Raw genomic sequence first — 56585 nt, 5'->3', positions numbered from 1 at the left:
CAGGCGCTCACCGTGCGGACCGCGGCGCTCGATCGGCGCGGCGGCCGCGTCGTCGGAGCCGTCCCCGGTCCCGGCCGAACCGCCGTCCCCGCTGCCGCCCGGGGCGCCGGCGCCCGGATCAGCCGATCCGCCGCCGGTCCCCGCGCCGGGGTCGCCGGACGGCGCCGGGCCGTCCGAGCCCGCGCCCCCGGAGCCGCCCGCACCGAGGCCGTCGACGTACTCCAGCGCACCGGAGAGGACCGTGCTGCGCCCGTCCTGGGCGAACACCGCGACGTCGTAGCTGCCGGCGACGCGCGCCGGGGCCAGGAACGCCACCTCCGTCGTCGACCAGCGGACCACCGTGGCCGCGGCCGTCGACCCGATGCGGACCCGCGGCCGGTCGGGCAGCGCCTCGCCGGTGACGGTCACCAGGGTGCCGCCGGTCGTGCCGACCCGGGCCGGGCTCAGCGACGTGATCCGGAAGTCGCCCACCGCGGGGAAGTCGATCGTGCCGCCCTCCGCGGGGACGTCGCCGGGGGCCGAGGAGCCGCCGTCCCCGGATCCCGGATCGCTCGAGCCGGCGCCGGACCCGGAGGACCCGGAGCCGCCGCTGCCGGCGCCGTCTGCGGACGACCCGCCCGACCCGCCCGACCCGCCGGACGACCCGTCGGGGGTCGTGGTCACCTCGGGCATGTCCGCGTCGTCGCCGCTGGGCACGTCCGGGACCGAGCCGGTCCCGTCGCCGGAGGGGTTGTCGCCGGCGTCCGGCGTGCTGCCGCTGCCGTCGCTGCCGGGCGAGCTGCTGCCCGAGTCCGACCTGGGCGAGCCGGGGGCCGACGAACCGGGGCCCGCCGGACCCGAGCCGGGGGAGCCGGGGTCCGAGGAACCGGAGCCGGTGTCCGCGCCGCCCGGGCTGCCCGAACCGCCCGGCGTCCCGGCGTCGCCGGCCGCGGTCGCGCCGACCAGCAGCGGGGCGGCGTACGCGCGGCCCAGCGGCTCGCCGTCGCGGAAGATCTGCGCGGTGAGGACGTACCGGCCGTCGCCGAGATCCATCGAGGGCGCGAGCTCGAGCGTGCCCAGCGACGGGCGGGCGCCCAGGTCGAAGCGCGCCGTCCCCTCCTCGTCGGTCAGGACGGTGGTCCCGCCGAGGGTGATCCCGGCGTCGGCGAGGGCGAAGACCTCGCCGGCGTACTCCATGCCGACCCCGAGCTCGACCGAGTAGGTGCCGGCGGGCGCGTCCGGACCGGTCGCCGTCACGTGCGGCGCCACCACACCGGCGGCGGCCGCGGTCATCGAGGTGAACGTGTAGCGGACCTGCTTCGCGACGCCGTCCCCGAGGTGGGAGAGCGACAGCCGGCCGCCGGTCACCGACTTCCCGACGAACGCCGGCACCGGGTCGACGTCGGCCAGCAGCCGCGCGCGCAGGTCGGTCGCCGTCGCCGACGGGTCGGCCGCGCGGTAGAGCGCCAGCGCGGCCGCCACCTGCGGAGCGGCGATCGAGGTGCCGTCGATCAGGCGGTAGCCACCGTCGTTCCAGGTGGAGAAGACCAGGGTGCCCGGCGCGAAGAGGTCGACCGAGCTCGCGCCGTAGGCGGAGAAGCTGCTCACCGTGTCGGCGGCCGTGGCGGCGCCGACGGTGACCAGGTTGGGGTCGGTCAGGCTGGCCGGGTACAGGATCGAGGTGTCGCGGCTGAGCGAGTCGTTGCCCGCCGCGGCCACGACCAGCACGCCCTTGGACGCCGCGTAGGCGACGGCGGACTTCAGCGCGTCCAGCGCGCTGCCGCTGAACGAACCGCCCCAGGAGGCGTTGACGACCGAGGCGCCGTGGTCGGCGGCGTACCGGATCGCCTCGGCGCCCAGCAGGACGTCGACGCTCTCCCCGCCGCCGATGACCAGCGGCATGATCTGCACGTCGGGCGCGACGCCGGCCGAGCCCTCGCCGTTGCCCGCCCGGGCGGCCACGACGCCCGCGACGCTCGTGCCGTGCGTCCCGTAGCTGCCGTTGTCGACGTCGGGAGAGTTGGTGGTGAAGTTCCAGCCGTGGCAGTCGCCGGCCTTGCCGTTCCCGTCGGTGTCCGCGCTGCCGCAGGGCTCGGCCGGGTTGGTCCACAGCGCGCCCCGCATGTCGGGGTGGTCGGAGTCGTAGCCGGTGTCGACCACGGCGACGATCACCGGGTCGCCCGTCGTGGTCGCCCAGCCGTCGGGCGCGTCGGTGTCCGCGTCGGCCTTCGCGGTCTGCTGGTAGGCGTTCGACCCGGTGTTGTCCAGGTTCCAGCCGTAGTTCGGCCAGTACGGGTCGCTCACCGTGCCCATGACCGGCACGGACGGCGACACCTCGACCGCGACGACTCCCGGCACGGCCTGCAGGTCCGCCGGGGTGAGGCCCTCCGTGGCCACGAGCGAGCGGCCGTCCGTGAGCCGCTGCGTGGTGACGACGCCGGGCAGCCCGCCCAGCGCCTCGGCGGCCTCGGCCGACGCGGTGACGGCATAGCGCGTCAGGCCGTCGCCGGGGCCGTAGCCGTCGGCCACGGTGACCGACGGCAGCGCCAGGGCGGAGAACGCCGCAGCACCGGCGTACCCCGCCACCGCGGCCACCACGAGGACGGCGGCCTTTGCGCGCGTGCCGAACATCGAACTCCCCTCCGGACGCGCGCCGTCCCCGGCCGGTCCGGGTGCTGGCGCTCCTGCGTCCGGGCGCAGGCAGGCGTCGTCCCGGTCGCAACGGCAGGGGCGGAACGAGAGTTGAGGAGGTTCCCCCGTTCCGGTGACCCCGCGGCGGACGGGCGTCCGGGCCCGCCATGACAGACTCCGCGCCATGCTGCTGTCCGACCGCGACCTCACCGCCGCGATCGCCGAGGGCCGGCTCGGCATCGATCCCTACGACAAGGCGATGGTGCAGCCGTCGAGCATCGACGTCCGGCTCGACCGCTTCTTCCGGGTGTTCAACAACGCCCGGTACACCCACATCGACCCGGCCCAGCAGCAGGACGACCTGACCACGCTGGTCGAGCCCGACGGCGACGAGCCCTTCGTCCTGCACCCCGGGGAGTTCGTGCTCGGCTCGACCCTCGAGGTCATCTCGGTGCCCGACGACCTCGCGGCGCGGCTCGAGGGCAAGGCCCTCGCGCTCGAGACCCAGGTGCCCACGCCCTCGGGCTGGAAGACCATGGGTGAGCTGCAGGTCGGGGACTCGGTCTTCGACGAGCGTGGGGAGCCATGCCGTGTGGTTGCCGCGACCGGGGTCATGTTGGGGCGTCCGTGCCGCGAGGTGGAGCTCAGCGACGGCTCGCTGTTCATCGCCGATGCCGCTCATCAGTGGGTCACCACCAGTAAGCAGGAACGTCGGCCCGGCCGGCCGCGCGCCGCATCCATCCGAACCACCGACGAGATCGCTCGTTCCCTGAAGTACGGAGCCGAGTTCAGCCACCAGATCTCCCTGGCGGGGCCGGCGCAGTATCCGACCGCCGAGCTTCCCGTCGATCCCTACGTGCTGGGTTATTGGCTCGGCGATGGCACCAGCACCAAGGGGGAGATCACCGTCGGGGCCGGCGACGAGGAAGTCCTGGCCCACTTCGAGGCGGCCGGCTACACGGTGTGGCGAGCGACATCCCCGTGTGCGTATCGGCTCGGGGGCGCAGCCCGCCATCCCGACCATGAGCACCGACGTGGCGAAGGAGGCCGGTTCGGCGGGAACGGGTCCCTCAGTGGCCACTTGCGCGCGCTTGGCCTGCTCGGAGACAAGCGGGTGCCCGCCGAGTACCTGATGGCCGACCCGGCCCAGCGGCTCGCGCTCCTCCAAGGGCTCATGGACTCCGACGGCTACGTCGACGACCAGGGCCGCTGCGAATTCGTCGACATGCGGGAGGACCTTTCCTGGGCGGTGCACGAGCTGGCTGCCAGCCTCGGGCTGCGGCCAACCCGCCGGAAGAAGCGGGCGATGCTGAACGGCGTCGACTGTGGCCCCGCATTCCAGGTGAAGTTCACCCCGCGAATCCCCGTGTTCCGGCTGGCCCGGAAGCTGGTCCGGCTCAAGACGGACGACCGAGGTCACGAGTTCCGCACCGTGCGCGCCGTCCGTCCGGTGCCGACCGTCCCGGTGCGCTGCATCCAGGTGTCCGCACCGAGCGGCATGTTCCTCATCGGCGACTCTTACGTCCCGACGCACAATTCGTCGCTGGGGCGTCTCGGACTGCTCACCCACTCCACCGCGGGGTTCGTCGACCCGGGCTTCTCCGGCCACATCACGCTGGAGCTGTCCAACGTGGCGAACCTGCCGATCACGCTGTGGCCGGGCATGAAGATCGGCCAGCTCTGCCTGTTCCGGCTGACCACCCCGGCGGAGCACCCCTACGGCTCGGCGGTCTACGGCTCCCGCTACCAGGACCAGCGCGGGCCGACGCCGTCGCGCTCGTTCCGCAACTTCACCCGCGCCGAGACGCGTCGTCCCTGACGTGCACCGCCACCGGCGGCTCGGCGCCGGCGACCTCGACGACATCCTCGGCGTGCCCGGGGCGTGACCAGCCCGGGACGGAGCGTTCGACCTCGTCGTCGACGTAGCGCTGCCGCGTGACCATCCAGCCGGTCGCCGACAGGGCGACGACGCCCGCCAGCACCAGCACGAACATGCCGGTGTAGCCGCCGGTGGCCCCGCGCAGGATGCCGACCAGCAGCGGGCCGCCGGCCGCGAGCAGGTAGCCCCAGCCCTGGACGGCGGTGGACAGCGCCGCCGTCGTCTCGGGCGTGCGGGCCCGCAGCCCGAGCAGCGCCAGCACCATGGCGAAGGTGCCCATGCCGACCGAGAGCAGCACCATCCACAGCCACGGCACCGTCCGCGGCGCCGCCCAGAGCCCGGCCCAGCCGGCCACGTAGCAGGCCATGCACACGGCCAGCAGCGGCCGCTGCAGCCGCGGGCGGACGGTCAGCACGGGGACGACGGCGTTGATCGGGATGACCACCACGGAGTTGATGCCGAGCAGCAGCCCCGCGGTGGCGCCGGAGAGCCCCGAGTCGCGCAGGTACTGCGCCGTCCACCCGATGATCACGTAGGCCTCGAGGGCCTGGACGCCGAAGAAGACGGCGAGCGCGAGGGCCAGCGGGCTGCGCAGCAGCGGGCGCATCCGCACGGCGGGGGTGGCGCGGGAGGCCCCCGGCCGCGCGGGCACGAACAGCCACGGCAGGGCCGAGAGGGCCGCGACGATCGCCCAGATCCCGAGCGCCCACCGCCAGCCGTCGGGGCCGGTCGCCGCCACGATCTGCTGCGGGACGACGGCGGCCACGGCGGCGCCCAGGCTCATCGCGGTGCTGTACGCGCCCACGAGCAGGCCGGTCCGGTGCGGGAAGTACCGCTTGACCAGGCTGGGCAGCAGCACGTTGCCGAGGGCGCCGCCGATCATCGCGATCACGGTGCCGACGAGGAACAGCCAGAACGCGCTCGCCACCGAGCGGAGCACGAGCCCCGCGGCCATCGCGAGCAGCCCGCCGGCCAGGACGTGCGCGTCGCGGAAGCGCGCGGACAACGGGGGGCCGGCGAAGCCCAGCGCGGCGAAGCAGAGCACCGGCATGGTGGTGATCAGCCCGGCGAGGCCGCTGGAGATGCCCAGCCCGGCCTCGATCTCCTCGAGCACCGGGCCGACGCTGTTGACCGCGGTCCGCAGGTTGAGCGCGGTCAGCACGATGGCGACGGCGATGAGCACGAGGCCCTTGCGGTGCTCGCCCTGATCGGAGACGGACGGGGACGGCGCCGTGGTGCTCACTGCGTCCATTCTGCACCGGCGGTCGCGGGCCGGCGGAGGCGGGGCGTCAGGCCCGCAGCCGGACGACCCGGGCGATGTTCGGCACCGCCCGCGGCACCTGCCGCCAGACGGCTTTCTGCACCAGCAGCGTGGCGAGCGCGGCGACGAGGATGCCGGCGAGGTTGATGCCCAGCTGGGCCGCGGCCTCGGCTAACTCGTGGACCTCCCCGAGGGCCAGGCCGAGGGCGATCGCGCCGGCGGCCGGCACCGTCGTCACCGAGATGAAGACGCCGACCAGCGCGCCGCTCTTGGCCGAGGTCAGCGACAGCACGCCGGCGATCCCGGCGAGCACCGCGACCACCAGCGACCAGCGGTCGGGTGAGGTGATGAAGCCGGTTGCCGGCCGGTCCCCGGTGAGGTCGGCGGCGGTGAACCAGCCCAGCGCCCTTCCCGCCACCGCGGCGAGCGCGGCGAGCGCGATGGCGACGACGAAGCCGACGACCAGCGTGACCGCCGCCGACCGCCCGACCGCGCGCCGCCGGTGCACGATCGCCACGGCGAGGGCGGCGAGCGGGCCGAACTCGGGCCCCAGCACCATCGCGCCGACGGTGAGGATCGCCGAGTCGTTCACGATCGCGATGGCCGCGAGCATCGTCGCGATGGTGAGGAAGGCCAGGTAGGAGATCGACAGGCTGGAGTCGGCGGCCGTCGTCCGGACGACCTGCTCCCAGACGACGGCGTCCGAGCCGTCGCCGGGCGCCGCCTTCTCGGCCTCCTCCGCGGCGCGCGACACGGCCGCGTCGACGGCCTCGAGGGTGATCCCGCCGTCCCGGTCGACGCCGAGCTCGCGCAGTGCCGCGATCAGCTCGTCGGCGGACTCGCGGGCGACGTCGGCGAGGATCAGGTCCCCGGCCGGTTGCAGGGAGGCCCCGGGCAGGACCGCGAGGTGCGCGATGCCGACGGACTCCGCGAACAGCTCGCGGACCTCATCGACGCGGTCGGGCGGCACGGTGACGCGCAGGTGCAGCAGCACGGGGCGTCCTCAGCGGGTGCCCGTGACCGTGACGGTGACCGCCGTGACCTCGCGCGCCGTCCCGTCGCCGGCGACCTCGAGCAGGGCCAGCTCGTGCGGTCCGTCGCCGGCCGGTGCGGCGACGACCAGGGTGGGGGAGAGGCACTGCCGCAGCTCGAGCGCCGGCCCGGCGGGGGTCTGCGTGTAGTCGACCGTGCTGCCGGCGTCGCCGCGCACCGGATCGCCGTCCACGGTGACGACGTAGCTCGTGTCGTCGGGCCCGGTGAGCCGGAACCGCAGGGCCGTGCCGGCGGTCACCTGGCTGGAGGCCACGGCGATGCCCGGGGTGGCGCAGTCGGCGGTGATCGGGACGTCGTCCTCGCCGCCGGCCGAGACCGCGAGCCCGCCCAGGACCGCGGCGACCACCGCGAGCAGGATCCAGTGCCGGCTGCGCCGCGGCCCCGCGCCGTCCGGGTCGTTGAGCGTGCGGACGTCGTTGATGTCGCGGGCCATCCGCAGCCGGTGCCGGCGGTTGGCCGCCTCCAGCTCGGGGTCCGAACGACCGCGGACGCCGCCGAAGATGAAGCTCATCTCGCGGCGGCGTCCGTCGTGGTCATGCGCTCATTGTGCCCGCGGCTCAGGCCTGCGGGCCGCCGTGCGCCGTGCCCGCCGATTCCGTCCCGGCGACGTCGTCCGTCTTGTCGCCGACCTCGGCACCCTCCTCGGTGCCGGGCGCACCGACGGGCGCCATCGAGCGCAGCAGGATCTGGCTGACGTCGAGCACCTCGACGTGCTCGCCCGCCTCGCCGTCCTGCCGCTTGAGGTTCACGGCGTCGCTCAGCATCGTGATGCAGAACGGGCAGGCGGTGGAGATGACGTCGGGGTCCAGCGCGAGCGCCTCCTCGGTGCGCTCGACGTTGATCCGCTTGCCGATCTTCTCCTCCATCCACATGCGCGCGCCGCCGGCGCCACAGCAGAAGCCGCGGTCCTTGCAGCGGTGCATCTCCTGGGTGGTGAGTCCGTCGACCGCGCCGAGGATCTCCCGCGGCGGCGTGTAGACCTTGTTGTGCCGGCCCAGGAAGCACGGGTCGTGGTAGGTGATCTTGCGGTCGACCGGCGTGACCGGCGTGAGCCGCCCCTCCTCGACCAGCCTGCTCAGCAGCTGCGTGTGGTGCACGACCTCGTACTCGCCGCCGAGCTGCGGGTACTCGCGGCCGAGGGAGTTGAAGCAGTGCGGGCAGGTGGTGACGATCTTGCGCATGCCCGGCACGCGGCCCTCGAAGACGCCGTCGAGGGTTGCGACGTTCTCGGCGGCGAGCATCTGGAAGACGAACTCGTTGCCCATGCGGCGGGCCGGGTCGCCCGAGCAGGTCTCGCCGTCACCGAGGACGGCGAACTCCACGCCGGCCATGTTCAGCAGCGTGGCGACCGCCTTCGTCGTCCGCTTGGCGCGGTCGTCGATGGCGCCGGCGCAGCCGACCCAGAACAGGTACTCGATGTCGTAGTCGAGCGGGCCGTCGGCGACGGTGACCTCGAAGTCGAGGTCCTTCATCCAGTCGTTGCGGACGCTGGCCTGCACACCCCACGGGTTGCCGCGGTTCTCGAGGTTGCGCAGCATCACGCCGGCCTCGGAGGGGAAGTTCGACTCGATGAGCACCTGGTAGCGGCGCATGTCGTCGATGTGGTCGATGTGCTCGATGTCGACCGGGCACTGCTCGACGCAGGCGCCGCAGTTGGTGCAGCTCCACAGGACGTCGGGGTCGATGACCCCGCCCTCCTCCAGGGTGCCCACCAGCGGCCGGTGGTACTGCGCGTCGTTGGTGCCGGGGATGCGGGCGTAGCCCGACGCCCACACCTGCTCGTCGCTGGGCTCGAGGACCGAGTACTCGGAGAAGTCGGGGGCGTTGTCCGACGCCTTCTGCGCGCCGGTGAGGTACGGGGCCTTCGCGTAGAGGTGGTCGCGGAGGTCCATGATCACCATCTTCGGGCTGAGCGGCTTGCCCGTGTTCCACGCCGGGCACTGGCTCTGGCACCGCCCGCACTCGGTGCAGGTGGTGAAGTCGAGCATCCCCTTCCAGGTGAAGTCCTCGATCTTGCCGCGACCGAAGACGTCGTCCTCGCCGGGATCCTCGAAGTCGATCGGCTTGCCGCCGCTGGTCATCACCGGCAGCGGGCCGAGCGCGGGGGCGTCGGCGGTGGGGTTGCGCTTGAAGTAGATGTTGAAGAACGCGCTGAACCGGTGCCACGCGACGCCCATGTTGAGGATCCGCGAGATCACCACGAGCCAGATCAGCGAGACGACGACCTTGATGAAGGCGATGACGCTGACCAGGTCGGGGTTGTCCGGGAAGAGGTTCGACAGCGCGCTCGAGATCGGGTGCTGCCAGGCCGCGGTCTCGGTCAGGCCGCTGGCGATGCTCGCCGCCCGGATGCTCAGGATGCAGATGCCGATGATGAGGACGACGGCCTCGACGAAGTAGCCGCGGCCCTCGTTGGACCCGGCGAACCGGCTGGTGCGGCCCTGCCGGCGCGGGTGGTCCCGCTGGCGCCGGTAGATCAGGTAGAGGATGCCGACCACGGTGAGCGCGCCGATGAGGTCGACGAACCAGTTCCAGAGGAAGAACTCGCCGATCAGCGGCAGGTGGAACGCCGGGTTCCAGACCTCGCCGAAGGCCTGCACGAGGGTGAGGAACAGGCCGTAGAAGCCGACGAACACGAACCAGTGCGCGACGCCGATGGTCGACCACTTGAGCATCCGCGTGTGGCCGAGGCTCTCGATGAGCATCGCCTTGAACCGCTCGCCGAACGGGCCCGTGCGGCTGTCGTCCGGCTGGCCGGTCTTGATGATCCGGATCATCGCCCGCACGGCCCGGGTGGCGTAGACCACGGCCACGATGAGGAAGAGGACGGCGATCGTCCCCAGGACGATCTGCAGCGGGCCGGTCATGGTTCTCCCTACTCCCCCGCGGACGCGGCACGGACGACCCTGTCCGCACGCAGCGCACGATAGCTGGCCGCACCGAGACGCTACTCACCAGTAACTTCACGCGCTCCGTGTACGCCGATTCTCGGCCCCCGGGCTCACCCGCGCGATGTGGTCGCCACTCGCACGGTGCGCGGCGCGGGTCGCGACCACACCGCGCGGGTCATGGGTGTCAGGCCGTCCGGCGAACCCCGAGTCGGCGCGGAACGGCGCTGAATCGACGCTGCGGCGGCGCCGGCTCGGCGAGGAGGCGGCGGAGCCGGTCCTCCAGCACCGGCCAGCGCGCCAGATCGGCGTCGGCGACACGGAGGAAGCGGACGCCGAGAGCGCGCATCTCGTCCTCGCGGCGCTTCTCGTCCCACAGCACCCGAGGAGTCCGCTGGCTGCATGGATCTCCACCTGCAGCTGTGGAATCGGAAATTCCGAGCCGAGCAGCCGCAGTCGTCCCTTCGTCTCCAGCACGGACTCCGCCCGTCCGTCTGCGAGAGCGGTCGCACGAACAGCGCGGGCGGCTCCGGGCCGTCCGCGCGCCGTGCCGGCGGCTCGGGCCAGCGCATCCGGTGAGGTCTCCTGGGCGAGCAGCGCCGCGTCCATCGCGACGACGGCGTCCTCCAGTGGCCACTCCCGAGCGCAGTCCACGAGGGTGCGAGCAGCGGAGGTCCGGGGTGGCAGGTCCCCCGCGACGACCTCGTCGGGCCCCAGCGGAGCGGGGACGACCCGAAATCCCTTCCCGCGGCGCCAGAGGAACGGATCGGTCAGGCGGACCGTGTCGTCGAGGCTGCGCGGCACGGGGACATCCAGGAGTCGTGCCGCCGACGAGTGGCTCACCACCGTCGTCGTGCGCACCAGACCGAGCAGCACTGCCAGGCAGGCGAGCGCGTGACCCTGTCCGTCCCGCTCCTGTCGCGCCAGGTCGTCGGCGGTGATGTAGACGCCGCGACGGAGGGTCGCCCACTGGCCGGACGTGCGGAGTCGGCGGATCTCGGGATGCTCGTAGCCAGCGCGCCGGGCGTCCGTGGCGGTGAAGACACCGAGCCGGCTGTCGGCGAGGCTGGGCAGGATCGGCTGCACGCAGGCGAGCGTCGCGCCGGGGCCGGCGCCACGGTCCTGCCGAGGGAAATCTGTGGACAGTGCCGTCGTCCGGGGGATCGCCCGCGCGCCGTGGTCGTCGACCACGCCGTATGCCGAGGGGTGGCGGCCACGCGGCGAGGGTGCGGACGGCCACGGCGAGATTTGTGGACGGGTGGGGAACACGAGCCAGAGGGCTGCCGTTAGGCTGGGCAGGAAAGTTGAGTGCACCAGGCGCAAGCTTGGCGACACCGGCTACCGGAACAGACCCAGCACCACCCCAGCACACGGAAAGTGAGGCCAGCTCCCATGGCTCGAGCGGTCGGTATCGACCTCGGCACCACCAACTCCGTCGTCACCGTCCTGGAGGGCGGGGAGCCGACGGTCATCGCGAACTCCGAGGGGTCGCGCACCACCCCGTCGGTCGTGGCCTTCGCCAAGAACGGCGAGGTCCTCGTCGGCCAGTCGGCCAAGAACCAGGCGGTCACCAACGTCGACCGCACCATCCGCAGCGTCAAGCGGCACATGGGCACCGACTGGAAGTCGCCGGAGATCGACGGCAAGCGGTACACGCCGCAGGAGATCAGCGCCCGCATCCTGCAGAAGCTCAAGCGGGACGCCGAGACCTACCTGGGCGAGACGGTGACCGACGCCGTCATCACCGTCCCCGCCTACTTCGAGGACGCGCAGCGCCAGGCCACCAAGGAGGCCGGTGAGATCGCCGGCCTCAACGTCCTGCGCATCGTCAACGAGCCGACCGCGGCCGCGTTGGCCTACGGCCTGGACAAGGGCGAGACCGAGCAGACGATCCTCGTCTTCGACCTCGGCGGCGGCACCTTCGACGTCTCCCTGCTGGAGATCGGCGAGGGCGTCATCGAGGTGAAGGCCACCGCCGGGGACAACCACCTCGGCGGCGACGACTGGGACGAGCGGATCGTCACCCACCTGGTGAAGACGTTCAACGCCTCCAACGGCATCGACCTGTCCAAGGACAAGCTGGCCATGCAGCGCCTGCGCGAGTCCGCGGAGAAGGCCAAGATCGAGCTGTCGGGCGCGCAGTCGACCAACATCAACCTGCCCTACATCACCGCCGGCGCCGAGGGCCCCCTGCACCTGGACGTCACGATCTCCCGGGCCGAGTTCCAGCGCATGACCCAGGACCTGCTCGAGCGCACCCGCGCGCCGTTCAACCAGGTCATCCGGGACGCCGGCATCTCCGTCGGCCAGATCGACCACGTCGTCCTCGTCGGCGGCTCGACCCGCATGCCGGCCGTCACCGACCTGGTGCGCGAGCTGACCGGCGGCAAGGAGCCCAACAAGGGCGTCAACCCGGACGAGGTCGTCGCCGTCGGCGCCGCCCTGCAGGCCGGCGTCCTCAAGGGCGAGGTCAAGGACGTCCTGCTGCTCGACGTGACCCCGCTGTCCCTCGGCATCGAGACCAAGGGCGGGATCATGACCAAGCTCATCGAGCGCAACACCACGATCCCGACCAAGCGGTCGGAGATCTTCACGACGGCCGACGACAACCAGCCGTCCGTGCAGATCCAGGTGTTCCAGGGTGAGCGCGAGATGGCCGCCTACAACAAGAAGCTCGGCATGTTCGAGCTGACCGGGCTGCCGCCGGCGCCGCGCGGCGTGCCGCAGATCGAGGTCGCCTTCGACATCGACGCCAACGGCATCGTGCACGTCACCGCCAAGGACCTCGGGACGGGCAAGGAGCAGTCGATGACCATCACCGGCGGCTCGGCCCTCCCCAAGGACGACATCGAGCGGATGATGAAGGACGCCGAGGCGCACGCCGAGGAGGACAAGCGCCGCCGCGAGGAGGCCGAGACCCGCAACCTGGCCGAGTCGCTGCAGTACCAGACCGAGAAGTTCCTCGCGGAGAACGGCGAGAAGATCCCCGCCGACAAGAAGGAGGAGCTCGGCGAGGCCCTGACCGAGCTGCGCTCCGCCCTCGGTGGTTCGGACATCAACGCCATCAAGACCGCGCAGGAGAAGGTCGCGCGGGTCTCGCAGGAGGTCGGCGGGGCGCTCTACGCCCAGCAGGCCGAGGCGGGTGCCGCGGGCGCCGGTGCCGGCGCGGGAACCCCCGGTGAGGGTGCGACGTCCGGTACGACGAGTGGTAGCGACGACGACGTCGTCGACGCCGAGATCGTGGACGACGAGGACACCGACCGCCGATGAGTGCACCGCAGGGAGGCGAGGAGCCGCGGGTCGTCATCCGCGACAAGCGGCGCATCGATCCGACCAGCGGCGAGGTGCGGGCGCCGGCCGGCGAGCAGCCGGCCGGCGCCCCGCCGGGCCCAGCGCGAGGGGAGCAGATGAGCGAGCAGGAGACGCCCGTGGCCGGGCAGGCCGCGACGCGAACCGGGGACGGTGACCTCGCCACGCAGCTGGCGGAGCGCACCGAGGACCTGCAGCGGGTCACCGCGGAGTACGCCAACTACCGGCGGCGGGTCGACCGCGACCGCTCGCTGGTCACCGACCAGGCCGCGGAGCGGTTCGCCACGCAGCTGTTCCCGGTCGTCGACGACATCGAGCGGGCCCGGGACCACGGTGATCTCACCGGCGCCTTCAAGGTGGTCGCCGACCGCGTCCTCGGGGTCCTCGACGGGCTCGGCGTGACCGCGTTCGGCCAGGCCGGCGACCCGTTCGACCCGTCGCTGCACGAGGCGGTCATGCACGACACCTCGGGCGAGGTCGCCGTCCCGACGGCGACGACGGTGCTGCGGCAGGGGTTCCGCCGCGGCGACCGCGTGCTGCGCACGGCCATGGTCGCCGTCACCGACCCGGAGACGCCGGCACCCGCGGCGGAGCCGGGCCCGGCCGACGGCGACGCCGGCCCAGCCGCGTCCGACTGAGCACGAGAGGGGGCGTCCGATGAGCACCCGGGACTTCATCGAGAAGGACTACTACGCCGCGCTGGGCGTCCCGAAGGACGCCGACGCCGCGGCGATCAAGAAGGCCTACCGCAAGCTGGCCCGCGACCTGCACCCGGACAAGAACCCGAACAACGCCGAGGCGGAGGAGAAGTTCAAAGAGGTCTCCGAGGCCTACGACGTGCTCTCCGACGAGAAGCGGCGCGCCGAGTACGACGAGGCGCGCCGCCTCTTCGGGGCCGGCGCCGGCGGGGCCGGGGGCTTCCCCGGCGGGTTCGGGGGCGGCGGCGGTGGGTTCCCCGGCGGCGGGCAGCCCTTCGACCTCGGCGACCTGCTGGGGCAGACCGGCGGCAGCCGGGCCGGCGGCCTCGGCGACCTGTTCGGTGGGCTGTTCGGCGGTGGCGGGGGCACGGGCGGCGCCCGCGCCCGCAGCCAGGCGGCCTCCGGGCCGGCCCGCGGTCAGGACGTCGAGACCGAGGCGACCCTCTCCTTCGACGAGGCCGTCCTCGGGGTCACCGTGCCGTTGCGGATGCAGAGCCCGGGCTCCTGCCCGACCTGCGCCGGCACCGGCGCGAAGCCCGGCACCAGCCCGCACACCTGCCCGGTGTGCCAGGGCGCCGGCGTGACCAGCCGCAGCCAGGGCGCGTTCGCGTTCTCCGAGCCGTGCCGCAACTGCCGCGGCACCGGCACGGTGATCGACGACCCGTGCCCGACCTGCGCCGGCAGCGGGATCACCACCCAGAGCCGCACGATCACCGTGCGGATCCCGGCCGGGGTCAAGGACGGGCAGCGCATCCGGCTGCCCGGCAAGGGTGCACCCGGTCGCCGCGGCGGGCCGGCCGGTGACCTGTTCGTCGTCGTCCACGTGACCGGCCACGAGCTCTTCGGCCGCAAGGGCGACGACCTCACGCTGACCGTGCCGGTCAGCTTCGCCGAGGCCACCCTGGGCACGACGCTCACGGTCCCGACCCTCGACGGCAGCGTCTCGCTCAAGGTGCCGCCGGGCACCTCCAGCGGCCGCACGCTGCGGGTCCGCGGCCGGGGCGTGCCCGGCAAGGGCCGAGCCGGCGACCTGCTGGTCACCGTCGACGTCGCCGTCCCGGCCAAGCTGAGCGCTGCCCAGCGCAAGGCGGTCGAGGCGCTGGCCGAGGAGCTGCACGAGGACCCGCGGCCGCAGATCACCGCCGCCGTCCGGAGCGGGGGCCCGCGATGAGCGCGCCGACCGACCGGTCGCCGCAGGAGGCGGCGCGGGCGGTGTCCGAGGACGCGCCGGTCTTCGTCATCTCGGTCGCCGCCGAGCTCGCCGGCATGCACGCCCAGACGCTGCGTCAGTACGACCGGCTGGGGCTGGTCCGCCCCGGGCGCACGCCCGGGGGCGGCCGCCGCTACAGCCCGCGCGACGTCGCCCTCCTGCGCGAGGTCCAGCGGCTCTCCCAGGAGGACGGCGTCAACCTCGCCGGGATCAAGCGGATCATCGAGCTGGAGTCGCGGGTGGACGCGCTGCAGGCCCGCGTGCACGAGCTCCTCGACGAGCTCGAGCTCTCCGAGCAGCGCCGGATGGCCGCCGAGGCCGCGCTCGCCGCGGGCTACGGGTACGGCGGAGACCTCGTTCCCATGCGACCCTCGACCTCAGCCCTTGTCGTCTGGCGACCACGGGAGGATCGGTGACCGACACCGACGGGGACACCCATCAGGCCTTCGTACGGCTCGAGCGGGAGATCGGGCTGCTGCTGCGGCGGTCGCGGGCGATCTCCGCGCGGCTGGCCGCCGAGGTGCACCCGGACCTGGACGGCGCGGCCTACGGGCTGCTCGCCCTGCTCCAGGACGCCGGCCCGCTGCGGGCCAGCGACCTGGTCGCCCGCCTCGGGCTGGACAAGAGCACGGTGAGCCGGCAGGTCTCCGCCCTGGTCACCCTGGGCCTGGTGGACCGGACGGCCGATCCGGAGGACGGCCGGGCGCAGATGCTGACGCCGTCCCCGGAGGGGGCCGCGCGCATGGCGAAGATCCGTGACGCGCGCCGCGCCCGGTGGGAGGCCGACCTCGGCCACTGGCCGCAGAACGACGTCGCCACGCTCGGCGAGCTGCTGGGCCGGCTCAACCGGCTCGGCGAGGCGCGCGACGCGCAGGACCGCTCCTAGGGCACCATCCAGCCGAGCACCGGGGTGGCCTGCAGCACCACGAGCAGGCACATGAGGGCCAGCAGCGCCAGGCTCCAGCCGAACACCTTGCGGAACAGGTCGCCCTCGCGGCCGGCCATCCCCACCGCGGCGGCCGCGATGGCGAGGTTCTGCGGGCTCACCATCTTCCCGAGCACACCGCCGGAGGAGTTGGCCGCGGCGAGCAGCAGCTGGTCCAGCCCCGCGCCGGCCGCGGTCTGCACCTGCAGCGCGCCGAACAGCGCGTTCGACGAGGTGTCCGAGCCGGTGACCGCCACCCCGATCCAGCCGAGGATGGGGGAGAGGACCGTGAAGAAGGCCCCGGTCTGGGCCAGCGCCGCGCCGAGCGTGGAGGTCTGGCCGGACTGGTTCATGACGTAGGCCAGCGCCAGCACCGCCATGACCGTGACGATGGCCCACCGCAGCTCGTAGTAGGTGCGCCCGTAGACCCGCAGCGCCCGCCCGGGGGAGATCCGCAGCACGATCGCGGTGAGGATGCCGGAGATGATCATCAACGTGCCGGCCGCCGCCAGCCAGTTGAACGTGAACGTCGTCGACGCCAGCGGCTCGTCCGAGCCGGGCGCGGCCACGTGCAGCCCCGGCCACGCGAAGGCGTAGCTCCACGGCTTCTCGGCCAGTGCCGCCTTCACCGGCCCCAGGTTGGCCACGGCGAAGACCAGGATGATGATCCCGTAGGGCGCGTACGCCTTGATCACCTCGGCGCGGGTGTCCGGCACCACCGGCTCGTCGGCCGGCGCGCCGACGCCGGCACCGGCGCCTCCGCCGGCCGCCCGCCCGCCCCGCCCGGGCGGCCCGGCCATCGCCGCCGCCGGCGCGGCGACCGGTCGCCGCGCGCGCACGACCAGGACCACGGCCGCAGCGGAGACCAGCGCAGCGATGATGTCGGTGAGCGGCACGGAGACGTAGTTCGAGGCGACGAACTGGGCCAGGCCGAAGGTGACGCCTGCGGTCAGCGCGGGCACCCACGTCTCGCGCAGCCCCCGCCGTCCGTCGACGACCAGCACCAGCACCAGCGGCACGACCGCCGCCAGGATCGGCGTCTGCCGGCCGACCATCGAGCCGAGCGTGTCGACGTCGAGCCGCGGGTCGTCGCTGACGCCGGAGGTCACGGTCGCCAGCGTCACGATCGGGGTCGCCAGCGCGCCGAAGGCCACCGGCGCGGTGTTGGCGATGAGCGAGACCGCGGCCGCCTTCATCGGCTGGAAGCCCAGGGCCATGAGCATGACGACGGTGATCGCGACGGGCGTCCCGAACCCGGCGAGCGCCTCCAGCAGCGCGCCGAAGCAGAAGGCCACGATGACCGCCTGGATCCGGGTGTCGGGACTGACCTTCTCGAACGACCGGCGCAGGACGTCGAAGTGCCCGGTCTCGACCGTGAGGTTGTAGACCCAGATCGCGTTGATGACGATCCACAGGATCGGGAAGAACCCGAAGGCCGCGCCCTCGGTGGCCGACAGCACCGCCTGCCCCACCGGCATGGTGAAGGCGAGGACCGCGACGAGGATCGCGGCCAGCAGCGAGATCACGCCCGCCAGCCAGGCCTTGAGCTTGAGCACGCCCAGCAGCACGAAGAGCGTGACCAGCGGGACGGCGGCGACCAGGGCGGAGAGCCAAAGCGACCCGGCTACCGGGTCCTGCACCTGCTCGAACATGCGGCTTCCCCTTCTCGGAGTGAGGGCCGGCTCAGGCGGCGGTCACCGGCAGCCCCGGCCGTCGGGTTGCCGGTGCGGTGGAGTGAGACGCAGGCGTGCGGCGTCGTCCCCCCGCAGGCCGGTCGTCTCCGGCCCGCGCACCCCCTCGACCGTGCCCATCTGCGGCTCCTCGGCGAGTTCCGTCGCGCTGTACGCGTGCGAATAGTTGCTGTTTTCCAAGCGCGGCGGAAGTGGTTCCTTGCGGAAACCAGTGACGCGGGTCACGTGCGGTCACGGAGGAACACGCCGGGCAGGGTCTTGGTTGTTTACAGCAACCAACCTGATATATGGTTGCACTCTGCATCCACCGCTCGTCCGAGGACGTTCCCATGCCCGTCACGCCCGCCACCTGTGAGCGGATCACCTCGAGCCTGTCGCAGCTCGTCCGCGCCGGCCGCCACCTGAGCAGCCGGGTCGCGAGCCAGCTCTACGGCGACCTGCCGTCGTTCGGCTGGGCGCTGCTCGTGCCGCTCGAATCCGACGGGGAGCAGCGGCTGAGCGCGCTCGCCGCCCGCGTGGGCGTGGACGTCTCGGTGGTCAGCCGCCAGGTGGCCGCGCTCGAGCGCGCCGGCCACGTGGAGCGCCGTCCCGACCCGCACGACGGGCGGGCGAGCCTCATCGCCCTGACGCCCGCCGGCCGGGCCGCGCTGGCCGCGACCCGCGCCGAGCGCACCGACTGGGCCGCCGGCGCACTCGCCGCCTGGGACGAGCGGGACGCCGCTCGGCTCGGCGAGCTGCTCGAGCGGCTCCTCACCGACATCGAGGCGGCGACGCCGCCCGCTCCGGCCGCGATCGCCGGCTGATTTTTCGTAACGCCCACTGATCAGGAGAACTTGTTGACCACCGTCGAAGCGCCGGCCCGCGCCGGCATCGCCCCCGCCGAGCAGCAGGGGCAGATGACGCACCGCCAGATCCTGGAGGCGCTCTCCGGGATGATGCTGGCGATGTTCGTGGCGTTCCTGTCCTCGACCGTCGTCTCGAACGCCCTGCCGACGATCATCACCGACCTGCGCGGCACCCAGGGGCAGTACACCTGGGTCGTCACCGCGACCCTGCTCGCGTCGACCGCGTCGACGCCGATCTGGGGCAAGCTCTCCGATCTGTTCAGCAAGAAGCTGCTCATCCAGATCTCGATCGTCGTGTTCATCACCGGCTCGATGCTGGCCGGCCTGGCGCACTCCGCCGAGACGCTCATCGCCTGGCGCGTGCTCCAGGGCCTGGGGCTCGGCGGCCTGCAGGCGCTGGTGCAGATCGCGATGGCGGCGATGATCAGCCCGCGCGAGCGGGGTCGGTACTCCGGCCTGCTCGGCAGCACGATGGCCGTGGCCACCGTGGGCGGCCCGCTGCTCGGCGGCGTGCTGGTCGACACCAGCTGGCTGGGCTGGCGCTGGTGCTTCTACGTGGGCGTGCCCTTCGCCGCCGTCGCCCTCGTCCTGCTGCAGCGGACCCTGCACCTGCCGGTCACCAAGCGGAAGGTGTCGATCGACTACCTGGGCGCCACGTTCCTGACCGCCGGCGTCGCCGGGCTGCTCATCTGGGTCACCCTGGCCGGCGACAGCTTCGCCTGGCTCTCCGCCGAGTCCGCCTGGTTCGTCGGGGGCAGTGTCGCCGCGATCGTCGCCTTCCTCGTCACCGAGCTGCGCGCGGCCGAGCCGATCGTGCCGCTGCGGCTCTTCCGCGACCGGACGACGGCCCTGGCGATCATCGCCAGCGTCGCGGTCGGCGTCGCGATGTTCGGCTCGTCGGTGTTCCTCGGCCAGTACCTGCAGATCTCCCGCGGCTACTCGCCGACGGCGGCCGGCCTGCTCACCGTCCCCATGGTCGGCGGGATGCTGGCGTCCTCCACGATCTCCGGCATCCTGATCACCCGGTCCGGCCGGTGGAAGCGGTTCCTGGTCGCGGGCTCGATCCTCGTCGTCACGGGCTTCGCGCTGCTGTCGGTGCTCGACCACCGGACGCCCATGGTGCTGCTCGGTGTCTTCCTGTTCGTCCTCGGCGTCGGCATCGGCATGACCATGCAGAACCTGGTCCTGGCCGTGCAGAACACCGTCGCGGCGACCGACCTCGGTGCGGCCAGCTCCGCGGTGGCCTTCTTCCGCAGCCTGGGCGGCACGATCGGCGTCTCGGTGCTGGGCGCGGTGCTGAGCACCCACGTCGGCGAGCTCATCCGCGCCGGTCTGGCCGGCACCCCGTACGCGGCGGCCGCCGCCTCGGGCTCGGGCAGCGTCGGCCTGGCCGACCTCGCCGACGCCCCGCCGGCCCTGCAGCAGCTGATCCGCGTCTCCTACGGCGACGCGACCGGCCGGATCTTCCTGATCTCCGCCGTCGTCTCGGCGGTCGCGGTGCTCGCGATCGTCTGCATCCGCGAGGTGGCCCTGCGCACGCAGAGCGGTGAGCAGCGGCTGCGCGCGGAGCGGAGCCCCGCCGACGACGTCGACGAGGAGCTGGCGGCTCTCGGCGAGGTGGCCCCCGCCCGCGCCTGACGCCGTTCCCGACCTTTCGGCGCGGAAAGTCCCAGGATCCCAGGGACTTTCCGCGCCGAAAGTCCCTCACTCCAGAGCGGCGTCCAGGGTGATCTCGTCGACGGCCGCGAGCGCCTTGCTCACCGGGCAGCCGACCTTGGCGGCCTGCGCGGCCTGCTGGAACCCGTCGGCGTCCAGCCCCTCGACCTCGCCGCGGACGGTGAGCTTGATCGTGGTGATGTGCGGCGCGCCGTCCTTCTGGCCGAGGGTCACGTCGGCGGTCACCTCGAGCGACTGGGGCGTGCCGCCCGCCTTGCCGATCTCGTTGGACAGCGCCATGGCGTAGCAGGAGGAGTGCGCCGCGGCGATGAGCTCCTCGGGGCTGGTCGTGCCCCCGGCGTCCTCGGCGGCGCGCTTGGGGAAGTTCACCTCGAAGGTGCCGACCTTCGAGCTGGACAGCTCGACCTGGCCGCCCCCTTCCTGCAGCGTGCCGTTCCACGCGGTCCGTGCGGTACGGGTGGGCATGGATCCCCTCCAGGGGCCGGGGCCGACCCGGGCTGGATCGGCGCGTACGGGGGCCGCCTACCCGACCAGGTGGTGCGAAACCGTCCTCAGCAGACTGCTTCGCCGCTGTTCACCCGGTCGACCAGCAGGCGCAGGCGTTGCTTGAGGTCGTCGAACTCGCCGGTGTCGAAGCCGATCGCGCCGATCATCGCCTCGGAGATCGGCAGCGCCTTCTCGCGCAGCGCGCGTCCGGCGTCGGTCAGCGCGATGCTCACCGACCGCTCGTCCTCGACCCGGCGGTGGCGCGTCACCAGCCCGGCCGCGGTGAGCCGCTTGAGCAGGGGCGAGAGCGTGCCGCTGTCGAGCGCGAGCTTGGCGCCGAGCTGGCCGACGGTCTGGTTGTCGTCCTCCCAGAGCAGCATCATGACCAGGTACTGCGGATAGGTCAGCCCGAGCTCGTCGAGCATGGGGCGGTACCGCGCGGTGACGGCGCGGGAGGCGGCATAGAGCGCGAAGCACAGCTGGTCGTCGAGGACCACGCTCGGAGCCGGCAGGCGGGTCATGTCGTGATCGTACGGGCAGCCGGGTAGCGCGTTATCACCTCGTGTGCCAGGGACCTTCGTCAGGGATCGCGGGCCGGGTCCCGCGCGCGCCGCCGGAGCTGCGACACTTCCGTCAGGTTGAGCGGAACAGACTCAACCTTGTCGTCGTTGGACCGCACGACAGACCACCGGCCGAGCATCCGGCCGCCCCTTCGATCGGCCCGAGAGGACACAGCGCGAGGCCATGGCACAGAGCAAGCTCACCACCCGTTCCCAGGAGGCCATCGCCGCCGCCCAGCGGCTCGCCGTCGAGCGCGGTCAGGCCGACCTGCAGCCCCTGCACCTGCTCGCCGCCCTGCTGGAGCAGTCCGACGGCATCGCCGCGCCGCTGTTGAAGGCGGTCGGTGCCGAGCCGGCGGACGTGCGGGCCAAGACCGAGGCGGCGCTCAAGCGCCTGCCCAGCGTCACCGGCGCCACCGTCCCGGCGCCCTCGCCGTCCCGTGAGCTGCTCCGCGTGCTGAACCTGGCCTCGGAGCAGGCGAGCGCGCTCGGCGACGAGTACGTGTCCACCGAGCACCTGCTGGTCGGGCTGGCCGACTCCGACGGCGAGGCCGGCACGGTGCTGACCAGCTCCGGCGCGACCCGCGACGCGCTGCTGGCCGCCTTCCGCACCGTCCGCGGCAGCCGCAAGGTCACCAGCCCCGACCCGGAGAACACCTTCCAGGCGCTGGAGAAGTACGCCGTCGACCTGACCGAGCGCGCCCGCGAGGGCAAGATCGACCCGGTCATCGGCCGCGACACCGAGATCCGCCGCGTCGTGCAGGTGCTGTCCCGGCGCACCAAGAACAACCCGGTCCTCATCGGCGAGCCCGGCGTCGGCAAGACGGCGATCGTCGAGGGCCTGGCCCAGCGGATCGTGGCCGGCGACGTCCCCGAAAGTCTCAAGGGCAAGCGGCTCATGGCGCTCGACCTGGGCGCGATGGTGGCCGGCGCGAAGTACCGCGGTGAGTTCGAGGAGCGGCTCAAGGCCGTGCTCCAGGAGATCACCGAGGCCGAGGGCCAGATCATCACCTTCATCGACGAGCTGCACACGATCGTCGGGGCCGGCGCGGCCGGCGACTCCGCCATGGACGCCGGCAACATGATCAAGCCGATGCTGGCCCGTGGCGAGCTGCGGATGGTCGGCGCGACAACGCTCGACGAGTACCGCGAGCACATCGAGAAGGACGCGGCGCTCGAGCGCCGGTTCCAGCAGGTGCTGGTCGGCGAGCCGAGCGTCGAGGACACCATCGGCATCCTCCGCGGACTCAAGGAGCGCTACGAGGTGCACCACGGCGTCCGGATCACCGACGCCGCGATCGTGGCCGCCGCGACGCTGTCCGACCGGTACGTCACCGCACGGTTCCTCCCCGACAAGGCGATCGACCTGGTCGACGAGGCGGCCAGCCGGCTGCGCATGGAGATCGACAGCCGGCCGGTCGAGATCGACGAGGTCGAGCGCGCCGTCCGCCGCATGGAGATCGAGGAGATGGCGCTGGCCAAGGAGGACGACGCGTCCTCCCTCGAGCGGCTGGCCGCCCTGCGCGAGGACCTCGCCGACCGCCGGCAGCAGCTCGACGAGCTGACCGCCCGATGGCAGCAGGACAAGAGCGCGATCACCCGGATCCAGCAGATCAAGGAGGAGCTGGAGCGGCTGCGGCAGGAGGCCGAGCGGGCCGAGCGGGACGGCGAGCTCGCCCGCGTGGCCGAGCTGCGCTACGGCCGGCTCCCGCAGCTGGAGAGGGCGCTGACCGAGGCCGAGGCCGCCGCCGAGGACGCCTCCATGCTCAAGGAGGAGGTCTCCGCCGACGACATCGCCGAGGTCGTGCAGGCCTGGACCGGCATCCCCGCCGGCCGGCTGCTCGAGGGCGAGACGCAGAAGCTGCTGCGGATGGAGGACGAGCTCGGCAGGCGCGTCGTCGGCCAGCCCGACGCCGTCCGCGCGGTCTCCGACGCCGTGCGCCGGGCCCGCTCCGGCGTCGCCGACCCCGACCGGCCCACCGGCTCGTTCCTGTTCCTCGGCCCCACCGGTGTCGGCAAGACCGAGCTGGCCAAGGCGCTGGCGGAGTTCCTGTTCGACGACGAGCGGGCGATGGTCCGCATCGACATGAGCGAGTACTCCGAGAAGCACTCGGTCGCCCGGCTGGTCGGTGCCCCTCCGGGCTACGTCGGCTACGAGGCCGGCGGCCAGCTCACCGAGGCGGTGCGGCGCCGTCCGTACACCGTCGTCCTGCTCGACGAGGTGGAGAAGGCGCACCCGGACGTGTTCGACGTCCTGCTGCAGGTGCTCGACGACGGCCGGCTGACCGACGGCCAGGGCCGGACGGTGGACTTCCGCAACACCATCCTGATCCTGACGTCGAACCTCGGCTCGCAGCTCATCGCCGACCAGTCGGTCGCCGAGGAGCGGCGCCGCGAGGCGGTCATGGAGGTCGTGCGCGCGCACTTCAAGCCGGAGTTCCTCAACCGGCTGGACGACGTCGTGGTCTTCCGGGCGCTGGGCAGCGAGGAGCTGGCCGGCATCGTCGACATCCAGGTGGCCGTGCTGGCCCGCCGGCTGGCGGCCCGCCGCCTGGACCTGCAGGTCACCGATGCGGCCCGCGAGTGGCTGGCGCTCAACGGGTTCGACCCGGTCTACGGCGCCCGTCCGCTGCGGCGGCTGGTGCAGTCGGCGATCGGCGACCAGCTCGCCAAGGCGCTGCTGGCCGGTGACATCCGGGACGGCGACGACGTGGTCGTCGACGCCGCGGACGACTTCGCCGGTGAGGCGGGACTGACCGTCCGCCGCGGCTGAACCCATCGCACGAGCCCGCCCGATCCACCCGGATCCGGCGGGCTCGTCGCGTTCCTGTGGAAAGCCGCAGCAGGGAGAGCCTCGGCCTACCTAGCGTGCCGCCCATGTCCTCGGCTCTGTGGTGGCGGCGCGTGGACGCCGCGCGCTGGATGTACCGGCTGCTCGTCCTCCAGACGGTCCTGCTCGCCTGGACGACGGCGGGGATGCTGTACCTGGGCTTCTTCTCCGGCGTCTTCGGCCGCGCCCTGCTGGCCGCGCTCGTCCCCGGCGCGCTCACCGCGCTCTCGGCGTGGGTCGCCGGCGCCTGGGCCCGGGAGCGGCCGTGGTCGTGGTGGGTGGAGTTCGTGCTCGGCCTCGCGGGTGTGGCGCACCTGGCGGTCTCGCTGATGGACGGTCGCCTCTCCGCCGGCGACGGGATGGAGATCGCCCTCGCGGTCGTCTGCTGGGCGCTGCTGCTCCATCCCGACAGCCGGGCCCGGATCCAACGGCCGGCGATCCCGTCACGCCCGCCGAGCTGGCGGGTGCGGCGCTGAATCGCCACCGACACGCACCCACGGGTGTGGCCGACCGATCCGTGGGTCCACCATGATCGGCGACGCCAGCGGACGCATGCGCAGGGGAGTGGACATGACATCAGGGCAGGGCGGGTCGGGCGAGCCGCCGACGGGGCGCCCCGGCGACGGCCCCGGCCAGGACCCGGGGCAGCAAGGCTGGCAGGCGCCGCCACCGCCGCCCCAGGGCTATCCGGCGCCACCGCCGTCGCTCCAGGGCTATCCGGCGGCACCGCCGTCGCAGGGCTACCCCGCCGCGCCGGGCTACGGCCAGTCGGGCGGCTGGTCCGACCCGTCGGCGCCGAAGCCGGTCGACCGCCCGGTCACGGTGCGTGCCGGCATCGGGGCCTTCATGGCCAACCTGATCCTCGGGGTCATCGGCACGATCGTGACCTTCACGATGCTCGACGACCTGATCGACCGGGCGCTGGCCGACGCGGGCGCCAGCTCGGGCGACGTCACGCAGGACACCATCCGCGCGGCGATCATCGTCGGCGCGGTCATCGGCCTGGTGCTGGTCGGCCTCGAGGCGATGTTCCTCTGGTTCGCCTGGAACGGCCGCAACTGGGCCCGCATCGTGCTCTGGGTCATCGGCGGTTTCGGGATCGTGAGCGGGCTGTTCGCCGTGTTCGGGGGCACCTCGACGTCGGGCTTCCTCGACACGCTCGCCGTCATCCAGTTCCTGCTGGTCCTCGCCGGGGTGATCCTGCTGGCGCTGGCGCCGTCCAACGAGTGGTACCGCTACCGGAGCTGGCTGCGGGCCACCGGGCAGGGCCGCTGACCGGCCTCCGCCGGTCTCCGCGATGAACCGACCCGGGATCCGGCCCGAACGACGGTCGTGACCGCCACCGAGCAGACCCCGGCCGCTCCGGCCGCCGTCCCACCGGCACCCGGCGCCGGGCGGCGACTGGAGCGCCGGGTGCTCGCGGCGCTCGCCGGCCTCCTGGCGGCTGCGGTGGCCCTCGGCGTGGCGCAGCTGGTCGCGGGGCTCGTCCGTCCCGCCTCCTCACCGGTGATCGCCGTCGGCGACGCGGTCGTCACGATGACGCCGGAGGCGGTCAAGCGGTTCGCCATCCGCACCTTCGGCGAGAACGACAAGACCGCGCTCGTCGTCGGGACGCTGGTCCTGATCGCCCTCGCCGCGATGGTGCTGGGCGTCCTCGCCCTGCGCTCGCGGCGGACCGGCGTGCTGGGCATCGCGCTGTTCGGCGTCGTCGGGACGGTCGCCGCGCTGACCCGTCCTGCCGGCGGGATCACCGACGCGCTGCCCTCCGTGGCCGCCGCCGTGGCGGGGGTCGTGGCCCTGCAGGCGCTGCTGCGGCCCCTGACCGTGCCGGCCCCGCCGCCCGCTCCCGGCTGGTCGCCCGCCGACGAGCGGGTCGCCGACCGGCTGCGCGCCGCGCTCGGCTCGGGCGACCGCAAGGGCGCCGGGCTGGACCGCCGCCGCTTCTTCGTCACCAGTGGCATCGCCCTGGGCGCCGCCGCGCTCACCGGCGGCGGAGGCCAGCTGCTGCGCCGGCGGTTCGACGTCGCCGGCGACCGCTCGGAGCTGGCCCTGCCGACGCCGGCCTCGCCGGCCCGCCGGCTGCCGCGGGGGGCCGACCTCTCCGGTGAGGTCGAGGGGCTGAGCCCGCTGTTCACCCCGGCCGGCGAGTTCTACCGGGTCGACACCGCCCTCACCGTGCCGCAGATCCGCCCCGCCGCGTACCGGCTGACGCTGTCCGGCATGTTCGACATGGCCCGCAGCTACACGCTCGAGGACCTGTTCGGCCGCGGCGACCTGATCGAGCGGGACGTCACCCTCACCTGCGTGTCCAACGAGGTCGGCGGCCCCCTGGCCGGGACGGCGCGGTGGACCGGCGTGCCGCTCGGCGCCCTCCTCCGGGAGAACGGCGTCCGGGCGGACTCCACGCAGCTGCTCTGCCGCTCCGTCGACGGCATGACGATCGGGGCGCCGACCCGCGCCGCCCTCGACACCAAGGACGCCATGCTCGCCTTCGGGATGGACGGCGAGCCGCTGCCGGTCGAGCACGGCTTCCCGGTGCGCATGGTCATCCCGGGGCTGTACGGCTACGTCTCCGCCTGCAAGTGGCTGACCGCGATCGAGGCGAGCACCTTCGAGGCGGTCGACGCGTACTGGGTGCGCCGCGGCTGGGCGGTCGAGGGGCCGATCAAGACCGGCGCGCGCATCGACACCCCGCGCCCGCTGCGGCCGCTGCGGCCCGGCCGGGTGCCGATCGCCGGCGTGGCCTGGGCCCAGGGACGCGGGATCTCCCGCGTCGAGGTGCAGGTCGACGACGGCGAGTGGACGGCGGCGCAGCTCTCCCCCGCGGTCGACGCCGACATCTGGCGGCAGTGGGTCCTGCCGTACGACTTCGCCCGTGGCGCGCACCGGATCGCCGTGCGGGCCACCGACGGCGACGGCCGCCTGCAGCCCGAGGAACGGGCCAGCCCCTTCCCGGACGGCGCGAGCGGCTGGCACTCGGTCCAGGTATTCGTCAGCTGACCCGAACCGGCGTGGCCTCGTCCCCGGCCGCGCGGACCCGACAGGAGCACTCTTCCGTGAACAGCACGACCCTCGCCCGCGGCGCCTGCCTCACCGCCGTCACCACGCTGGCCCTCACGCTGAGCGCCTGCGGCGCGGACTCGGACAGCGCCTCCGGCGCGGGCAGCAGCCCCGCGCCGAGCAGCTCCGCGGCGGCCGAGAGCAGCAGCCCGGCGGACGACGGGCAGCCCTTCGGGGCCGGCTGCGCGCAGGTGCCGGCCGACGGCCCGGGCAGTTTCGAGGGCATGAGCACCGCGCCGGTGGCCGGCGCGGCGAGCGCCAACCCGGTGCTCTCGACGTTCGTGCAGGCGGTGGGCGCGGCCGGCCTCGTGGACTCGCTGAACAGCCAGGAGGACGTCACCGTCCTCGCGCCGGCGAACGCGGCGTTCGAGGCGCTCCCGGCCGACCAGCGCAACGCCGTCCTGGCCGACGTGCCGCGGCTGACCGCGGTGCTGACCCACCACGTGCTGCAGGGCCGGCTCTCGCCCGGTGAGCTCGCCGGCGAGCAGACGACGCTGAACAACGACACGGTGACCATCGAAGGGGCGGGGGAGAACTTCACGATCTCCGGCGACCAGACCCTCACCGGGCAACCGGCGACGGTCGTCTGCGGCAACGTGCAGACCGCCAACGCCACCGTCTACATCATCGACCAGGTGCTCGAGCCGCAGTCCGCCGGCTGAGCGGCCTCTCAGTAGGGTCGGGAGCCATGGACAAGGACCCCGTTCCCCCCACCCCTCGTCCCTCGGGGCGGGCCCCTGGAACGGGGCCGGCCTGCCCGATCGTGACCGCCTGCTCGAGCTGATCGTCGAGCTGGCGGTCGTGCACGGGAAGGTGACGCTCTCCTCCGGGCGCGAGGCCGACTGGTACATCGACATGCGCCGGCTGACGCTGCACCACGAGGGCGCGCCGCTGGTCGGCCGGGTGATGCGTCAGCTCACCCGCGATCTGCGCTACGACGTCGTCGGCGGGCTCACCCTCGGCGCCGACCCGGTCGCGACGGCCATGCTGCACGCCGCGGCCGACGGCGAGGGGTTCCTCGACGCGTGCGTCGTCCGCAAGGCCGGCAAGGCGCACGGGCTGCAGCGCCGGATCGAGGGCCCGGACGTCGAGGGCCGCGCGGTGCTCGTGGTCGAGGACGTGTCGACCACGGGCGGCAGCCCGCTGACCGCCGCCGAGGCGCTGCAGGACGCCGGTGCGGAGGTGATCGCGGTCGCGGTCATCGTCGACCGCGGTGGCCGGGCCGCCGTCGAGCAGGCCGGCTTCGAGTACCGGGCCGCCTTCGAGCTGGCCGACCTCGGCCTCGCCTGACGCTTCAGGCGGAGGTGTTCGCCTTCTGGTTCTTGCGGCGGGCGCGCAGCAGCTCGAGCGCCATGGGGATGACGGAGACGACGACGATCAGGAGGGCGATCAGCTCGATGTGGTCGCTGATGAACTTCACCTGGCCGAGCCAGTAGCCCAGGGCAGTGATGCCGGCGCCCCAGAGGACGCCGCCGATGACGCTGTAGAGGGCGTAGACGCGGAAGTTCATCCGCGACGCGCCGGCCATCACGGTGGCGAAGGTGCGCACGATCGGCACGAAGCGGGCCAGCACGATGGTGCGGGCGCCGTACTTCTCGAAGAAGCTGTGCGCCTTCTCGACGTACTCGGCCTTGAACAGGCGGGAGTCCGGCTTGTTGAAGATCGCGGGCCCGGCCCGGTAGCCGATCCAGTACCCGACCAGATTGCCGGCGATCGCCGCGACGGGGACGACGATCAGCAGCAGCCACAGCGGCACGAAGCGGACGCCGGTCAGCCCGCCCGCCGCGACCAGCCCGGCCACGAACAGCAGCGAGTCGCCCGGCAGGAAGAAGCCGATCAGCAGGCCGCACTCGGCGAACACGATGAGCAGCAGCCCGAGCAACCCGAACGTCGTGATCAGGTGCTGAGGATCGAGGAAGGAACCCACGGGCACCAACGGTACGGACCGATCCTGTCCGGCGCCTGGGACGAATCGCCGTCTCTGGGCCCTACGGTGTGCGAGTGACGACGGCGACGCAGGTCGACGAGGGGCGCTGAGCGTGCCGGGCCGCGGACGGTGGGGCTCGTTCGTCTCCGACCCGGCGTCGGAGCACCTGCTGCACGAGGCCGGCAACCCCGCCCACCGCTGCCGGGTGGAGCACGACGCCGCCACGCTGCTGGTGCACCTCTCCGGCGAGGACGGCGACGGCTGGACCACCCTGGCCGTCGACCGGGCGACCCGCCGCTGGGCGGTCGCGCAGGCGCCCACCCAGCTGGGGGCCGCCAGCGCCGCGGTGGAGCAGCTGCGGGCCGGGCAGTGACACCCTGTCGGCCATGAGCGGTGCCCGGAAGCGGCTGGTGGTGATCGGCGGTGACGCCGCGGGCCTGTCGGCAGCGGCGCAGGCCCGGCGGCTGCGCTCGCCGGAGGAGCTGCAGATCGTCGTCCTCGAGCAAGGGCCGGAGGCGTCCTACTCCGCCTGCGGCATCCCCTACTGGGTGGGCGACCTGGTGCCCGACCGCGACCGGCTGATCGCGCGCACGCCCGCCGACTTCGCCGCCCAGGACATCGCGCTGCGCACCGGCACCCGCGCCGACGAGATCGACCTCGACGCCGGCACCGTCACCGCCGCGGGCGAGCGGCTCGGCTACGACGCGCTCGTCGTCGCGACCGGTGGCCGGCCGCTGCGGCCGCAGGTGCCCGGGCTGGACGCCGACGGCGTGCACGGGGTGCACCGCCTGGCCGACGGCGCGGCGATCCGGGCCGCCGTCGCCGCGGGCGCCCGGCGCGCCGTGGTGCTCGGCGGCGGCTACATCGGGCTGGAGATGGCCGAGGTGCTGCAGCTGCGGGGGCTGTCCGTGACCGTCGTCCTGGCCGATCCGCTGCCGATGGCCCAGCTGGACGCCGACATGGGCGAGCGGGTCTGCAAGGCCATGGGGGACATGGGCATCGACGTGCAGACCGAGCAGCCCGCGCGCGAGATCGAGACCGACGCCGACGGAGTGGTGGCGGCCGTGCGCACCGACGCCGGCCGGTACCCGGCCGACCTCGTCGTCCTCGGGCTGGGCATGGGCCCGGAGGTGGAGCTGGCGAAGGCGGCCGGCCTGCAGCTGGGCAGCACCGGTGCGGTCGACGTCGACCGCACCCAGCGCAGCCGCTCGCACCCTGAGGTCTTCGCCGCCGGTGACTGCGCGCAGACCTTCTCCCGGATCACCGGCGAGCCGGCGCACATCGCGCTGGGCACGCACGCCAACAAGCAGGGCCGGGTGGCCGGCTCGGTGATCGGCGGCCGGGCGGCGCGCTTCGCCGGGGTGCTGGGCACCGCGATGACCAAGGTCGGCGACCTCGAGGTGGCCCGCACCGGGCTGTGCACCACCCAGGCCGAGCAGGCCGGGTTCGCGATCACCGCCGAGACGATCGAGGGCACGACCCGGGCCGGCTACTACCCGGGTGCGGCCCCGATGGCGGTCAAGGTGCTCACCGAGCGCGGGTCCGGGCTGCTGCTGGGCGCGCAGATCGTCGGCGGTCCCGGCAGCGGCAAGCGCATCGACGTCCTCGCGACGGCGATCTGGGCCGGGCTGACCGCGGAGGAGCTGTCCGGGTCCGATCTCTCCTACGCCCCGCCGTTCTCGCCGGTCTACGACCCGGTCATCGTCGCCGCGCGGGTCGTCAGCCGCGTGGAGCACGGCTGATGGCCGAGGTCCGCGGCGCCGACTGGTACGGCGAGGACATCTCGGGCCGGGAGTACGCCGGGACGGCGTTCAGCGGCGTCGACCTCTCCGAGGTCACCGACGACGGCGCCGTCTTCACCGACTGCACCTTCCACGACTGCCGGTTCAACGGCTCGCGGCACACCGAGGCCGCGTTCACGGGGTGCACGTTCACCGGCTGCTCGTTCTTCGAGGCCGAGTTCGACAACTGCAAGCTCGTCGGCAGCCGGTTCGACCGCTGCTCGTTCGGGCTGCTCACCGTCACCGGCGGGGACTGGTCGTTCGTGGGCCTCGCCGCAGCCGAGCTGACCAAGGTCCGGCTCACCGGCGTCCGGATGCGCGAGGCCGACCTCACCGCGGCCCGCTGCGCCGGCGCCGTCCTCAGGGACGTCGACCTCTCCGGCGCCGAGCTGCACGGGGCCGACCTGTCCGCCGCGGACCTGCGCGGATCGGACCTCACGGCGCTCGACCCGGCGGACGTCGAGCTCCGCGGGGCCACCGTGGACCTCGCCCAGGCCGTCGTCCTGGTGACCGCGCTGGGGCTGAAGGTCGAGGCCTGACCGGGGGAGTGCCGCAGGGCGCCCCCCGCACGGAATACTGGCGCCGGTCCCGGAATCGACGCGAGGAGTGCCCCGGATGCCTATCGCGACCCCTGAGGTCTACGCCGACATGATCCGCCGCGCCAAGGAGGGCGGGTTCGCCTACCCGGCGATCAACTGCACGTCCTCGGAGACGGTGAACGCCGCGCTGCGCGGCTTCGCCGACGCCGGCAGCGACGGGATCATCCAGTTCTCCACCGGCGGGGCCGAGTTCCTGTCGGGCACCAGGGTCAAGGACATGGTCACCGGCGCGGTGGCGATGGCCGAGTTCGCCCACGTGGTGGCCGAGAAGTACCCGGTCAACGTCGCGCTGCACACCGACCACTGCCCCAAGGACAAGCTGGACAGCTACGTCCGCCCGCTCGTCGCGCTCTCGCAGGACCGGGTGACGGCCGGTCAGGAGCCGCTGTTCCAGTCGCACATGTGGGACGGCTCGGCGATCGACCTGCAGGAGAACCTGCAGATCGCCGAGGAGCTGATCGACAAGTGCGCGGCGGCCAAGATCGTCCTCGAGCTGGAGATCGGCGTCGTCGGCGGCGAGGAGGACGGCGTCTCGCACGACATCAACGACAAGCTCTACACCGCGCCCGGCGACTTCGTGGCCACGGCCAAGGCGCTCGGCCTCGGCGAGCGCGGCGTGTACCTGCTCGCCGCCACCTTCGGCAACGTGCACGGCGTCTACAAGCCGGGCAACGTGAAGCTGCGGCCGGAGATCCTCAAGCAGGGCCAGGAGGTCGTGGCGAAGGAGTTCGGCCTCGGCGACGGCGCGAAGCCGTTCAACTTCGTGTTCCACGGCGGCTCGGGCTCGCTGCAGTCGGAGATCCGCGAGGCGCTGTCCTACGGCGTGGTGAAGATGAACGTCGACACCGACACCCAGTACGCCTTCACCCGGCCGATCGCCGGGCACATGTTCAGCAACTACGACGGCGTGCTCAAGGTCGACGGGGAGGTCGGCAACAAGAAGGCCTACGACCCGCGCACCTACATGAAGCTGGCCGAGACGTCGATGGCCGACCGCGTCGTCCAGGCCTGCGAGGACCTGCTGTCGGCCGGCCAGTCGCAGGCCGGCTGATGACGCACTCGCACCAGAACCTGCTCGGCGAGCCGCCGGCCACGCTCCTGCCGCCGAACCCGGAGGCGGAGGCGGAGCTGGCCGACGGCATCCCCGCCGCGGAGGTGGCCGCCCACCACCCGACGTCCAGCGCGGCGTGGGCGGCCCTCGCGGAGGGGGCGATCAACCGCCCCGAGCGGCAGCTCGGCGACACGATCGAGGCCTACGCCTACGCCCGGACCGGCTACCACCGCGGCCTGGACGCGCTGCGGCGCAACGGCTGGAAGGGCTTCGGCCCGGTGCCGTGGTCACACGAGCCCAACCGCGGTTTCCTGCGCTGCGTCACGGTCCTGGCCAAGGCCGCGGAGGCGATCGGCGAGGTGGACGAGCAGGAGCGCTGCACCCAGTTGCTGCTCGACTGCGACCCGTCGCTGGCGCCTTGACAGGTTCTGCACAGGTTTGACCAGCGGTTTTCTGGGCAGGTAGTCCGGCGTTCGCACGAGCGGGGGAGACCGGGCCACCTCACCAGGAGGTCAGCATGACCACCCTTCTCTGGATCATCGCCGTCGTGCTCGTGGTCGCGGGGATCGTCGCGATCATCCGGCGTCAGCTGCTGTGGGGGATCGTCCTGATCGTCGTCGGCCTGCTCGTCGGTCCCGGCGGGGTCAGCGTCTTCTCGTAGCCCTCGTCACGTGGCTCAGCGCTCGCCCAGCTCGGGGTGCAGCGCGGTGAGCGCCGCGGTCAGCGCGGTGAGCTCCTCGCCGCCGGTCATCAGGCGGGTGAGGTCCTCGGCGTCGACGTCGTCCCGGGTCAGGCTTCCGGCGACCTGACCGCGGGCCAGCAGCAGGAACCGGTCGCCGACCAGGTGCGCGTACCGCGGGTTGTGGGTCACGAAGACCACGGCCAGGCCGCGGGCGCGGGCGGCGACGACCGACTGCAGCACGAGGGTGTGCTGCGCGACCGTCATGGGCGCCGTCGGCTCGTCGATGACCAGCACGTGCGCGCCGAAGTGCAGCGCCCGGGCGATGGCGAGGCTGTGCCGCTCGCCGGCCTGCAGGGCGCTGGCCGGCTGGTCGGGGTCCAGACGGGTCACGCCCACGCGGGCCATCGCCCGGATCGTGGTCTCCCGCGCCTGGGCCAGGTCGAGGCGGCGCAGCGGCCACACCCCGCGGGTGGGTTCGGCGCCGAGAAAGAAGTTGCGCCACACCGACAGCAGCGGCGCGACGGCGAGGTCCTGCCACACCGTGGCGATGCCGGCGGCCCGCGCCTGCTTCGGCGACCGGAACCGCATCGGGCGGCCGTCGAGCAGCAGCTCGCCCTCGTCGTGGCGCCGCAGCCCCGACAGGACGGCGACCAGCGTGGACTTGCCCGACCCGTTCTCCCCGAGGACGCAGGTGATCTCACCGGCGCGGAAGGGGACGCTCAGCCGGGAGAGGGCCGGCACGTTGCCGTAGTGGACGGTCAGCCCCCGCAGCTCGAGCACGGGCGCGGCCGCGCCGCCTCCGCCGTCGGTCACGATCGGGGCACCGCCTTGAGCCGGCGGCGGACGACGCCGCTGGCCAGCAGCGCCACCAGCAGCAGGACGCCGAGGAAGGCCTGGAACCAGCGCGGATCCCAGCCGGCCAGCGTGATGCCCTGGCGGACGACGGCGTAGAGCAGGGCCCCGATCGCTGCGCCGACCGCCGACCCGTAGCCGCCGGTGAGCAGGCAGCCGCCGATCACCGCCACGACGATGAAGTCGATCTCGCTGCCCAGGCCGGGGGCGACCTGCACCCCGCCGAGGCGGATCAGGCCCAGGGTGCCGAGCAGCCACCCCGCGACCGCGGTGAGGCAGAACAGCGTCACCGTCGTCCCCTTGACCGGGACGCCGAGCTCGCGGGCCGCGTGCCGGGCCCCGCCGCTGGCGAAGACGGCGTTGCCGAACCGCGTCCGCCACAGCACCCAGGTGGCCAGCGCGGTGACGCCCAGCCACCACAGCAGCGACACGCGGAACCGCCCGTCGCCCAACTGCACCGTCGACCCGAACAGCGCCTCCGCGGAGCTCCAGCCGGCCGCGGCGTCCAGGCCCTCGATCCGGGCCGATCCGGCGACCAGTTGGGTCCCGGCCAGGGTGGTGCCCTGCAGCACGAGGAACGTCGCGAGGGTCACCAGGAAGCTCGGCAGGCCGGTGGTCACCACCAGGAAGCCGTTGACCAGCCCGATCAGCAGCGCGGCGGCCAGCGACGCGATCAGCGCCGGCCACACGCCCCACCCGGCCTGCCCGATCAGCAGTGCGGTGACCAGGGAGCTCGCGACGGCGACCACGCCGACGGACAGGTCGAACTGGCCGGCGATGAGCAGCAGGGCCACCGGGACGCCGCCGATGCCCAGCAGCGCGGCGACGTCCAGGACGCTGGCCAGCCCGCCGGCCCCGAGCAGCTCCGGAGCCTGCAGGCCGAAGAAGACGACGAAGACCACCAGGCCGACCAGCGCGGCCAGGCTGGGCCGGGCGAGCGCGCGGGCGAGCAGCCGCCGGCCGGCGGGGGCGGTCGCGGGGGGCGCGCCGAACGCCGGGAGGTGGTCGGCGGTCACCGGTGCGGTACGCCGGTCGGGGGACAGGACGGCGGCAGCGGGACCTCCTCGCAGAGCCAGGGTGCGCTCCAGTGTCCACGACGGCCCCGGCGATGTGCTGGAGCGGCCCCGTTGCAGGGCCCCGCCGCGAGCCTGCGAGTGGTGGGGGGCAACGGGGTCCTTCTAAGGCTGCAGGCGCCAGCGCACGCGGTCGTCGGCGAACCACGTCCAGCGGGTGACCGGGCGGGGGTAGGGGACGCCGTCCCGGGTCACCCGCGCCGGGTCGCTGGCCACCTGCAGGGCGCGGCCCTTGGTCCGGCGGACCGGCCGCAGCGGGATGGTCATGACCGCGACGCCGATCGTGTCCACCGCCTGCCACTCGGGGCGGACGTCGAGCCGGGTCACCGTGCCGTCGGCGATCTTCATGTCGTCGTGGTGTGCCGCCAGGCCGAGCCGGCGGGAGAGGCCGCGGCGGGGGTCCTCGCTCCAGGCCTCCAGCCGGCCGTGGTGCAGCAGGACGCCGCCGTGGTCGTCGCGGACCAGGGTGAGCTCCCGCGGCGCGCCGGTGCCGATGCCCAGCGCGCGGGCCAGCCCGCCCGAGGCGGTGTCGTCGGCCGGCTCCCACGCGACCGGCACGTCGGCCGTGCGCCCCGTCCTGAGCAGCGCCGTCAGGACGGCGGCCAGGGCGGGGACCGGCCCGCGGACCACCACGGACTCGGCCCCGGTCGCCGCTGCGACGTCGTCCTTCCCGGGGGCCGAGCCGGGCTCCAGACCGCGCAGGTCGACCTCGACGGGAGGCATGCGGCTACCCTGCCACCTGCCAGCCGGGACCGGCCGGGAAGCTCGCGCGAGGAGATGACGAACGCCGATGCCGGCAGTCGTGCTGATCGGTGCCCAGTGGGGCGACGAGGGCAAGGGCAAGGCCACCGACCTGCTCGGGGGCCGGGTGCCCTACGTCGTCCGTTACCAGGGCGGGAACAACGCCGGGCACACGGTGATCACCCCGGACGGTGAGCGCTACGCGCTGCACCTGATCCCCTCGGGGATCCTGACGCCGGGCTGCACCCCGGTGATCGGGAACGGCGTGGTCGTCGACCCGGAGGTGCTGATCGGCGAGCTCGCCGGTCTCGAGGAGCGCGGGGTGGACACCTCGCGGCTGGTCATCTCCTCCGACGCGCACCTGATCATGCCGCACCACCGGGCCCTGGATAAGGTCACCGAGCGGTTCCTCGGGAAGCGGCGGATCGGCACCACCGGCCGCGGCATCGGCCCGGCCTACGGCGACAAGGTGGCCCGGGTCGGCATCCGCGCCCAGGACCTGCTCGACCTCGGCATCCTGCGGCAGAAGCTCGAGGGCACGCTGCAGGAGAAGAACCAGATCCTGGTCAAGGTCTACAACCGCCGCGCGATCGACGTCGACGAGGTCGTCGAGGAGTACGCGGGCTACGCCGAGCAGCTCAAGCACCGGATCGCCGACACCCGCCTGCTGCTGGGCAACGCGCTGGACGCCGGCGAGTGGGTGCTGCTGGAGGGCTCGCAGGGCACCCTGCTCGACGTCGACCACGGCACGTATCCGTTCGTGACGTCGTCCAACCCGACCGCCGGCGGCGCGGCCACCGGCTCGGGCATCGGCCCGACCCGCATCGAGCGCGTGGTCGGGATCCTCAAGGCCTACACGACCCGCGTGGGCTCGGGGCCGTTCCCGACCGAGCTGTTCGACGCCAACGGCGAGTACCTGCGCAAGCAGGGCGGCGAGGTCGGCGTCACCACGGGCCGGGACCGCCGCTGCGGCTGGTTCGACGCCGTCGTCGCGCGCTACGCCAGCCGGGTCAACGGGATCACCGACTACTTCCTCACCAAGCTCGACGTGCTCTCCGGCCTGGAGACGGTGCCGATCTGCGTGGCCTACGACGTCGACGGCGTGCGGCACGACGAGATGCCGATGACGCAGACGGAGTTCCACCACGCCACGCCGGTCTACGAGGAGATGCCGGGCTGGTTCGAGGACATTCGGCACTGCCGCACGTTCGACGAGCTGCCGGCCAACGCGCAGGCCTACGTGCGCCGGCTGGAGGAGCTCGCCGGCGCCCGGGTCAGCGTGATCGGCGTCGGCCCCGGCCGCGACGAGAACGTCGTCATCCACGACCTCATCGACTGAAGCGGAGTGCCCGGGGCGCGTTTTCCGCGCCCCGGGCACTCCGCATGTTCACCGACGCGAACACCGGCGCCCACGCGCGCAGCGACACCGCGACGACGGCGTCGTGGTCGGCGGCTCGGCACTCCCGGATGGTCGGCACCGCCGCATCGTGCTGGTGGTCGCCCGCTGGAGCCGAACGGTTCTCAGACGGCGACGAGCTCGGCGCGGGCCTGGACGGCGATGTCCGGGGAGTCGGTGATCAGCCCGTCGACGCCCAGGCCCAGGAGCAGGCGGGCCTCGGCCTCGGCGTGACCGAAGGCGGCCGGGTCGCTGCCGCGGCGCAGGTGCCGCGGCAGGTAGGCGTTCTCGGCGCGCAGCGTCCACGGGACGACGGCCAGGCCGGCGCGGTGCGCCTCGTGCACCAGCCCGGAGATGCCGACGAGGTGCTGCTCGGCGTCGCGCTGCAGGATCCGGTGCCGGCTGGGTGCGATGCCCTGCGCGTAGGTGGAGACCTCGCGCAGCCCGGCCGGGGTGATCAGCGCGTCGTAATCGGCGTGGTCGTCGACCAGCTGGAAGATCGCCGGCCCGCGGTCGCCGAGCTGCGCGCGCAGGGTGCGGAGGGCGGCGGCGTCGAAGGACTGCACGATCACCGGCCCGTCGGGGCGGACGGCGTCCAGGCGGCGCAGCTCGGCCGCGACCAGGTCGGTCATCGGCAGCCCGGCCTGCGCCGACCACGACGGCTTCTTCAGCTCGGCGAGCACGCGGACCTGGCGCTCGGGGGTGGACCGGCGGCGGGCCAGGTCGACCACCTCGGCAAGGGTGAGGATCCCGAACCGCCCGTCGTAGGCGGTGTTCAGCGGCCGCAGCTGCGGCATCCGCTCCACCGCCCGCAGGGTGCGCAGCTCGGCGAGGGTGAAGTCCTCGGCGAACCAGCCCGTGCGCTCGGCCCCGGCGACCTCGCGCGTGGTCCGGCGGGCGGCGAACTCGGGCCGGGAGCCCACGTCGGTCGAGCGGGAGAGCTCGTTCTCGTGCCGGACGACCAGCGCGCCGTCGCGGCTCACGACGACGTCGGGCTCGATGAGGTCCGCGCCGAGGTCGATGGCCAGCTCGAAGCTCGCCAGCGTGTGCTCGGGGCGGTAGGCGCAGGCGCCGCGGTGGCCGACGACGAGGGCCTGGGGAAGGCGGGTCACCGCGCGGAGGGCCGGCGACTCGGTCGCGTGCATGCCTTCGAGAACACCGGAGAAACCTGAACGTCGGGCAAACCTGAGCCGGTGATTCGCCCACAATTCGGGCGACAGCGCGCTGACCTGCGCGGCACCATGCCCCGCGTGACCGATCTCACCGCCCTCGGGTGGACGCCCGACCGGGTGGCCGAGCTGCCCCCGGGCACCGCCGCGGCCCGCGTGGCCCGGGTCGACCGCGGGCTGCTCACCGTGCTCGTCGCCGACGGCGAGCGGCGGGTGCACCCCGCCGCGGCCCTCTACGACGAGGCCGGTCTGGGCTCGCCGGCGGTGGGCGACTGGGTGGCACTGCGCGGCGAGCTGGCCGTCGCCGTCCTGCCGCGGCGCTCGGCGTTCACCCGCACGGTGGCCGGCCGGACGTCGGCCGCGCAGGTGGTCGCGGCCAACCTCGACGCCGTGCTGGTCGTCGATGCGCTGGCCGGCGCGGCCCGCCTGCGTCGCGTCGAGCGCTACCTCGCCGTGGCCTGGAGCAGCGGGGCCACGCCGGTCGTCGTCCTCACCAAGGCCGACCTGTGCGACGACGTCCCCGCCGCCGTCGCGGAGGTCGCCGAGGATGCGCTCGGCGTCGACGTGCTGGCGGTCAGCTCGGTCACCGGCGAGGGGCTGGACGCCGTCCGCGCGGCCGTCGGACCCGGGCGGACGGCGGCGATGGTCGGCCCCTCCGGCGTGGGCAAGTCCAGCCTGGCCAACGCGCTGGCCGGGTGCACCGTCGCGGTCACGCACGAGATCCGCGAGAGCGACGGCCGGGGCCGGCACACCACCACCGCCCGCGAGCTGCACCTGCTGCCCGGTGGCGGCCTGCTCGTGGACACCCCCGGCATGCGCGAGCTGGCGCTCTACGACGACCTCGACGGGGTGGACACCGCCTACGCCGACGTCACCGAGCTGGCCACGCGCTGCCGGTTCCGCGACTGCGCCCACCGGACCGAGCCGGGCTGCGCGGTCGCCGCGGCGATCGACGACGGCGCGCTCGACCCGGCCCGGTTCGCCGCCTGGCGCAAGCTGCAGCGCGAGGCCCACCGGCAGTTGCTGCGGGTCGACGCGCGGGCGCGGGCCGAGGAGCGGGCGCGCACCCGCGCGTTCTTCCGGTCGCTGCGGGACCAGCCGAACCGTCTGCGGTAGCACGCTGGGTAGGGTCGCCGTCCGTGCGCGTGCTCGTGATCGGCTCCGGCGCCCGGGAGCACGCCCTGTGCGTGGCTCTGTCCTCCGACCCCGCGGTCGATGCGCTCGCCTGCGCGCCCGGTAACGCCGGCACGCGCGCGGTCGCCGAGCCGCTCGCGGTGACCGTCGGCGACCCCGACGCGGTGGCGGCCACGGCACGGGAGTGGGGCGCCGACCTCGTGGTCGTCGGCCCCGAGGTGCCACTGGTCGCGGGGGCGGCGGACGCCGTCCGGGAGGCCGGGATCGCCTGCTTCGGCCCGTCGGCGCAGGCCGCGCAGCTGGAGGGCAGCAAGTCCTTCGCCAAGCACGTGATGGCCGCGGCCGGGGTGCCGACGGCCCGCTCATGGCCGATCGGCGGCCCCGCGGAGCTCGAGACGGCACTCGACGAGGTCGCCGTCGTCTCGCCCGGGATGCCCTACGTGGTCAAGGACGACGGCCTGGCCGCCGGCAAGGGCGTGCTCGTGACCCCCGACCGCGACGCCGCCGCCGCGCACGGCCGCGCGGTGCTCGACGCCGGGCACGCGGTGCTCATCGAGGAGTACCTCGACGGGCCCGAGGTGTCGCTGTTCGCCGTCACCGACGGCACCACGGTGCTGCCGCTGGTCCCCGCCCAGGACTTCAAGCGCCGCGACGACGGCGACGGCGGCCCGAACACCGGTGGCATGGGCGCCTACGCGCCGCTGCCCTGGGCGCCGGCGGGGCTGGTGGACGAGGTGCTGCGCACCGTGCTGCAGCCGACGGTCGACGAGATGCGCCGCCGCGGCGAGCCGTTCACCGGCCTGCTCTACGCCGGGCTCGCGCTGACCTCCCGCGGCGTGCGGGTGGTGGAGTTCAACGCCCGCTTCGGCGACCCCGAGACGCAGGTGGTGCTCCCGCTGCTGGAGACGCCGCTGGCCGGGCTGCTCCACGCCGCGGCCACCGGCACGCTCGCCGAGCACCCGCCGCTGCGGTGGCGGGACGGCGCCGCGGTGACCGTCGTCGTCGCCGCCTCCGGCTATCCCGAGCGGCCGCGCACCGGCGACCCGATCACCGGGGCGGACGGCGAGGGCGTGCTGCACGCCGGCACCGCCGTGGCCGCCGACGGCGCCGTCGTCTCCTCCGGCGGGCGGGTGCTCTCCGTGACCGCCGTCGGCCCCGACCTCGCCGCCGCCCGGCAGCTGGCCTACGAGCGGGTCGCCGGTGTCCGGCTGGCCGATGCGCACTGGCGCACCGACATCGCGCTGGCCGCCGTCGAGGACCGGATCACCGTCGGCTGATCACGCCATCCGGCCGAGGCCGCGCGGGAAGGCGTGCAGCCGCTGGCAGCCGTCGGCCGTGACGTGCAGCAGCTCGCCGGTCTGCACGCCGAGCGACCCGTCGGGCAGCGTCACGTTCGGCTGGACGACGACGGTCATCCCCTCGGCGAACCGCAGGTCCGGCAGCGGCTCGAGCGTGCGGCTGCGGGAGCCGAGCACCGGCGGCAGGTAGGCCCCGCCGAGCCCGTGCACGAGGTCGTCGACGGTGGTGAAACCGGCGTCCTCGATGACGCCCGCCGCGTCGACCACCTCGGCGGGGGTGACGCCGGGCGCCAGCAGCGCCTCGATGCGGGTCAGCGCCTCCTCTGCGACCGCGTGCAGCTCGGCGACCAGCGGGGTCGGGTCGGCCGCGACGGTGAACGTGCGCAGCAGCTGGCCCGGGTAGTCGACGCCCCAGCTGGTCGACAGCTCGCAGGACAGGACGTCGCCGGCCCCCAGCCGCCGCTCGCTCGGCCACTGCGCCGGCACGCACTGGGCCGGCGCGGCCATCGAGGTGAACGCGAAGTAGTGGATGTAGTTGGCGCCGCCCTCGGCGACGTACGCGCCCTCGACCAGCGCGCCGAGCTCGTACTCGGTCGTCCCGGGCCGCGCGCCGTCGGCGAGGGCGCGCATCGAGCGGTCGGTCAGCTCCGCGGCCCGGCGCAGCCAGTCGACCTCCTCGGCGGACTTGCACAGCCGCAGCCGGGTGTACGCCGCGTTGAGGTCGACCAGGGTCAGCCCCGCCGCGCGCAGCCCGTCGGCCATGCCGAACGGCACCGGGCCGATGACGCCGACCTGCGTCGCGCCGCGGCGCCGCAGCTCCTCGGCCACCGTCCGGCCGGTCGGGCCGGCCCAGCGCACGTCGGCGTCCCGGGCGATCCGGCGGGCCTGCGGCACGTGGTTGTGGAAGTGGACGAGCAGCGCGTCGGTCTCGCCGGGGGTGTGCACGACGGCGGCTTCGCGGGTCACCGGCCAGCCGGTCAGCCACTGGACCGCGCTGCCGGAGCGGTTGGCCCCGTAGAGCAGGGCGTGCCCGGCCCCGGCCTCGGCGAGGACGGCGTCGATCGCGTCGCGCCGGCGGGCGGTCTCGGCGGCGCTGAACGCCGGGGGAGCGCCGGTCACCGGGCGAGCAGCCCGGACGAGGCGTCCAGCGGGCGGTCCAGGACGTCGGCGCCGTCGACCACCTCGGGCAGGAAGCGGCGGCGCAGCGCGGCGATGGTCGCCAGGGCCGCGGGGTCCACCTCCCCGCCGGGGATCAGCCCCTCCGCGGGGTCGCGCAGCCGTTCGACGTAGCGGCCGGCGAGCTCGGGGGAGACGTTCAGCCGGGCGGCGGCCTCCTCCGCGGCGACGTCGTCCACCCGGCCGGCGAGGACGTCGTCGATGGTCCGGTTCAGCGCACCGGCCAGCGCCCGGGCCTGCGCGAGGTGCTGCTCACCGGCCACGGCCAGCACGGTGCCGAGGTAGGGCGCGGTGACGTCGGCGACCGCGGCCAGCCGCGGACAGCCCTGCTCCTCGGCGACCAGCTCGTTGCCGGCGTTGAGCATGGTCGCGTCGCACGCGCCCGACAGCAGGGCGGTCAGCCGCTTCGGCGTCGAGCCCAGCGCCACGAGCTCGTACTCGTCGCGGGAGACGCCGAGGGACTCGGTCAGCGCGTACATCGCCAGCGCGAAGCCCGACGAGGGGACGTCGACGCCGATCCGCGCGCCGCGCAGCGCCTCCGGGCCCTCGATCCCGCGCCGGCCGTACAGGGCCAGCCCCATGCCGCGGTCGACCGCGCTGACCATGCGGACGTCGAGCAGCTCGCCGAGCGGGTTGGTCGGGCTGAACCGGTAGGCGAGCACGTTGTCGGGGCTGGTGAAGGCGACGTCGAGCTCATCCGCGAGCAGGGATCTGAACTGGCCCGGGGAGGAGGCGACCGGCACCTCCTCCGGCTCCAGGTCCACCTCGGCCAGCCGGCCGGTGCGACGGGCGATCGAGAGCAGCACGGACGGGCTGAAGGCGCCGACGACGAGACGGGCAGGCACGCAACCTCCTGACGAGGACCACTGGGGCCAGCGAGTATGCCGTTCTGCAGTCGATTGCACCAGAGGACCATCCCGGCCTGGGCGTGCTCTGCCGCAGAACCTCGGGGGCGGGTGCTTGACAGGCGGGGCCCCGCGATAGGACCCTGCTGTCGCGTTGCACAATCGATTGCAGAGCCGGAGGGCGTGGATGGACGAGCGCGTGGCATCGGCGATCGCGCACTGGGGGCCCCGCTTCACGACCAACGGCGTCACCGTCTCGGACTTCCAGACGGTGACCGCCCGGGTCGAGCGCTGGGCGGACTGGTGCGCCGCCTGGTCGGACAAGGGTGCCGAGCACGAGGCGCTGGGTCGCCGCGCCCTCGCCGACGGCCGCCTGGTCTCGGCCGGCCAGCACCTGTCCCAGGCCGCGGTCTACTTCCACTTCGGCAAGTTCGTCTTCGTCGAGGACGTCGACCAGATGCGCGCCGCCCACCAGCGCGCGGTCGCCTGCGCCACCGACGCGCTGCCGCACCTGCAGCCCGCGGGCCGCCGGGTCGAGATCCCCTTCGAGGGCACCCGCCTCGTCGGCGTCCTGCGCCTGCCCGGCGGCGAGGGCCCGTACGCGACCGTCGTCCTGCTGCCCGGCCTGGACTCCACCAAGGAGGAGCTGCGCTCCACCGAGGAGACCTTCCTCGAGCGCGGGCTGGCCACCTTCAGCGTCGACGGTCCCGGCCAGGGCGAGGCCGAGTACGACCTGCCGATCCGCGGCGACTGGTCCGGGCCGGCCGAGGCGGTCCTCGCCACCCTCGAGGGCCTGCCCGAGGTGGACACCGGCCGCGTGGCGATCTGGGGCGTCAGCCTCGGCGGCTACTACTCGGCGCGGGTCGCCGCGGCGCTCGGCGACCGCGTGCGCGCCTGCGTCGCGCTGGCCGGCCCGTACGACTTCGGCGCCTGCTGGGACCGGCTGCCGGCGCTGACCCGGGCCACGTTCCAGGTGCGCTCGCGCGCCGGCAGCGACGACGAGGCCCGCGCCATCGCGAGCACCCTGTCGCTCGAGGGCGTCGCGGAGAAGATCACCGCCCCGCTGCTCATCGTCTTTGGCCGGCAGGACCGGCTGATCCCCTGGCAGCACGCCGAGCGCCTGCGCGACACCGCGGGTGGCGAGGTGGAGCTGCTGATGCTCGAGGACGGCAACCACGGCTGCGCCAACGTCGCCCCGTGGCACCGCCCGTACACCGCCGACTGGCTCGCCGCCCGCCTGACCGCAACCGCTAGGAGCACGCAGTGAACACCACCACCCCCGTCGAGTCGGTCGGCTGGATCGGCGCCGGCCGCATGGGCGCGGCCATGGCCGCCCGCCTGGCCAAGGCCGGCGTCAAGGTCACCGTCTGGAACCGGACCAAGGCCAAGGCCGAGCCGCTGGCCGAGGTCGGCTGCGCCATCGCCGACACCATCTCCGAGCTGCGCGGCCTCGACGCGGTCTTCGTCATGGTCTCGACGTCGAAGGACCTCGAGCAGGTGCTGCTCGGCGAGGGCGGGCTGCTGGAGAACCCCGAGGACCTGCCGCGGATCGTCGTCGACTGCTCGACGGTGGACCAGGCCGCCTCCGAGGCGATGCGCGCCGCCTGCGAGGAGCGCGGGGTCGCCTTCCTCGCCGCGCCGGTCAGCGGCAACGGCAAGGTGGTCAAGGCCGGCATGCTCAGCCTGGTGGCCTCGGGCCCCGAGGAGACGTTCCGGCAGGTGGAGCACCTGCTCGGGCACATCGGGCAGCACGTCACCTACGTCGGCGAGGGCGACGTCGCCCGGCTGGTGAAGATCTGCCACAACCTCATGCTCGGCGTCGTGACCCAGTGCATGGCCGAGATCACCGTGCTGGCCGAGAAGGGCGGCGTCCCCCGGGCGGCGTTCCTCGAGTTCCTCAACAACAGCGTGATGGGCTCGGTGTTCACCCGGTACAAGTCGCCGGCGTTCGTGAACCTGGACTACACGCCGACGTTCACGCCGATCCTGCTGCGCAAGGACTTCGACCTGGGCCTCGCCGCCGCGCACCAGCTCGACGTCCCCATGCCCGTGGCCGCGGCGACCGCCCAGGCGGTGCAGGCCAGCGTGAGCAGCGGCCGGGTGGAGGAGGACTTCTCCATCCTGCTCGACCTGCAGGCGCACAACTCGGGGCTGGCCCTGACCTCCGAGGACGTCGCGGTGGACGACGGCCTCAGCGCCGCGGAGCAGGGCGCCTGATGACCGCCCCCGGCGTCCGGCCCTTGCCGGCGCCCGGCCACATGGGCGTCGACTACGAGCAGCGGGTCGACTTCGCCCGCCTCCGCGACTACCGGCTCGGCCGGGCCAAGGCGTCGCTGGAGGCCAGCGAGTGCGGCGCCTTCCTGCTCTTCGACTTCTACAACATCCGCTACACCACGCAGACGTGGATCGGCGGTGCGCTCGGCGACAAGATGATCCGGTACGCCTTGCTGGCTCGGGGCAAGGACCCCGTGCTCTGGGATTTCGGCTCGGCCGTGAAGCACCACCAGCAGTACTCCCAGTGGGTGCCGACCGAGAACTACCGTGCCGGCTTCCTCGGCTTCCGCGGAGCCGTCGCACCGACGGTCGGCCTCATGGCCGATGCGGTCGCGGAGATCAAGTCGCTGCTCGTCGAGGCGGGCGTGGCCGACATGCCCGTGGGTGTCGACATCGTCGAACCGCCGTTCCTCTTCGAGATGGAGCGTCAGGGCCTCCGGGTGGTCGACGCCCAGCAGCTCATGCTCGACGCCCGGGTGATCAAGTCACCCGACGAGATCGTCCTGCTCAACCAGGCGGCGGCCATGGTCGACGGCGTCTACCAGGACATCGTCGAGATGCTGAAGCCCGGGGTGCGGGAGAACCAGATCGTCGCGCACGCCAACAAGCGGCTCTACGAGATGGGCTCCGACCAGGTCGAGGCGGTCAACGCGATCTCCGGTGAGCGGTGCAATCCGCACCCGCACAACTTCACCGACCGGCTGATCCGCCCGGGCGACCAGGCGTTCTTCGACATCATCCACTCCTACAACGGCTACCGGACCTGCTACTACCGGACCTTCGCCGTCGGCAGCTCCACCCCGGCGCAGCGCGACGCGTACACGAAGGCGCGCGAGTGGATGGACCGCGGGCTGGCCGGCATCAAGGCCGGCGTGGGCACCGACGAGGTCGCCGCGCTGCTGCCGAAGGCCGAGGAGTTCGGCTTCGAGAACGAGATGCAGGCCTTCGGGCTGCAGTTCGCCCACGGTCTCGGCCTCGGCCTGCACGAGCGGCCGATCATCTCCCGGCTCAACAGCATGACCGAGCCCGTCGAGCTGCAGGAGGGCATGGTGTTCGCCCTGGAGACCTACTGCCCGGCCAGCGACGGCTTCTCCGCCGCGCGGATCGAGGAGGAGGTCGTCGTCACCGCCGACGGCCCGCAGATCCTCACGCTGTTCCCCGCGCAGGACCTCGTCGTCACCAACCCGTACTGATCCGGAAGGCCCCCATGACGCTCGACGCCCTCGGCGACTTCGACTACCTGTTCACCGACCTCTGGATCGGGGGCAAGCCGGCGCCGGCCTCCGACGGCGGCCGCTTCGACGTGCTCGACCCGGCGACCGGCCGGGTGCTCACCACCGTCGCCGACGGCACGGTGGACGACGCGATCGCGGCGGTCGACGCCGCCGACGCCGCGGCCGCGGCCTGGGCGGCCACCGCCCCGCGGGAGCGCTCGGAGATCCTGCGCCGCGCCTTCGACCTGATGACGGCGCAGGCGGACACCCTGGCCCGGCTGGTCACGCTCGAGAACGGCAAGGCGCTGCCGGACGCGAAGGGCGAGGTCACCTACGCCGCGGAGTTCTTCCGCTGGTACGCCGAGGAGGCCGTGCGGGCCAACGGCGCGGTGACGACGGCGCCGTCCGGTGCGAACAAGATCCTCGTGGTGCAGCAGCCGGTGGGCATCTGCGTGCTGGTGACTCCGTGGAACTTCCCGGCCGCGATGGCCACCCGCAAGATCGGCCCCGCGCTGGCCGCCGGCTGCACGGTCATCCTCAAGCCGGCCAGCGACACACCGCTCACCGCGCTGGCCATGGCCCGCATCCTGGAGGACGCCGGCGTGCCCCCGGGCGTGGTCAACGTGCTGCCCGCCCGGCGCTCGGGCGCGGTCGTGTCGGCCATGCTGCACGACCCGCGGGTGCGCAAGCTGTCGTTCACGGGTTCGACCGAGGTCGGCCGGGTGCTGCTGCGCGAGGCGGCCGACCAGGTCATCAACTGCTCGATGGAGCTCGGCGGCAACGCCCCGTTCCTCGTCTTCGCCGACGCCGACCTCGACGCCGCCGTCGAGGGCGCCATGATCGCCAAGATGCGCAACGGCGGCGAGGCGTGCACCGCGGCCAACCGGTTCTACGTCGAGCGGCCCGTGGCCGAGGAGTTCAGCCGGCGGCTGGCCGAGCGGATGTCCGCGCTGCAGGTCGGGCCCGGGCTGGCGGAGGAGACCCAGGTCGGCCCGCTGGTCAACGACGACACCGCGGCGAAGGTCGACGAGCTCGTCCGGGGCGCGGTGGACGGCGGGGCGACGGCCGTCGTCGGGGGCCGCCGTCCCGACCGCGAGGGCTTCTACTACGAGCCGACCGTCCTGACCGGCGTCGAGCCGGGTTCGGCGATCCTCCGCGAGGAGATCTTCGGGCCGGTGGCGCCCGTGGTCGCCTTCGACGACGAGGACGAGGCGATCCGGCTGGCCAACGACACCGAGTACGGCCTGGTCTCCTACCTGTACACCGCTGACCTCGCCCGCGGCCTGCGGGTCAGCGAGGCGCTGGAGTCGGGCATGGTCGGCCTCAACCGTGGGCTGGTCAGCGACCCGGCGGCGCCGTTCGGCGGGACCAAGCAGAGCGGCATCGGCCGCGAGGGCGGCCACGACGGGATGCTCGACTACCTGGAGAGCAAGTACATCGCCGTCTCGTGGTGACGAGCTCAGACGGCCTCATGAGCGCCGTGCGGTGAACCGCTGGGGCCCGGAATCGGTGCGATTCCGGGCCCCAGCAGTTCGAACGATGCGGCGGTGCGGGGGATCAGACCTGGGCGGTGGGCGCCGGCTGGTTCTTCGCGGCCCAGTAGTCGGGGCGGCCCTTGCTCTCGGCAAGCTCCTCGGCGGTGCGGAAGCCCGGTGCCATCGAGGCGTCGGTGCCGGCCAGGTACTGGTGGTGGTCGATGCCGAGCAGCCGGATCCAGCTCTGCTGGCCGAAGGTCAGCGCGATGCAGCAGCCGAGCTCGACCAGCTCCGGCTCGGAGAAGTGCGCGTGCAGCCGGGCCCAGAAGCCCTCCTCGTCGGCCGGCATGCCCCACGCGATCGCCTCGGCGTAGGCCAGCGCCGCCTTCTGCCGCTCGTCGTACTGGTCGGACTTCTCGAAGTTGAGCAGCTCGTCGTACTGCATCTCCTCGAGGCCGGCCTTCGCCGCCTTGATCGAGCGCTGGTTGCCGCAGAACTCGCACAGCACCGTGCGGGAGATGTAGACGCGGCACAGCTCCTTGGTCGCGTGGTCGCAGACACCGCTGTGGAACAGCGACTTCCAGGAGTCGGCGAACGCCCAGAACGCGTTCGGCGCGTGCGCACGGACGGCGGAGCTCTCCGGCCGCGGCGTCCCCTCGCGGGCGCAGCGGTGCATCTCCTCCTGCATCGCCTCGTTCATGTCCTCGAGCGGGACGTAGCTGATGTGCGGGCGGGGCATGACGGACTCCTTCGTCAGTCGGTTGCGGTGATCGCGGCCTCGACGGCCTGGGCGGTCAGGGGGAGATCGCGGACGCGGACCCCGACGGCGGCGGCGACGGCGTTGCCGATCGCACCGGCGGTGGGGCCCTGTGCCGCCTCGCCGGCGCCGAGCGAGGGCGCGGCGGAGTCGACGAGGTGCACCTGGATCTCGGGCACCTCGGAGAAGCGCAGGATCGGGTAGCCCTCCCAGTCGTCGCTGGTCACCCGGCGGCGGTCGAAGCGCACCCGCTCCTTGAGCGCCCAGCTGGCGGCCTGGATCGTGCCGCCCTCGATCTGGAAGCGGACGCCGTCCGGGTTGATCACCCGGCCGACGTCGACGGCGACGGTGAGCCGGCGCAGCCGGATGTCGGTCTCGGCCTCGACCTCGGCGACGACGGCGCAGTAGGCGCCGCGGCCCTTGTACCGGGCGACGCCGAGGCCGCGGCCGGTGCCCTCGGGCAGCGGCGTCCCCCAGCCGGCCCGCTCGGCGGCCGTGGTGAGCACGGCGCGCGCCCGCTCGTCGGTGAGGTGGCGCAGCCGGAACTCCAGCGGGTCCTGCCCGGCCAGCTCGGCGAGCTCGTCCATGAACGACTCGATGCTGAACACGTTGAGGAACGCGCCCAGCGCCCGCAGCGCCGAGGAGCGCACCGGGTTGTCGAGCAGGCGGTGCCCGTGGATGCGCCGGTTGCCGACGTCGTACAGCGGGACGGCGTTGCGCGTGGAGCCACCGCCGGCCGCGGCGGGCGGGTCGGCCGCCGCCGGGGCCGGGAGCGGCCGCGCGAGGTGCGTGCCGGCGAGCAGGCCGGGCACGCCCGCGTAGCCGGGGCGGGCGGTGTGGCCCTGCGACCAGACGTCGTAGCTCCACGACACGATCCGGCGATCCGCGTCGAGCTGAGCCGACACGTGGCTGGCCATGGCCGAGCCGAACGGCGCCCACGACAGCTCGTCGCGCCGGCTCCACTGCACCTGCACCGGATGGCCGGGCACGGCCCGCGCCAGCAGGACGGCGTCGAAGGCGACGTCGTCGGCGCCGTTGTGGCCGTAGCAGCCGGCGTTCTCGACGTGCTCCACGGTGATCCGCGCCGGGGGGACGTCGAGGGCGTGCGCGATCGCGTCGCGCAGCCGGTGCACGCCCTGGCTGGAGCTCCACACGTGCACGCTGCCGTCGGTGTCCCAGTGCGCGATGCCGCAGCTGGGTGCGATCGAGGCGTGCGCCAGGAACGGGCGGCTGTAGCGGGCGGACAGGGCGGGGCCCGACGCGGAGGTCTGCCCGGCGTCGTCGAGCACCGCCACGGTCTCGGTGGGGGACTCCTGCAGGAAGGCGACGAGGTCGCGCTCGTCGGGCAGTGCGTCGTCCTCGGTCCAGGTCGCCGCCTTGCGCAGGCGCTCGACGGCGACGGCGACCGCGGCCTCGTCGGGGCCGACGACGCCGAGGAACGAGCCGTCGCGGACGACGGTCAGCCCGTCGACGGCCACCGGCGCCACGTCCACCAGCTGCGCTCCGGGAGACGGTGGGCGGACCACGCGGCCGAACAGCTGCCCCGGCAGGCGCAGGTCGGAGATGTATCGCGGCCGCCCGGCGATCTTGTCGGGCAGGTCCAGCCGGGCCGCGCTGGTGCCGACCACCCGGTAGGACGACGGATCCGCGAGCGGCACCGCGGGGTCGGCGTCGACGTCGAGGTCCACCTCCGCGGCGCCGTAGGGCCGGCCGGCGTACCGCGCGCGCACGTTGGCGCAGACCACGCGGACCGCGGGCGCGGACTCGACGATCGACATGCTGCCCGCGGTCAGGCCCTCGTCCGGCCCCGCGCTGGAAGCCGGCAGCATCCGGATCCGGTCGAGCGGCACGCCGAGCTCCTCGGCGGCCACCTGGGCGAGGGCGGTGAGGATCCCCTGCCCGAACTCGACCTTGCCGACCCGCAGCTCGACCGTGCCGTCGGGGCACACCCGCACCCACGAGGAGAGCCGCGGGTTGGCCGCGAGGTCCTTGGGCAGCTCGGGCGAGCCGGCGGCGGTGTCGACCCGGGGGGCGGTGTCGGCGGCGGTGGTCACGATGCATCCCCCGCCGCGACGACGGCGTCGATGATCCGGCGCTGGGCGCCGCAGCGGCAGAGGTTGCGGTCCAGCGCCCGCGCCACGGTGGCGGCGTCGGGGGCGGGCACCTCCTCCAGCAGGGCGGCGGCGCGGACGGCGATGCCGGAGATGCAGAACCCGCACTGGGCGGCCTGCCGGTCGAGCAGCGCCTGCTGCACCGGGTGCAGGGCGCCGTCGGCGCCGAGGCCCTCCACGGTCACGACGTCGTGGCCGGCGGCGGCCCACACCGGGGTGTCGCAGGACGGGACGACGGCGCCGTCCAGCCGGACGAAGCAGGCTCCGCACTGGCCCAGGCCGCAGCCGAACCGCGGGCCGAGCAGCCCGAGCTCGTTGCGCAGCACGGTGAGCAGCGGGGTGTCGGGCTCCGCCGACACCGACGCCTCCCGGCCGTTGACGCGCAGGCCGAACGTCTCCTTCATCGGGTGAACACCTCCGGGTGGCGGCCCAGCTCGATCCGCGTGCGGCGGATGTGCCCGGCCAGGCAGCGCTCCGCGTCGACGACGTCGCGGCGGGCGATCGCGTCGAGCAGCAGGCGGTGCTCGGCGTTGATGACCCACTTGCGGCCGGGGCCGGTGAGCGTGACGAACGTGCGCCGGTAGTGCGCGGTGGAGTTCCACAGCCGGGTGACCGTGGCGGTCAGCTGCTCGATCCGGCAGCCGGTGTAGCTCTGCAGGTGGAACTCGCGGTCCAGCTCGAGGAAGGCGGCGACGTCGTCGTTGGCCTCGATGCGCTCCTGGACGTCCTCGAGGTGCCGGATCTGGGCGTCGGTGAGGTTCGGGATGCTCTCGGCGATCGCCAGCTGCTCGAGCTGCTCGCGCATCTGGTAGATGACGTCGACCTCGTGCATCGACAGGCTGGGTACGCGGGCGCCGCGGTGCCGCTCGTGCTCGGTGAGGCCCTCGGCCTCGAGGATGCGCAGCGCCTCGCGGACCGGCAGCCGGCTCGAGCCCAGCCGCTCGGCGACCTCCTCCTGGCGGATCCACTCGCCGGGGGCGATCTGGCCGGTGAGGATCGCGTGCCGCAGGTAGTGGGCGACCCGCGAGCTGGCCGCCCCGATGCCCGAGCCCACCTCCGTCATGCGAACGCCTCCGGGGTGCGGAAGTACGCCTTGCCCTCCGGATAGCTCACCAGCTCGAACTGCATGCCCCACGGCGCGAGGAAGTAGACCCAGCGCTGGCCCTCGTGCGCGCCCTTGCTCGCCGTCGGCTCGCCGAGCACCCGGACGCCGTGCTCGCGCAGGTGGGCGACCGCCGCGTCGAGGTCGTCGACGTACAGGGCGACGTGGTGCCCGCCGATGTCGCTGTTGCGTGGGGGCACCGGGTTCTGGTCGGGCGCCTCGTAGGAGAAGACCTCGAAGACCGCCTGGCCGCCGCAGCGGAAGAAGCTGTTGCGCCGCATGACCGCCCGCGGGTGGACGTTGAGGTGCTCGGCCATCCAGTCGGTGTCCTCGTGTACGAACGGCCCGAGCGAGTACAGGTACTCGCAGCCGAGGACGTCGACCAGGAAGGCCCGCGCCTGCTCGAGGTCGGGAACCGTGAAGCCGATGTGGTCCACGCCCGTCAGCCCCGGCAGTGCCATGTGCGCCTCCCTCGAATCACGCGGTCTGGATCCAAATACTAGGCGAATGTGAGTCAGCACACTAGTATCTAACGCAACCTGCTCGAACTCGGATCCAATCCGGCTCCGTGAGCACGTCCGCGAGGAGAAACCCGATGCCCCTGCACCGACGGCTGGAACCGGCCGCTCCGTGGGTGGAGCTGGTCGCCACCGACGAGGACTGGGACGCCGCCGACCCCGAGCTGCTGCAGGCGATGCACGCGCAGCTGGTGCTGATCCGCGTGTTCGAGGAGTACGTCCTCGAGCTGGCCGGTGCTGGGCTCATCCACGGGCCGGCGCACTCCAGCATCGGCCAGGAGGGCGGCGCGGTCGGCTCGGCGCTCGCGCTGACCAGCGCCGACCAGGTCAACGGCACCCACCGCGGGCACCACCAGTTCCTGGCCAAGGCGCTGCACCACGTCGCGCCCAAGGGCATCGACCTGACCGCGCCGGTGGCCGACGACGTGCGCGAGGTGCTGCTGCGCACCCTCGCCGAGATCTGCGGGCTCGACCGCGGCTGGAGCCACGGCCGCGGCGGCTCGATGCACCTGCAGTGGAAGGACGCCGGCGCGATGGGCACCAACGCCATCGTCGGCGGCGGCGTCCCGCAGGCCGCGGGCTTCGCCTGGGCCGACCGGCAGGCCGGCACCGACGCGGTCTCGGTGACCTACTTCGGCGACGGGGCGGCCAACATCGGCTCGACGCTCGAGACGCTGAACCTCGCCGCGGCCTGGAAGCTGCCGGTCTGCTTCTTCATCGAGAACAACCGCTACGCCGTCTCCACCAACGTCTTCGAGGCCACCGGCGAGCCCCGGCTCTCCGGGCGCGGGCCGGGCTTCGGCGTCGCCAGCTGGAAGGTCGACGGGATGGACCCGCTCGCCGTCCACCTGGCCGTGCAGGCGGCGGTCGCGCACATGCGGGCCGGCAAGGGCGCCACTCTCGTCGAGGCCGACACCTACCGCTACTTCCACCAGAACGGCGGCTTCCCCGGCAGCGCGTTCGGCTACCGCTCCAAGGAGGAGGAGCGGGAGTGGCGCGCCCGCGACCCGATCGACCAGGTCGCCGGCCACCTGGTCCGGCGGGGCATCCTCACCGCCGCCGGCCACGACGCCGCCGTCGCCGCGGCCAAGCAGGCGATGGCCGAGGTCGGCGAGGTGCTCTTCGAGCCCGACCCCGACGGCAAGCCCGGCGCGCGCCGGATCCGCGCCTCCGAGTGGCCCGACCCGCGGTTCGTGGACGTCGGCGTGCGCGGCGACCTGTCGGAGTTCGCCGACGCCCGGTTCGCCGACGTCGACGACTTCGCCGGCGAGCTCACCGAGGGCAAGTTCATCGAGTCGGTCGCCGCCGTCATGGGCCGGCGCATGGAGACCGACGAGCGCGTCGTCGTCATGGGCGAGGACGTGCACCGGCTCAACGGCGGCACCAACGGCGCCACCCGTGGGCTCAAGGACCGCTTCCCCGACCGCATCCTCGGCACGCCGATCAGCGAGAACGCCTTCGCCGGCCTGGGCGGGGGGATCGCGATCGACGGACGGTTCCGTCCCGTCGTCGAGTTCATGTACGCCGACTTCATGTGGGTCGCCGCCGACCAGCTGTTCAACCAGATCGGCAAGGCGCGGCACATGTTCGGCGGCGACGGCTCGGTGCCGTTCGTGCTGCGCAGCAAGGTGGCGATGGGCACCGGCTACGGCTCGCAGCACTCCATGGACCCGGCCGGCATCTTCGCCACCAACCCGGGCTGGCGGATCGTCGCGCCGACGACGCCGTTCGACTACGTGGGGCTGATGAACGCCGCGCTGCGCTGCGAGGACCCGGTCGTCGTCCTCGAGCACGTCGACCTCTACAACTCCACCGGTCCCGCCCCGGTCGACGACCTGGACTACTGCCTGCCGGTCGGCAAGGCCGCGGTGCGCCGGACCGGGTCGACGGTCACCGTCCTGACCTACCTGGCGATGACGCACTACGTGCTCGACGCGGTGGAGGCCGGCGGGTTCGACGCCGAGGTGATCGACCTGCGCTGGCTGGACCGCGCCAGCATCGACTGGGAGACGATCGGCGAGAGCATCCGAAAGACCAACAACGTGCTCATCGCGGAGCAGGGCGCCGTCGGGACGTCGTACGGCGGCTGGCTGGCCGACGAGATCCAGCGGCGGTTCTTCGACTGGCTCGACGCCCCCGTGCAGCGGGTGACCGGCGGCGAGGCCTCGCCGAGCATCAGCAAGGTCCTCGAGCGCGCGGCGATCGCGCAGAGCGCCGAGGTCACGGCCGCGCTGCGCGAGATCACGGAGGCCTGAGCGATGGCACGGCTGATGCGCATGCCCGAGGTCGCGGCGGGCGGCACCGAGGCGGTCCTCGCCGGCTGGTCGGTGGGCGAGGCCGCCGAGTTCGGCGCCGAGGACGTCGTCGCCACGGTGGAGACCGAGAAGGCGGTCGTCGACGTCGAGGCCGAGCAGGCCGGCGTCGTCCTCAAGCTGCTGGTCGCGCCGGGGGCGACGGTCGAGGTCGGCGCGCCGATCGCGGTCCTCGGCGACCCGGGGGAGCGGGTCGACGACCTCGCCGCCGTGCTGGCGTCGCTGGGCGTCGGCCGGCTGCCCGACTCGCCCCCGGACCCGGAGGGCGGCAAGCAGGAGGCGCCGCCCAGCCCGGCGGTGCCGGAGCCGCTGGTGGCCACCGCGGAGGCGGTCGCCGGGCCGGTCTCCGCGGCGGCCGCCGTGAACGGGAACGGGCACCGGCGGATCTTCGCCAGCCCGCTGGCCCGGCGGCTGGCCCGCGACGCCGGGCTCGCCCTCGAGTCGATCGCCGGCACCGGCCCGGGCGGGCGGATCCTGCGCCGGGACGTCGACGCGGCCAAGGCGCAGTCGCCCGCACCGGCACCGGCGCCCGCGGCGGCACCGGCGCCCGCGGCCACCGCCGCCGCCGTCCCGACCGCCGCCGTCCCCGCGGACTGGACCGACGTCCCGCACACGCCGATGCGGCGGGCGATCGCCCGCCGGCTCACCGAGAGCAAGCAGACGATCCCGCACTTCACCGTGCGGGCGACGCTGCGGGTCGACGACCTGCTGCGGCTGCGTGCCGGCCTGGCCGAGGCCGGCACGAAGGTGTCGGTGACCGACCTGCTGGTCAAGGCCGCGGCGCGGGCGCACACCGCGGTGCCGCGGATGAACGCGATCTGGACGCCCGAGGCGATGCGGCAGTTCTCCGCCGTGGACGTCGCCCTCGCCGTGGCCACCGAGACCGGCCTGCTCACCCCCGTCGTCCGGGCCGTGGACCGGTCGCCGGTGTCGGAGGTAGCGGCCACCGTGCGCGACCTCGTGGACCGGGCCCGCGCCGGGCGGCTGCGCCAGGACGAGCTCGAGGGCGGCACGCTGACGATCACCAACCTCGGCATGTTCGGCACCGAGGAGTTCGCCGCGATCATCAACCCGCCGCAGTCGGCGATCCTCGCCGTCGGTGCCGCGCGGCAGGAGCCGGTCGTCACCGACGGCGCGCTGGCCGTGGCCACGGTCGTGAAGGTGACGCTGTCCGCGGACCACCGGGTGATCGACGGTGCCCTGGCGGCCGAGTGGATGGCGGCGTTCACCGCCACCGTGGAGCAGCCGCTGCGGATCCTGGTGTAGCTACGTCGCTTGGACGACGGGCTTCGCCCGCTCGGGCCTCGGCTCGGGCGGGCGGGGCCCGTCGTTGCGGCGGGACAGGTACGTGCCGGCCACGTTCGCGCAGGCGACCGTCGGGACGGCGATCAGCGCGCCGAAGATGCCGCCGACCAGCAGGCCGGCGGCGATCGCGAGGACGACGGCCAGCGGGTGCACGCGGACGGCGCGGCCGAGCAGCAGCGGCTGCAGGACGTGCCCCTCGAGCTGCATGACCAGGATGACGATCGCCAGCGCGATCAGCGCCTTGATCGGCCCCTCGGACACCAGCGCGACCAGGACGGCGACCGAGCCGGCGAGGAACGACCCGATGATCGGGATGAACGCCCCGAGGAAGACCAGCGCGGCCAGCGGGATGACCAGCGGCACGCCGAGGATCGCCAGCCCGATGCCGATGCCGATGGCGTCGACCAGCGCGACGGCGACCGTCGCGCGGACGTAGGAGATCAGCGTCCGCCAGGCGCGGCGGGCGGCCTCGTCGAGGTAGGCGCGGGAGTCGCGGGGGAACAGCCCGACCAGCCACAGCCAGATGGACCGGCCGTCCTTGAGGAAGAAGAACAGCGTGAACAGCGCCAGGACGATGCCGGTGAACACCTCGCCGACGGTGGCCGCGGTGGTCAGCGCCCCGGTGGCGATCGTCTGCTGGTTGCTGACCAGGGTGTCCTGCAGCTGGGTGACGGCCTGCGAGAGCTGGTTCTTGGTGATCGGGAAGGTGCTGACGATGAAGTCCTGCACCTGCCCGATGCCCTGGCTGACCTGCGCTGCCAGGTCGCTGAAGCCGGCGGTGAACCGCTCGACGACCAGCGTGATGATCCCG

At 73.5% G+C, this 56585-nt stretch carries 51 protein-coding genes (2 of these 51 running past the window's edge); 29 read left to right on the top strand and 22 right to left on the bottom strand.

Annotation, left to right across the window (positions count from 1 at the left end):
- Positions 1-2610: the 5' portion of a S8 family serine peptidase gene (locus AB3388_RS26030; RefSeq protein ID WP_495408230.1), read on the bottom strand. It extends 81 nt beyond the left edge of the window; only the first 2610 of its 2691 coding nucleotides appear in the window; it begins with the start codon at positions 2608-2610; its stop codon lies off the left edge, out of view.
- Positions 2611-2794: 184 nt separating this feature from the next.
- On the opposite strand from AB3388_RS26030, the gene dcd reads away from it, so the two are divergent.
- Positions 2795-4429, top strand: coding sequence for a dCTP deaminase (dcd, locus tag AB3388_RS26025; protein ID WP_495408228.1), 1635 nt, complete (start codon positions 2795-2797; stop codon positions 4427-4429).
- Here dcd and AB3388_RS26020 read toward each other — a convergent pair.
- The 5 genes from AB3388_RS26020 to AB3388_RS26000 all read right to left on the bottom strand — a co-directional run bounded on the left by AB3388_RS26020 (position 4401) and on the right by AB3388_RS26000 (position 10777).
- Positions 4401-5732, bottom strand: coding sequence for a CynX/NimT family MFS transporter (locus AB3388_RS26020; protein WP_495408227.1), 1332 nt, complete (start codon positions 5730-5732; stop codon positions 4401-4403). The genes dcd and AB3388_RS26020 overlap by 29 nt on opposite strands.
- Positions 5733-5778: 46 nt before the next feature.
- The gene (locus AB3388_RS26015) at positions 5779-6744 is read right to left on the bottom strand and encodes a DUF389 domain-containing protein (protein WP_495408226.1); all 966 of its coding nucleotides are present in this window, start codon (positions 6742-6744) and stop codon (positions 5779-5781) included.
- A gap of 9 nt (positions 6745-6753) precedes the next feature.
- Complete coding sequence (locus tag AB3388_RS26010; protein ID WP_495408225.1) at positions 6754-7314, bottom strand: hypothetical protein; 561 nt, start codon at positions 7312-7314, stop codon at positions 6754-6756.
- A 46-nt stretch (positions 7315-7360) separates the two neighbouring features.
- Positions 7361-9670: a (Fe-S)-binding protein gene (locus AB3388_RS26005; protein ID WP_495408224.1), complete on the bottom strand. Its 2310-nt coding sequence runs from the start codon at positions 9668-9670 to the stop codon at positions 7361-7363.
- Positions 9671-9766: 96 nt separating this feature from the next.
- Positions 9767-10777 carry a type IV toxin-antitoxin system AbiEi family antitoxin domain-containing protein gene (locus tag AB3388_RS26000; RefSeq protein WP_495408223.1) on the bottom strand — a complete coding sequence of 337 codons (1011 nt, stop codon included), beginning with the start codon at positions 10775-10777 and terminating at the stop codon, positions 9767-9769.
- A 306-nt stretch (positions 10778-11083) separates the two neighbouring features.
- Here AB3388_RS26000 and dnaK point away from each other — a divergent pair, with 306 nt between their 5' ends.
- The 5 genes from dnaK to AB3388_RS25975 are packed head-to-tail and all read left to right on the top strand — an operon-like array spanning position 11084 to position 15794.
- The gene (dnaK, locus tag AB3388_RS25995) at positions 11084-12961 is read left to right on the top strand and encodes a molecular chaperone DnaK (RefSeq protein WP_495408222.1); all 1878 of its coding nucleotides are present in this window, start codon (positions 11084-11086) and stop codon (positions 12959-12961) included.
- Positions 12958-13638, top strand: a complete 681-nt coding sequence (gene grpE / locus AB3388_RS25990; protein WP_495408221.1) for a nucleotide exchange factor GrpE — start codon at positions 12958-12960, stop codon at positions 13636-13638. Before dnaK ends, grpE begins: the two co-directional genes overlap by 4 nt.
- A 19-nt stretch (positions 13639-13657) precedes the next feature.
- Entirely contained in the window at positions 13658-14869 is a 1212-nt protein-coding gene (dnaJ, locus tag AB3388_RS25985) for a molecular chaperone DnaJ (RefSeq protein ID WP_495408220.1), read from the top strand.
- Positions 14866-15324, top strand: a complete 459-nt coding sequence (locus AB3388_RS25980) for a heat shock protein transcriptional repressor HspR (protein WP_495408219.1) — start codon at positions 14866-14868, stop codon at positions 15322-15324. Before dnaJ ends, AB3388_RS25980 begins: the two co-directional genes overlap by 4 nt.
- Positions 15321-15794, top strand: a complete 474-nt coding sequence (locus tag AB3388_RS25975; protein ID WP_495408218.1) for a MarR family winged helix-turn-helix transcriptional regulator — start codon at positions 15321-15323, stop codon at positions 15792-15794. Before AB3388_RS25980 ends, AB3388_RS25975 begins: the two co-directional genes overlap by 4 nt.
- Here the strand turns inward: AB3388_RS25975 and AB3388_RS25970 are convergent.
- Entirely contained in the window at positions 15791-17485 is a 1695-nt protein-coding gene (locus AB3388_RS25970) for an L-lactate permease (protein WP_495408217.1), read from the bottom strand. The genes AB3388_RS25975 and AB3388_RS25970 overlap by 4 nt on opposite strands.
- Before the next feature lie 368 nt (positions 17486-17853).
- Between AB3388_RS25970 and AB3388_RS25965 the strand changes: the two genes are divergently transcribed.
- Together AB3388_RS25965 and AB3388_RS25960 are read left to right on the top strand one after the other, a co-directional pair.
- Positions 17854-18327 carry a MarR family winged helix-turn-helix transcriptional regulator gene (locus AB3388_RS25965; protein ID WP_495408216.1) on the top strand — a complete coding sequence of 158 codons (474 nt, stop codon included), beginning with the start codon at positions 17854-17856 and terminating at the stop codon, positions 18325-18327.
- Positions 18328-18360: 33 nt separating this feature from the next.
- Positions 18361-20007 (top strand): MFS transporter, encoded by a 1647-nt coding sequence (locus AB3388_RS25960; RefSeq protein ID WP_495408215.1) that lies wholly within the window; start codon positions 18361-18363, stop codon positions 20005-20007.
- A 66-nt stretch (positions 20008-20073) separates the two neighbouring features.
- On the opposite strand, the gene AB3388_RS25955 is transcribed toward AB3388_RS25960, so the two are convergent.
- Positions 20074-20511, bottom strand: a complete 438-nt coding sequence (locus AB3388_RS25955) for an OsmC family peroxiredoxin (protein WP_495408214.1) — start codon at positions 20509-20511, stop codon at positions 20074-20076.
- Positions 20512-20597: 86 nt separating this feature from the next.
- Positions 20598-21053, bottom strand: a complete 456-nt coding sequence (locus AB3388_RS25950) for a MarR family winged helix-turn-helix transcriptional regulator (protein WP_495408213.1) — start codon at positions 21051-21053, stop codon at positions 20598-20600.
- 223 nt (positions 21054-21276) lie between these two features.
- Here AB3388_RS25950 and clpB point away from each other — a divergent pair, with 223 nt between their 5' ends.
- The 6 genes from clpB (at position 21277) to pyrE (ending at position 28272) form a co-directional block, all read left to right on the top strand.
- Positions 21277-23865 carry an ATP-dependent chaperone ClpB gene (gene clpB / locus AB3388_RS25945; RefSeq protein WP_495408212.1) on the top strand — a complete coding sequence of 863 codons (2589 nt, stop codon included), beginning with the start codon at positions 21277-21279 and terminating at the stop codon, positions 23863-23865.
- A gap of 104 nt (positions 23866-23969) precedes the next feature.
- Positions 23970-24398: a hypothetical protein gene (locus tag AB3388_RS25940; protein WP_495408211.1), complete on the top strand. Its 429-nt coding sequence runs from the start codon at positions 23970-23972 to the stop codon at positions 24396-24398.
- A 94-nt stretch (positions 24399-24492) separates the two neighbouring features.
- Positions 24493-25197: a hypothetical protein gene (locus AB3388_RS25935; RefSeq protein ID WP_495408210.1), complete on the top strand. Its 705-nt coding sequence runs from the start codon at positions 24493-24495 to the stop codon at positions 25195-25197.
- Between the two features lie 57 nt (positions 25198-25254).
- On the top strand, positions 25255-26922 hold the full coding sequence (locus tag AB3388_RS25930) for a molybdopterin-dependent oxidoreductase (protein ID WP_495408209.1): 1668 nt from the start codon (positions 25255-25257) through the stop codon (positions 26920-26922).
- Between the two features lie 56 nt (positions 26923-26978).
- Positions 26979-27644, top strand: coding sequence for a fasciclin domain-containing protein (locus tag AB3388_RS25925; RefSeq protein ID WP_495408208.1), 666 nt, complete (start codon positions 26979-26981; stop codon positions 27642-27644).
- 139 nt (positions 27645-27783) lie between these two features.
- On the top strand, positions 27784-28272 hold the full coding sequence (gene pyrE / locus AB3388_RS25920; RefSeq protein WP_495408207.1) for an orotate phosphoribosyltransferase: 489 nt from the start codon (positions 27784-27786) through the stop codon (positions 28270-28272).
- Between the two features lie 4 nt (positions 28273-28276).
- Here the strand turns inward: pyrE and AB3388_RS25915 are convergent, their stop codons facing one another.
- Positions 28277-28909: a DedA family protein gene (locus AB3388_RS25915; protein WP_495408206.1), complete on the bottom strand. Its 633-nt coding sequence runs from the start codon at positions 28907-28909 to the stop codon at positions 28277-28279.
- A gap of 112 nt (positions 28910-29021) precedes the next feature.
- On the opposite strand from AB3388_RS25915, the gene AB3388_RS25910 reads away from it, so the two are divergent.
- From AB3388_RS25910 to AB3388_RS25885, 6 genes are all read left to right on the top strand, one after another.
- Positions 29022-29282, top strand: a complete 261-nt coding sequence (locus AB3388_RS25910) for a hypothetical protein (RefSeq protein WP_495408205.1) — start codon at positions 29022-29024, stop codon at positions 29280-29282.
- A gap of 13 nt (positions 29283-29295) precedes the next feature.
- Positions 29296-30651 carry an FAD-dependent oxidoreductase gene (locus tag AB3388_RS25905; protein ID WP_495408204.1) on the top strand — a complete coding sequence of 452 codons (1356 nt, stop codon included), beginning with the start codon at positions 29296-29298 and terminating at the stop codon, positions 30649-30651.
- A complete protein-coding gene (locus AB3388_RS25900; protein ID WP_495408203.1) occupies positions 30651-31229 on the top strand; it encodes a pentapeptide repeat-containing protein in 579 nt (192 codons plus the stop codon). Before AB3388_RS25905 ends, AB3388_RS25900 begins: the two co-directional genes overlap by 1 nt.
- A gap of 76 nt (positions 31230-31305) precedes the next feature.
- On the top strand, positions 31306-32340 hold the full coding sequence (fbaA, locus tag AB3388_RS25895; RefSeq protein ID WP_495408202.1) for a class II fructose-bisphosphate aldolase: 1035 nt from the start codon (positions 31306-31308) through the stop codon (positions 32338-32340).
- Positions 32340-32762 (top strand): DUF3151 domain-containing protein, encoded by a 423-nt coding sequence (locus AB3388_RS25890; RefSeq protein ID WP_495408201.1) that lies wholly within the window; start codon positions 32340-32342, stop codon positions 32760-32762. The genes fbaA and AB3388_RS25890 overlap by 1 nt, the downstream gene beginning before the upstream one ends.
- Positions 32763-32857: 95 nt before the next feature.
- Positions 32858-33001, top strand: coding sequence for a GPGG-motif small membrane protein (locus AB3388_RS25885; protein WP_495408200.1), 144 nt, complete (start codon positions 32858-32860; stop codon positions 32999-33001).
- Positions 33002-33016: 15 nt separating this feature from the next.
- On the opposite strand, the gene AB3388_RS25880 is transcribed toward AB3388_RS25885, so the two are convergent.
- The 3 genes from AB3388_RS25880 to AB3388_RS25870 form a co-directional block, all read right to left on the bottom strand.
- Positions 33017-33835, bottom strand: a complete 819-nt coding sequence (locus AB3388_RS25880; protein WP_495408199.1) for an ATP-binding cassette domain-containing protein — start codon at positions 33833-33835, stop codon at positions 33017-33019.
- Positions 33832-34890 carry an ABC transporter permease gene (locus AB3388_RS25875; RefSeq protein WP_495408198.1) on the bottom strand — a complete coding sequence of 353 codons (1059 nt, stop codon included), beginning with the start codon at positions 34888-34890 and terminating at the stop codon, positions 33832-33834. The genes AB3388_RS25880 and AB3388_RS25875 overlap by 4 nt, the downstream gene beginning before the upstream one ends.
- Positions 34891-35052: 162 nt before the next feature.
- A complete protein-coding gene (locus tag AB3388_RS25870; protein ID WP_495408196.1) occupies positions 35053-35670 on the bottom strand; it encodes a hypothetical protein in 618 nt (205 codons plus the stop codon).
- Positions 35671-35737: 67 nt separating this feature from the next.
- Between AB3388_RS25870 and AB3388_RS25865 the strand changes: the two genes are divergently transcribed.
- Positions 35738-37027, top strand: a complete 1290-nt coding sequence (locus AB3388_RS25865; protein WP_495408194.1) for an adenylosuccinate synthase — start codon at positions 35738-35740, stop codon at positions 37025-37027.
- A gap of 182 nt (positions 37028-37209) precedes the next feature.
- On the opposite strand, the gene AB3388_RS25860 is transcribed toward AB3388_RS25865, so the two are convergent.
- Complete coding sequence (locus AB3388_RS25860; RefSeq protein ID WP_495408193.1) at positions 37210-38229, bottom strand: glycerophosphodiester phosphodiesterase family protein; 1020 nt, start codon at positions 38227-38229, stop codon at positions 37210-37212.
- 96 nt (positions 38230-38325) lie between these two features.
- Here AB3388_RS25860 and rsgA point away from each other — a divergent pair, with 96 nt between their 5' ends.
- The gene (gene rsgA, locus AB3388_RS25855) at positions 38326-39369 is read left to right on the top strand and encodes a ribosome small subunit-dependent GTPase A (RefSeq protein ID WP_495408191.1); all 1044 of its coding nucleotides are present in this window, start codon (positions 38326-38328) and stop codon (positions 39367-39369) included.
- Between the two features lie 23 nt (positions 39370-39392).
- Complete coding sequence (gene purD / locus AB3388_RS25850; protein ID WP_495408190.1) at positions 39393-40664, top strand: phosphoribosylamine--glycine ligase; 1272 nt, start codon at positions 39393-39395, stop codon at positions 40662-40664.
- Here purD and AB3388_RS25845 read toward each other — a convergent pair whose 3' ends face one another.
- Complete coding sequence (locus AB3388_RS25845) at positions 40665-41804, bottom strand: M24 family metallopeptidase (protein ID WP_495408189.1); 1140 nt, start codon at positions 41802-41804, stop codon at positions 40665-40667.
- Positions 41801-42706, bottom strand: a complete 906-nt coding sequence (locus tag AB3388_RS25840; RefSeq protein ID WP_495408188.1) for an ABC transporter substrate-binding protein — start codon at positions 42704-42706, stop codon at positions 41801-41803. The genes AB3388_RS25845 and AB3388_RS25840 overlap by 4 nt, the downstream gene beginning before the upstream one ends.
- Before the next feature lie 187 nt (positions 42707-42893).
- Between AB3388_RS25840 and AB3388_RS25835 the strand changes: the two genes are divergently transcribed.
- The 4 genes from AB3388_RS25835 to AB3388_RS25820 are packed head-to-tail and all read left to right on the top strand — an operon-like array spanning position 42894 to position 47648.
- Positions 42894-43973 carry an alpha/beta hydrolase family protein gene (locus AB3388_RS25835; protein WP_495408187.1) on the top strand — a complete coding sequence of 360 codons (1080 nt, stop codon included), beginning with the start codon at positions 42894-42896 and terminating at the stop codon, positions 43971-43973.
- Positions 43970-44923, top strand: coding sequence for an NAD(P)-dependent oxidoreductase (locus AB3388_RS25830; protein WP_495408186.1), 954 nt, complete (start codon positions 43970-43972; stop codon positions 44921-44923). The genes AB3388_RS25835 and AB3388_RS25830 overlap by 4 nt, the downstream gene beginning before the upstream one ends.
- On the top strand, positions 44923-46173 hold the full coding sequence (locus tag AB3388_RS25825; protein ID WP_495408185.1) for a M24 family metallopeptidase: 1251 nt from the start codon (positions 44923-44925) through the stop codon (positions 46171-46173). Before AB3388_RS25830 ends, AB3388_RS25825 begins: the two co-directional genes overlap by 1 nt.
- Before the next feature lie 14 nt (positions 46174-46187).
- A complete protein-coding gene (locus AB3388_RS25820; protein WP_495408183.1) occupies positions 46188-47648 on the top strand; it encodes an NAD-dependent succinate-semialdehyde dehydrogenase in 1461 nt (486 codons plus the stop codon).
- A 103-nt stretch (positions 47649-47751) separates the two neighbouring features.
- Here AB3388_RS25820 and AB3388_RS25815 read toward each other — a convergent pair whose 3' ends face one another.
- The 5 genes from AB3388_RS25815 to AB3388_RS25795 are packed head-to-tail and all read right to left on the bottom strand — an operon-like array spanning position 47752 to position 52100.
- Entirely contained in the window at positions 47752-48408 is a 657-nt protein-coding gene (locus AB3388_RS25815) for a carboxymuconolactone decarboxylase family protein (protein ID WP_495408182.1), read from the bottom strand.
- A gap of 14 nt (positions 48409-48422) precedes the next feature.
- A complete protein-coding gene (locus AB3388_RS25810) occupies positions 48423-50480 on the bottom strand; it encodes a xanthine dehydrogenase family protein molybdopterin-binding subunit (RefSeq protein ID WP_495408181.1) in 2058 nt (685 codons plus the stop codon).
- A complete protein-coding gene (locus AB3388_RS25805) occupies positions 50477-50941 on the bottom strand; it encodes a (2Fe-2S)-binding protein (protein ID WP_495408179.1) in 465 nt (154 codons plus the stop codon). Before AB3388_RS25805 ends, AB3388_RS25810 begins: the two co-directional genes overlap by 4 nt.
- Positions 50938-51600 (bottom strand): GntR family transcriptional regulator, encoded by a 663-nt coding sequence (locus tag AB3388_RS25800; RefSeq protein ID WP_495408178.1) that lies wholly within the window; start codon positions 51598-51600, stop codon positions 50938-50940. Before AB3388_RS25800 ends, AB3388_RS25805 begins: the two co-directional genes overlap by 4 nt.
- The gene (locus tag AB3388_RS25795; RefSeq protein WP_495408177.1) at positions 51597-52100 is read right to left on the bottom strand and encodes a VOC family protein; all 504 of its coding nucleotides are present in this window, start codon (positions 52098-52100) and stop codon (positions 51597-51599) included. The genes AB3388_RS25800 and AB3388_RS25795 overlap by 4 nt, the downstream gene beginning before the upstream one ends.
- 134 nt (positions 52101-52234) lie before the next feature.
- On the opposite strand from AB3388_RS25795, the gene AB3388_RS25790 reads away from it, so the two are divergent.
- Positions 52235-54412, top strand: coding sequence for an alpha-ketoacid dehydrogenase subunit alpha/beta (locus AB3388_RS25790; RefSeq protein WP_495408176.1), 2178 nt, complete (start codon positions 52235-52237; stop codon positions 54410-54412).
- Positions 54413-54415: 3 nt separating this feature from the next.
- Positions 54416-55735, top strand: a complete 1320-nt coding sequence (locus AB3388_RS25785) for a dihydrolipoamide acetyltransferase family protein (RefSeq protein ID WP_495408175.1) — start codon at positions 54416-54418, stop codon at positions 55733-55735.
- Here AB3388_RS25785 and AB3388_RS25780 read toward each other — a convergent pair whose 3' ends face one another.
- Positions 55736-56585, bottom strand: the 3' portion of a protein-coding gene (locus tag AB3388_RS25780; protein ID WP_495408174.1) for an AI-2E family transporter. It continues 578 nt past the right edge of the window; the window shows 850 of its 1428 coding nt (coding positions 579-1428); the start codon falls outside the window, past its right edge; the stop codon is at positions 55736-55738.

It is taken from the genome of Geodermatophilus sp. SMS 5-13, from assembly GCF_059428245.1.
This window is presented reverse-complemented; position numbering and strand designations above follow the sequence as displayed.

Coding starts and splice junctions, on each gene's coding strand:
- dcd (WP_495408228.1), top strand. CDS start 2,795: ATGCTGCTGTCCGACCGCGACCTCACCGCCGCGATCGCCGAGGGCCGG.
- AB3388_RS26010 (WP_495408225.1), bottom strand. CDS start 7,314: ATGAGCTTCATCTTCGGCGGCGTCCGCGGTCGTTCGGACCCCGAGCTG.
- AB3388_RS26005 (WP_495408224.1), bottom strand. CDS start 9,670: ATGACCGGCCCGCTGCAGATCGTCCTGGGGACGATCGCCGTCCTCTTC.
- dnaK (WP_495408222.1), top strand. CDS start 11,084: ATGGCTCGAGCGGTCGGTATCGACCTCGGCACCACCAACTCCGTCGTC.
- grpE (WP_495408221.1), top strand. CDS start 12,958: ATGAGTGCACCGCAGGGAGGCGAGGAGCCGCGGGTCGTCATCCGCGAC.
- dnaJ (WP_495408220.1), top strand. CDS start 13,658: ATGAGCACCCGGGACTTCATCGAGAAGGACTACTACGCCGCGCTGGGC.
- AB3388_RS25980 (WP_495408219.1), top strand. CDS start 14,866: ATGAGCGCGCCGACCGACCGGTCGCCGCAGGAGGCGGCGCGGGCGGTG.
- AB3388_RS25970 (WP_495408217.1), bottom strand. CDS start 17,485: ATGTTCGAGCAGGTGCAGGACCCGGTAGCCGGGTCGCTTTGGCTCTCC.
- AB3388_RS25965 (WP_495408216.1), top strand. CDS start 17,854: ATGCCCGTCACGCCCGCCACCTGTGAGCGGATCACCTCGAGCCTGTCG.
- AB3388_RS25955 (WP_495408214.1), bottom strand. CDS start 20,511: ATGCCCACCCGTACCGCACGGACCGCGTGGAACGGCACGCTGCAGGAA.
- AB3388_RS25950 (WP_495408213.1), bottom strand. CDS start 21,053: ATGACCCGCCTGCCGGCTCCGAGCGTGGTCCTCGACGACCAGCTGTGC.
- clpB (WP_495408212.1), top strand. CDS start 21,277: ATGGCACAGAGCAAGCTCACCACCCGTTCCCAGGAGGCCATCGCCGCC.
- AB3388_RS25940 (WP_495408211.1), top strand. CDS start 23,970: ATGTCCTCGGCTCTGTGGTGGCGGCGCGTGGACGCCGCGCGCTGGATG.
- AB3388_RS25935 (WP_495408210.1), top strand. CDS start 24,493: ATGACATCAGGGCAGGGCGGGTCGGGCGAGCCGCCGACGGGGCGCCCC.
- AB3388_RS25905 (WP_495408204.1), top strand. CDS start 29,296: ATGAGCGGTGCCCGGAAGCGGCTGGTGGTGATCGGCGGTGACGCCGCG.
- AB3388_RS25900 (WP_495408203.1), top strand. CDS start 30,651: ATGGCCGAGGTCCGCGGCGCCGACTGGTACGGCGAGGACATCTCGGGC.
- fbaA (WP_495408202.1), top strand. CDS start 31,306: ATGCCTATCGCGACCCCTGAGGTCTACGCCGACATGATCCGCCGCGCC.
- AB3388_RS25890 (WP_495408201.1), top strand. CDS start 32,340: ATGACGCACTCGCACCAGAACCTGCTCGGCGAGCCGCCGGCCACGCTC.
- AB3388_RS25885 (WP_495408200.1), top strand. CDS start 32,858: ATGACCACCCTTCTCTGGATCATCGCCGTCGTGCTCGTGGTCGCGGGG.
- AB3388_RS25870 (WP_495408196.1), bottom strand. CDS start 35,670: ATGCCTCCCGTCGAGGTCGACCTGCGCGGTCTGGAGCCCGGCTCGGCC.
- AB3388_RS25865 (WP_495408194.1), top strand. CDS start 35,738: ATGCCGGCAGTCGTGCTGATCGGTGCCCAGTGGGGCGACGAGGGCAAG.
- AB3388_RS25860 (WP_495408193.1), bottom strand. CDS start 38,229: ATGCACGCGACCGAGTCGCCGGCCCTCCGCGCGGTGACCCGCCTTCCC.
- rsgA (WP_495408191.1), top strand. CDS start 38,326: ATGCCCCGCGTGACCGATCTCACCGCCCTCGGGTGGACGCCCGACCGG.
- AB3388_RS25835 (WP_495408187.1), top strand. CDS start 42,894: ATGGACGAGCGCGTGGCATCGGCGATCGCGCACTGGGGGCCCCGCTTC.
- AB3388_RS25825 (WP_495408185.1), top strand. CDS start 44,923: ATGACCGCCCCCGGCGTCCGGCCCTTGCCGGCGCCCGGCCACATGGGC.
- AB3388_RS25820 (WP_495408183.1), top strand. CDS start 46,188: ATGACGCTCGACGCCCTCGGCGACTTCGACTACCTGTTCACCGACCTC.
- AB3388_RS25815 (WP_495408182.1), bottom strand. CDS start 48,408: ATGCCCCGCCCGCACATCAGCTACGTCCCGCTCGAGGACATGAACGAG.
- AB3388_RS25805 (WP_495408179.1), bottom strand. CDS start 50,941: ATGAAGGAGACGTTCGGCCTGCGCGTCAACGGCCGGGAGGCGTCGGTG.
- AB3388_RS25800 (WP_495408178.1), bottom strand. CDS start 51,600: ATGACGGAGGTGGGCTCGGGCATCGGGGCGGCCAGCTCGCGGGTCGCC.
- AB3388_RS25795 (WP_495408177.1), bottom strand. CDS start 52,100: ATGGCACTGCCGGGGCTGACGGGCGTGGACCACATCGGCTTCACGGTT.
- AB3388_RS25790 (WP_495408176.1), top strand. CDS start 52,235: ATGCCCCTGCACCGACGGCTGGAACCGGCCGCTCCGTGGGTGGAGCTG.
- AB3388_RS25785 (WP_495408175.1), top strand. CDS start 54,416: ATGGCACGGCTGATGCGCATGCCCGAGGTCGCGGCGGGCGGCACCGAG.